This window comes from Serratia sp. CY33802 (assembly GCF_052169095.1).
In the GTDB taxonomy this organism is placed as follows: Bacteria; Pseudomonadota; Gammaproteobacteria; order Enterobacterales; family Enterobacteriaceae; genus Serratia; species Serratia bockelmannii.
Genome location: NZ_JBJNLL010000001.1, coordinates 1,311,969 through 1,369,639, shown reverse-complemented (window position 1 = coordinate 1,369,639; position 57,671 = coordinate 1,311,969). Strand labels below are relative to the sequence as shown.

The 57,671-nt window shown below is 59.8% G+C and carries 46 protein-coding genes (2 of these 46 cut by a window edge); 25 read left to right on the top strand and 21 right to left on the bottom strand.

What is annotated here, in order from left to right:
• From ACJ8HA_RS06335 to ACJ8HA_RS06325, 3 genes are all read left to right on the top strand, one after another.
• Nucleotides 1-288, top strand: partial view of a LysR family transcriptional regulator gene (locus ACJ8HA_RS06335; RefSeq protein WP_049295526.1) — the 3' end only. It extends 627 nt beyond the left edge of the window; 288 of the gene's 915 nt are visible here — the last part of the coding sequence; the start codon falls outside the window, past its left edge; the stop codon is at nt 286-288.
• A 437-nt stretch (nt 289-725) separates the two neighbouring features.
• Nucleotides 726-2,012, top strand: a complete 1,287-nt coding sequence (locus tag ACJ8HA_RS06330; RefSeq protein ID WP_016927851.1) for an HlyD family secretion protein — start codon at nt 726-728, stop codon at nt 2,010-2,012.
• Nucleotides 2,005-4,104, top strand: a complete 2,100-nt coding sequence (locus ACJ8HA_RS06325; protein ID WP_016927850.1) for a peptidase domain-containing ABC transporter — start codon at nt 2,005-2,007, stop codon at nt 4,102-4,104. Before ACJ8HA_RS06330 ends, ACJ8HA_RS06325 begins: the two co-directional genes overlap by 8 nt.
• A 186-nt stretch (nt 4,105-4,290) precedes the next feature.
• Here ACJ8HA_RS06325 and ACJ8HA_RS06320 read toward each other — a convergent pair whose 3' ends face one another.
• The 9 genes from ACJ8HA_RS06320 to ACJ8HA_RS06280 form a co-directional block, all read right to left on the bottom strand.
• Nucleotides 4,291-4,515 carry a hypothetical protein gene (locus ACJ8HA_RS06320; RefSeq protein WP_154892309.1) on the bottom strand — a complete coding sequence of 75 codons (225 nt, stop codon included), beginning with the start codon at nt 4,513-4,515 and terminating at the stop codon, nt 4,291-4,293.
• 105 nt (nt 4,516-4,620) lie between these two features.
• Entirely contained in the window at nt 4,621-4,788 is a 168-nt protein-coding gene (locus ACJ8HA_RS06315) for a hypothetical protein (RefSeq protein ID WP_016927849.1), read from the bottom strand.
• A gap of 24 nt (nt 4,789-4,812) precedes the next feature.
• Complete coding sequence (locus ACJ8HA_RS06310) at nt 4,813-5,073, bottom strand: hypothetical protein (protein WP_016927848.1); 261 nt, start codon at nt 5,071-5,073, stop codon at nt 4,813-4,815.
• Nucleotides 5,074-5,317: 244 nt separating this feature from the next.
• A complete protein-coding gene (locus tag ACJ8HA_RS06305) occupies nt 5,318-9,463 on the bottom strand; it encodes a non-ribosomal peptide synthetase (protein ID WP_197812664.1) in 4,146 nt (1,381 codons plus the stop codon).
• Entirely contained in the window at nt 9,463-13,269 is a 3,807-nt protein-coding gene (locus ACJ8HA_RS06300; protein WP_342115724.1) for an AMP-binding protein, read from the bottom strand. The genes ACJ8HA_RS06305 and ACJ8HA_RS06300 overlap by 1 nt, the downstream gene beginning before the upstream one ends.
• A 17-nt stretch (nt 13,270-13,286) precedes the next feature.
• Complete coding sequence (locus tag ACJ8HA_RS06295) at nt 13,287-13,736, bottom strand: toxin-activating lysine-acyltransferase (RefSeq protein WP_025302733.1); 450 nt, start codon at nt 13,734-13,736, stop codon at nt 13,287-13,289.
• An 18-nt stretch (nt 13,737-13,754) separates the two neighbouring features.
• Entirely contained in the window at nt 13,755-15,281 is a 1,527-nt protein-coding gene (locus tag ACJ8HA_RS06290) for a hypothetical protein (protein ID WP_025302734.1), read from the bottom strand.
• Nucleotides 15,282-15,359: 78 nt separating this feature from the next.
• The gene (locus tag ACJ8HA_RS06285; RefSeq protein WP_125460888.1) at nt 15,360-15,647 is read right to left on the bottom strand and encodes an E492 group microcin; all 288 of its coding nucleotides are present in this window, start codon (nt 15,645-15,647) and stop codon (nt 15,360-15,362) included.
• Nucleotides 15,644-15,934 (bottom strand): hypothetical protein, encoded by a 291-nt coding sequence (locus tag ACJ8HA_RS06280; protein WP_049208108.1) that lies wholly within the window; start codon nt 15,932-15,934, stop codon nt 15,644-15,646. Before ACJ8HA_RS06280 ends, ACJ8HA_RS06285 begins: the two co-directional genes overlap by 4 nt.
• A gap of 300 nt (nt 15,935-16,234) precedes the next feature.
• On the opposite strand from ACJ8HA_RS06280, the gene dcp reads away from it, so the two are divergent.
• Nucleotides 16,235-18,436 carry a peptidyl-dipeptidase Dcp gene (gene dcp, locus ACJ8HA_RS06275; protein ID WP_197812661.1) on the top strand — a complete coding sequence of 734 codons (2,202 nt, stop codon included), beginning with the start codon at nt 16,235-16,237 and terminating at the stop codon, nt 18,434-18,436.
• Nucleotides 18,437-18,543: 107 nt separating this feature from the next.
• Here dcp and ACJ8HA_RS06270 read toward each other — a convergent pair whose 3' ends face one another.
• Nucleotides 18,544-19,440 carry a LysR family transcriptional regulator gene (locus tag ACJ8HA_RS06270; RefSeq protein ID WP_025302737.1) on the bottom strand — a complete coding sequence of 299 codons (897 nt, stop codon included), beginning with the start codon at nt 19,438-19,440 and terminating at the stop codon, nt 18,544-18,546.
• Between the two features lie 105 nt (nt 19,441-19,545).
• On the opposite strand from ACJ8HA_RS06270, the gene ACJ8HA_RS06265 reads away from it, so the two are divergent.
• Nucleotides 19,546-20,961 carry an aldehyde dehydrogenase family protein gene (locus tag ACJ8HA_RS06265; protein ID WP_025302738.1) on the top strand — a complete coding sequence of 472 codons (1,416 nt, stop codon included), beginning with the start codon at nt 19,546-19,548 and terminating at the stop codon, nt 20,959-20,961.
• A 127-nt stretch (nt 20,962-21,088) separates the two neighbouring features.
• Here ACJ8HA_RS06265 and ACJ8HA_RS06260 read toward each other — a convergent pair whose 3' ends face one another.
• The 5 genes from ACJ8HA_RS06260 to ACJ8HA_RS06240 all read right to left on the bottom strand — a co-directional run bounded on the left by ACJ8HA_RS06260 (nt 21,089) and on the right by ACJ8HA_RS06240 (nt 25,891).
• Complete coding sequence (locus ACJ8HA_RS06260; RefSeq protein WP_004938595.1) at nt 21,089-22,399, bottom strand: MFS transporter; 1,311 nt, start codon at nt 22,397-22,399, stop codon at nt 21,089-21,091.
• 142 nt (nt 22,400-22,541) lie between these two features.
• On the bottom strand, nt 22,542-23,171 hold the full coding sequence (locus tag ACJ8HA_RS06255; protein WP_025302739.1) for an N-carbamoylsarcosine amidohydrolase: 630 nt from the start codon (nt 23,169-23,171) through the stop codon (nt 22,542-22,544).
• A 9-nt stretch (nt 23,172-23,180) separates the two neighbouring features.
• Nucleotides 23,181-23,933 (bottom strand): maleate cis-trans isomerase family protein, encoded by a 753-nt coding sequence (locus ACJ8HA_RS06250; protein WP_015377793.1) that lies wholly within the window; start codon nt 23,931-23,933, stop codon nt 23,181-23,183.
• Between the two features lie 15 nt (nt 23,934-23,948).
• The gene (locus ACJ8HA_RS06245) at nt 23,949-24,743 is read right to left on the bottom strand and encodes an alpha/beta fold hydrolase (protein WP_049207178.1); all 795 of its coding nucleotides are present in this window, start codon (nt 24,741-24,743) and stop codon (nt 23,949-23,951) included.
• The gene (locus ACJ8HA_RS06240; protein WP_033645813.1) at nt 24,740-25,891 is read right to left on the bottom strand and encodes an FAD-dependent monooxygenase; all 1,152 of its coding nucleotides are present in this window, start codon (nt 25,889-25,891) and stop codon (nt 24,740-24,742) included. Before ACJ8HA_RS06240 ends, ACJ8HA_RS06245 begins: the two co-directional genes overlap by 4 nt.
• A gap of 326 nt (nt 25,892-26,217) precedes the next feature.
• On the opposite strand from ACJ8HA_RS06240, the gene ACJ8HA_RS06235 reads away from it, so the two are divergent.
• The 4 genes from ACJ8HA_RS06235 to ACJ8HA_RS06220 all read left to right on the top strand — a co-directional run bounded on the left by ACJ8HA_RS06235 (nt 26,218) and on the right by ACJ8HA_RS06220 (nt 32,006).
• A complete protein-coding gene (locus ACJ8HA_RS06235) occupies nt 26,218-27,276 on the top strand; it encodes a 2,5-dihydroxypyridine 5,6-dioxygenase (protein ID WP_025302742.1) in 1,059 nt (352 codons plus the stop codon).
• 66 nt (nt 27,277-27,342) lie between these two features.
• Complete coding sequence (locus ACJ8HA_RS06230; RefSeq protein WP_043143235.1) at nt 27,343-27,816, top strand: MarR family winged helix-turn-helix transcriptional regulator; 474 nt, start codon at nt 27,343-27,345, stop codon at nt 27,814-27,816.
• Nucleotides 27,817-27,901: 85 nt separating this feature from the next.
• The gene (locus tag ACJ8HA_RS06225; RefSeq protein WP_033640422.1) at nt 27,902-28,444 is read left to right on the top strand and encodes a (2Fe-2S)-binding protein; all 543 of its coding nucleotides are present in this window, start codon (nt 27,902-27,904) and stop codon (nt 28,442-28,444) included.
• Nucleotides 28,437-32,006, top strand: coding sequence for a molybdopterin cofactor-binding domain-containing protein (locus ACJ8HA_RS06220; protein WP_060447209.1), 3,570 nt, complete (start codon nt 28,437-28,439; stop codon nt 32,004-32,006). Before ACJ8HA_RS06225 ends, ACJ8HA_RS06220 begins: the two co-directional genes overlap by 8 nt.
• A 6-nt stretch (nt 32,007-32,012) precedes the next feature.
• On the opposite strand, the gene ACJ8HA_RS06215 is transcribed toward ACJ8HA_RS06220, so the two are convergent.
• Nucleotides 32,013-32,894: a LysR substrate-binding domain-containing protein gene (locus tag ACJ8HA_RS06215; protein ID WP_442515263.1), complete on the bottom strand. Its 882-nt coding sequence runs from the start codon at nt 32,892-32,894 to the stop codon at nt 32,013-32,015.
• A 107-nt stretch (nt 32,895-33,001) separates the two neighbouring features.
• On the opposite strand from ACJ8HA_RS06215, the gene ACJ8HA_RS06210 reads away from it, so the two are divergent.
• The 6 genes from ACJ8HA_RS06210 to ACJ8HA_RS06185 all read left to right on the top strand — a co-directional run bounded on the left by ACJ8HA_RS06210 (nt 33,002) and on the right by ACJ8HA_RS06185 (nt 39,940).
• Complete coding sequence (locus tag ACJ8HA_RS06210) at nt 33,002-33,748, top strand: sulfite exporter TauE/SafE family protein (RefSeq protein ID WP_197812654.1); 747 nt, start codon at nt 33,002-33,004, stop codon at nt 33,746-33,748.
• A 98-nt stretch (nt 33,749-33,846) separates the two neighbouring features.
• Nucleotides 33,847-34,902: a P1 family peptidase gene (locus tag ACJ8HA_RS06205; protein ID WP_025302749.1), complete on the top strand. Its 1,056-nt coding sequence runs from the start codon at nt 33,847-33,849 to the stop codon at nt 34,900-34,902.
• A gap of 16 nt (nt 34,903-34,918) precedes the next feature.
• On the top strand, nt 34,919-35,743 hold the full coding sequence (locus ACJ8HA_RS06200; RefSeq protein WP_164067029.1) for a M55 family metallopeptidase: 825 nt from the start codon (nt 34,919-34,921) through the stop codon (nt 35,741-35,743).
• 200 nt (nt 35,744-35,943) lie between these two features.
• Nucleotides 35,944-38,166 (top strand): xanthine dehydrogenase family protein molybdopterin-binding subunit, encoded by a 2,223-nt coding sequence (locus ACJ8HA_RS06195; protein WP_197812652.1) that lies wholly within the window; start codon nt 35,944-35,946, stop codon nt 38,164-38,166.
• Nucleotides 38,166-38,624, top strand: coding sequence for a (2Fe-2S)-binding protein (locus ACJ8HA_RS06190; protein ID WP_025302752.1), 459 nt, complete (start codon nt 38,166-38,168; stop codon nt 38,622-38,624). The genes ACJ8HA_RS06195 and ACJ8HA_RS06190 overlap by 1 nt, the downstream gene beginning before the upstream one ends.
• A gap of 11 nt (nt 38,625-38,635) precedes the next feature.
• Nucleotides 38,636-39,940, top strand: coding sequence for a c-type cytochrome (locus tag ACJ8HA_RS06185; RefSeq protein ID WP_025302753.1), 1,305 nt, complete (start codon nt 38,636-38,638; stop codon nt 39,938-39,940).
• Nucleotides 39,941-39,976: 36 nt separating this feature from the next.
• Here ACJ8HA_RS06185 and ACJ8HA_RS06180 read toward each other — a convergent pair whose 3' ends face one another.
• The gene (locus ACJ8HA_RS06180) at nt 39,977-41,146 is read right to left on the bottom strand and encodes a cupin domain-containing protein (protein ID WP_197812650.1); all 1,170 of its coding nucleotides are present in this window, start codon (nt 41,144-41,146) and stop codon (nt 39,977-39,979) included.
• A gap of 560 nt (nt 41,147-41,706) precedes the next feature.
• On the opposite strand from ACJ8HA_RS06180, the gene ACJ8HA_RS06175 reads away from it, so the two are divergent.
• Genes ACJ8HA_RS06175 through licT form a run of 3 tightly spaced genes read left to right on the top strand, consistent with a single transcriptional unit; the run spans nt 41,707 to nt 45,835 of the window.
• The gene (locus tag ACJ8HA_RS06175; RefSeq protein ID WP_197812648.1) at nt 41,707-43,560 is read left to right on the top strand and encodes a beta-glucoside-specific PTS transporter subunit IIABC; all 1,854 of its coding nucleotides are present in this window, start codon (nt 41,707-41,709) and stop codon (nt 43,558-43,560) included.
• Nucleotides 43,557-44,972 carry a glycoside hydrolase family 1 protein gene (locus ACJ8HA_RS06170; RefSeq protein ID WP_442515262.1) on the top strand — a complete coding sequence of 472 codons (1,416 nt, stop codon included), beginning with the start codon at nt 43,557-43,559 and terminating at the stop codon, nt 44,970-44,972. Before ACJ8HA_RS06175 ends, ACJ8HA_RS06170 begins: the two co-directional genes overlap by 4 nt.
• A 20-nt stretch (nt 44,973-44,992) precedes the next feature.
• Nucleotides 44,993-45,835, top strand: coding sequence for a BglG family transcription antiterminator LicT (gene licT / locus ACJ8HA_RS06165; protein WP_049295550.1), 843 nt, complete (start codon nt 44,993-44,995; stop codon nt 45,833-45,835).
• On the opposite strand, the gene ACJ8HA_RS06160 is transcribed toward licT, so the two are convergent.
• A complete protein-coding gene (locus ACJ8HA_RS06160; RefSeq protein WP_142590406.1) occupies nt 45,820-46,734 on the bottom strand; it encodes a LysR family transcriptional regulator in 915 nt (304 codons plus the stop codon). The two genes, licT and ACJ8HA_RS06160, sit on opposite strands and share 16 nt — an antisense overlap.
• Nucleotides 46,735-46,837: 103 nt before the next feature.
• Here ACJ8HA_RS06160 and ACJ8HA_RS06155 point away from each other — a divergent pair, with 103 nt between their 5' ends.
• On the top strand, nt 46,838-47,404 hold the full coding sequence (locus tag ACJ8HA_RS06155; protein WP_127145882.1) for a chromate transporter: 567 nt from the start codon (nt 46,838-46,840) through the stop codon (nt 47,402-47,404).
• Nucleotides 47,401-47,922 (top strand): chromate transporter, encoded by a 522-nt coding sequence (locus ACJ8HA_RS06150; RefSeq protein WP_025302761.1) that lies wholly within the window; start codon nt 47,401-47,403, stop codon nt 47,920-47,922. Before ACJ8HA_RS06155 ends, ACJ8HA_RS06150 begins: the two co-directional genes overlap by 4 nt.
• Before the next feature lie 4 nt (nt 47,923-47,926).
• Here ACJ8HA_RS06150 and ACJ8HA_RS06145 read toward each other — a convergent pair whose 3' ends face one another.
• Nucleotides 47,927-48,280 carry a protease inhibitor Inh/omp19 family protein gene (locus ACJ8HA_RS06145; RefSeq protein WP_016927814.1) on the bottom strand — a complete coding sequence of 118 codons (354 nt, stop codon included), beginning with the start codon at nt 48,278-48,280 and terminating at the stop codon, nt 47,927-47,929.
• A gap of 411 nt (nt 48,281-48,691) precedes the next feature.
• Here ACJ8HA_RS06145 and ACJ8HA_RS06140 point away from each other — a divergent pair, with 411 nt between their 5' ends.
• The gene (locus tag ACJ8HA_RS06140; protein ID WP_025302762.1) at nt 48,692-50,308 is read left to right on the top strand and encodes a serralysin family metalloprotease; all 1,617 of its coding nucleotides are present in this window, start codon (nt 48,692-48,694) and stop codon (nt 50,306-50,308) included.
• A 41-nt stretch (nt 50,309-50,349) separates the two neighbouring features.
• On the opposite strand, the gene ACJ8HA_RS06135 is transcribed toward ACJ8HA_RS06140, so the two are convergent.
• Nucleotides 50,350-51,000, bottom strand: a complete 651-nt coding sequence (locus ACJ8HA_RS06135; RefSeq protein ID WP_197812644.1) for a dihydrofolate reductase family protein — start codon at nt 50,998-51,000, stop codon at nt 50,350-50,352.
• Between the two features lie 69 nt (nt 51,001-51,069).
• On the bottom strand, nt 51,070-52,074 hold the full coding sequence (locus ACJ8HA_RS06130; protein ID WP_049206108.1) for an alpha/beta fold hydrolase: 1,005 nt from the start codon (nt 52,072-52,074) through the stop codon (nt 51,070-51,072).
• Between the two features lie 233 nt (nt 52,075-52,307).
• On the opposite strand from ACJ8HA_RS06130, the gene ACJ8HA_RS06125 reads away from it, so the two are divergent.
• The 4 genes from ACJ8HA_RS06125 to ACJ8HA_RS06110 all read left to right on the top strand — a co-directional run.
• Nucleotides 52,308-52,739 carry a DcrB-related protein gene (locus ACJ8HA_RS06125; protein ID WP_049206109.1) on the top strand — a complete coding sequence of 144 codons (432 nt, stop codon included), beginning with the start codon at nt 52,308-52,310 and terminating at the stop codon, nt 52,737-52,739.
• A gap of 31 nt (nt 52,740-52,770) precedes the next feature.
• A complete protein-coding gene (locus tag ACJ8HA_RS06120; RefSeq protein WP_442515261.1) occupies nt 52,771-57,012 on the top strand; it encodes an RHS repeat-associated core domain-containing protein in 4,242 nt (1,413 codons plus the stop codon).
• A gap of 1 nt (nt 57,013) precedes the next feature.
• Nucleotides 57,014-57,367 (top strand): hypothetical protein, encoded by a 354-nt coding sequence (locus ACJ8HA_RS06115; RefSeq protein WP_049295562.1) that lies wholly within the window; start codon nt 57,014-57,016, stop codon nt 57,365-57,367.
• A 265-nt stretch (nt 57,368-57,632) separates the two neighbouring features.
• On the top strand, nt 57,633-57,671 hold the start of the coding sequence (locus tag ACJ8HA_RS06110; RefSeq protein ID WP_197826672.1) for a hypothetical protein. Its footprint extends 243 nt past the window's final position; only the first 39 of its 282 coding nucleotides appear in the window; it begins with the start codon at nt 57,633-57,635; the stop codon falls past the right edge of the window.

The window sequence follows — 57,671 nt, the reverse complement described above, 5'->3', positions numbered from 1 at the left end:
CGCCCGGACGGAACCTTCGTTACCGTCCCGGTCAATGCGCGCTATCGCGTCAATAGCGGGGAAATGGCGCTGAAGGCGGCCTTGGCCGGCGTGGGGTTCGCCATGCTCTCCGAGCTCGGCTGCCGGCCGTTTCTGGCCGATGGCCGTTTGGTTGAGGTGCCGCTGGCACTGCCGCCGGCGCCGCTGCAGCTGTATGCCGTTTATCCCGGCCGCCGCTATCTGCCGGCCAAAACGCGCGCGCTGCTGACCTTTCTGATACAGCAGGTCGGCGAGGCGGCTCACGTCTAATCACTTGTTTTTTCTCAAACTGCCAACTGCCCTAAGCTAGGAGGTGACTCAGAGGGAGCCATTCCCCGAGACCTTATTCCGTGGACATGGAGGCGTTTCGATTTGATGCGTTTATCCACATTGCTGCTCGATCCGGCGGTCACGCCGCTGCCTATTACATATGGCGAGAGATAGAATGAATAGAGTTATTTGATTAGGAGGCTCTTTATTGGTTTTTTATCGATATGCATAGTGATATACGGCTATGTGGCTGGGTAAGTGCGTAAAAAACATTGCATTTATTCGGAACGCCCGATATCATAATGAGAATAATTATCTTTACGATATCGCTAATTAAAAACAACAGATCTGTTTTAATCTCTGCTGCTGTTTTTCGATATGCTTCCGCATTTTACGAGCCAAGGCTGGCTTGAATTTTATTTCTGGAAAGGGATGTCATGCGTGATTTGTTTCGACAGGAAGCCACGGATCATCAGCGGGCGAAATGGGCGGGTAAGGCTTTATTGATAAACGGCTTGCCTGCCTGGTGCTTTGGTCTTTTATCGTTTTTATTTATTCTTGTTTTCCTCTCTTTTCTTATATTCAGTCATTATACACGCCGCATTAATGTTTATGGTGAAATCACCACCTTCCCCCGCTCAGTCAACGTGTTTGCGCCCCAACAGGGTTTTATCTCGGAACGCTTCGTCGAAGTGGGGGATGTGGTTAAAAAAGGCCAGCGTCTTTATCAGATTGATGTCAGCCGAGTGACGGATAACGGGAAAGTGAGCGCCAATACGCGCCTGGCGCTTGAAAACCAGTTAAAACATGTCGACAGCATCATTCTTAAGTTGCAAGACAACAAGCGTATGACGCTGGAAAATCTACGCGCGCAAAAAAAACAGTATGAATTGGCGCATATGCAGTCCAAACAGCTGTTGGATAATGCACGAGAGGGGGTGGCATTTGCTCAGGACAACATGCGTTCCTATAAGGAATATCAGCAACGCGGTCTGATTACCAAGGATCAGCTTAGCGGGCAAACCTATTCATTTTATCAACAACAAAGTCTGTTCCAAAACCTGCATAGTCAACACATTCAGGAGTCGTTGCAAATTACGAATTTGGAAAGTGACATCGTTACGCGCGCGGCAGATTTCGATAACCAAATTTCGCAGTACCAGTTTCAGCGCAATGATTTGCAACGGCAGTTAGCGGAAGCCGATGCCAGCGGCGCATTGATCGTGAACGCCCCAAGCGATGGCCGCATTGAGTCTCTCAGCGTTACGCCGGGTCAGATGGTCAATAGCGGTGACAGCTTGGTACAGATTATTCCACGTAATGGCGCGATTTATCAGCTAGTTTTATGGTTGCCGAACACCAGCGTGCCTTATGTTTCAGCGGGGGACGGCATTAACATTCGCTATGACGCTTTCCCTTATGAGAAGTTCGGTCAGTTTCCCGGCAGAATAGAAAGCATCGCTTATGTACCGGCCTCCATTCAAGAAATGTCAACTTACAGCAGTTCTCCCGTGCATCAACCCAGCGCGCAAACGGCATCTTTTTACAAGGTGACCGTTTCCCTGGATAAAACGCATATCAGTTACCAGGGCAAAGCGTTGCAGCTCACTAACGGCATGCGGGCTCAATCCACGCTGTTTCTGGAAGAAAGGCCTCTATATCAATGGATGTTCTCACCTTTCTACGATATGAAAAACAGCCTGATGGGGCCAATCAATGACTGAATCTTATTTAGACGCGCTAAAGGGCAAACTCAATTTGTCGCTGCGCCGCAAAGTGCCGCAGATCCTGCAAACTGAAGCCTCGGAATGCGGGCTGGCCAGTTTAGCGATGGTATGCCATTACCATGGTTTGCAAATCGATCTGTTTAATCTGCGCAGCCGCTACGGCTTTTCTTCACGCGGGGCGACGCTCTCCGCGTTGATTGACATCGCGAGCGCACTCAAGCTGCAATCCAGAGCGTTATCGCTGAATATCGATGAGCTTAAAGCGTTGAAAATGCCCTGTATTCTGCATTGGGACATGAAGCATTTCGTGGTGCTTGTCAGTGTCAGCCGAGGGCGGGCGGTGATCCATGATCCTGCCTTTGGTCGTAAAGTGCTGGAGTTGCATGAACTGTCGCGGCATTTTACCGGCGTAGCGCTTGAGCTATGGCCAGACAGTGAATTTCAGCCGATCAAACAGCAAAGCAGATTGCGCTTTCGTAAGCTGATGAGCAATGTGCGCGGCCTTAAGGGAGCCTTGCTAAAGATCTTCTGTCTGTCGATCGTGATTGAAGCGGTTAATCTGCTGTTGCCCGTTGGTACGCAGTTGGTCATGGACCATGTGATTTTGGCCGGCGATCATGATCTTTTAGCGCTGATATGTATAGGATTGCTGTTCTTTATTTTATTCCGCACCGGCGTATCCATGTTGCGCTCGTGGATCTCTATCGTCATGGGCGCGTTGATAGACGTGCAATGGAAGGCGGGAGTGTTTGATCATCTGATGAAATTGCCGCTTTCCTTCTTTGAGAAGCGCAAGTTGGGTGATATTCAATCCCGTTTCGGCTCATTGGATACGATAAGAGCGACTTTCACTACCAGCATCGTCAGCAGCATTATTGATGGCATCATGTCTGTCGGGGTATTTGTCATGATGCTGCTCTATGGCGGCTGGTTAGTTTGGGTGGTGCTCGGCTTTACGGCGATATACGTCATTCTCAGGCTGTCGACTTATCAACATTATCGGCAGCTGTCGGAAGAGCAGTTGGTGAAGGGCGCGCGGGCCGGGTCTCATTTCATGGAGACGTTATATAGCATCAGTACGTTAAAGGCGTTGGGGTTATCTGAAACCCGTTCACAGTATTGGCTGAATCTGAACGTAGAAACGATCAATGCGGGTATCAAACTGACCAAGTTAAACATGATGTTTGGCGGTTTGGGGGCGTTTATTGCCACCTGCGATCAGGTGATCATCCTTTGGCTCGGCGCGGCATTGGTCATAGACAATCAAATGACGATCGGCATGTTTATCGCGTTTAACGCCTACCGTGGGCAGTTCTCGGAGCGTGCCAGCAGCTTGATCGACATGATGCTTCAGCTGCGAATGTTAAGCTTGCACAATGAAAGGGTGGCGGACATTGTGCTTTCGTCACCGGAACCGCAAATGCCCGCGCGTCAGCTCTTCACAAAAGGCAACGCCGCAGAGCTTCAGGTGCGGAATCTGCGCTACCAGTATGATCGTTTGGCGAAACCCATTATCACGGATTTGAATCTCAGCATTGCCGCGGGAGAAAGCGTGGCGATTGTCGGCCCCTCCGGCGTGGGTAAAACCACATTGATGAAGTTAATGTGTGGGTTGCTGTCGCCGGATGAAGGAGCCGTGCTGGTCGATGGTATGGATATCAGCAACATTGGCGTTAATAATTATCGCCAATGTATCGCTTGCGTGCTGCAAGATGACAAGCTGCTGGCGGGATCTATCGCTGAAAATATTTCAGGATTTGACGCCGAAATGGATCTGAAACGTATTGAGGCGTGCGCACGGCGTTGCAATATGCATGATGATATTCAAAACATGCCGATGGGCTACGAAACATTGATCGGCGAATTGGGGGGAAGCCTTTCTGGCGGACAGAAACAGCGTTTATTGATAGCCCGTGCGCTCTATCGTCGCCCCAGCATTCTGTTTATGGACGAAGCGACCAGCCACCTGGATCTCGATAATGAAACACATATTAACCGCGCTATTTCACAACTGAACATTACCCGCGTGATTATTGCGCACCGTCCATCGACGATTGCCTCTGCGGATAGAGTCATTCAACTCGGGTAACGTCAGCTTCGCTTCACCTGGCTTCTTCATCTCGACATTTTCGCTACGCCAACCGCGCTGCTCACCCTGTGGTGGGCCCATGACAAAAAGGGTTATCATAACGATAACCCTGGCATGAAATGACGCTTTAGGCGCTGAAGCCAACGTTAACCGGGGAGGTCAGCCGTGTGGCTGGCAGGGCCCCGATCAGTTCGAATCGGTATTGTTGTTGTTCCCCCACATGGTACCGCCGCCGTTGCTCCCGCCCCAGGGAATGCCTGATGGGCCAACAGAGCCGGGGGCACGATCGCCGGTGACATAGTTACCGACAGCACCGCCGACAATGGTGCCGACAACGCCGCCCGCCACGCCACCGATAGAGCCGATGCCACCGCCGATCGCTGCGCCGACCGTTTCCGCGGAAACCGTCAATGTACCGCTGCGATCTCCTGCACCGGAAATGATTGAACATTCTTCAGAGGTAAGATTGCGCATATTTGCTCCTTAATCATTAAATTTTAAAATAAGACACGTTTATCATGCCGAGCGTTGCCCGCGATCGCTATTGAGCAATTTATGCGTGCCGATAACGGCAACGGCGATAAGGGCGTATTTCAAGAAGCGATTGAGGGTGAAATAATCCGCAATCGTGCCAGCAACAAGCCCAATTAAAATGGCGAACAATACAATAAGTGACTTTTTCATATGATGAACACGAATCTTCCTGTATTAGTTACTGTCGGCAGGATTGTTCGTCGATGTTTGTTTATTGCCACCCAACATGGATTCCACCATTTTGCCTGCGGTATAGGCGGCACCACCGATAACGGCACCGGCAACAGCGCCTGGGCCGGCACCGACACCGCCAGCCATGGCGCCGGTCATCGCGCCACCAACCGCGCCGGCCGCGACGGCCCCGCCCAGCTCCGCATAGCTGAAATCCCCAGCGGCTGCGATAAAGTTCACTTCATTAATCGTAAGTTCTCTCATAACGACTTCCTTATATTATTGGTTTTTGGTTTTTGCAGTTTTCCGATACCAGAAAAATGCCACTAGCAAGGTTGAAAAGATAAAGGATTGAATGATTGTGCTGGTAAACCTCCTGTCTTCGGAAAAAAATAACGAATAAAAAATATCCATGAATGTGTAGTAAAAGCAGAACAAAAAAATCCAACTGCTGGGTAATTTCATCAGTGCCTCGATAGGTTTGATTGGCCAGGGGTATCTTCTCGCGTTATTCCAATGATGTGGACAACGCGCGCAGCATCCGCGTCAGCGCTAGAAGAAGTTGAGCGTTGTTTAAAATGCTGTAATGCGTTTCTGCACAATAATTGAGTTGAACGTCATGAGAGGATTGCCTCTCCCAGCGTTGTGCGAGATTGGGGTGTTTACGCTGACGTTGCTGGCTGAGCCAAAGCGTCAGCGGTATCGCTATCTGTGGCAGAGGGCCGGCGTTATTCGTCAGATCAAAGGATTTTTTCAGCGCCCAACAAAAGGCTTCGGCATGTTCCAGCGTGATCTTCTCCGCAAGCACGCTCTGATTCAGCGCATAGTGCATTTTTATCTCGTTGGCGAAGCTGTCTATCGCGTTCGTTTCTTGATGCCGACACAAATGGCGCGCAATACCGAGAGAGTCGAACAGGCTGAGGTAACTTTGCGCCACGCTGAAACCTCGATTCACTGAGGGGTGCTGGGTGGGCAAACCGCTGTCGACAAGCACCGCATGCGCAAAGGGCGCGCCTTGTTCCGTAGCCTGCGCCGCCATATGGACAGCTAATTGGCCGCCCAATGACCAGCCGGCGATAACGGCAGTGTCGCGTTTGGCACGCGGTATGGCCGCCAAATGGGAGGCGGCCAATCGCTGCAGGGTGAGTGTGTCGTCTGCGCCTGGCGCGGCCAACCCCGGGCTGGCGATGGTGATGATGTTGGCGCAGGCGTAAAGTTGTTTTGTCCACTTTGCATATTGATGTACCTGGCCACCGGCACCATGCACCAAATACAAGGTGGGCAGAGAGGGGCGATCGGCTGCGCCGGACAACATCGATAACGGCAGGGGCGCGTTATCGCGCAGACGCTCGGCAAGTTTATCGAGCTGTGAGTAGCCAAGGATTTCCGCCAGGGTTAATTCCACATTAAGGGCGCGCTTGATGTTACCCAAAAACGTAATGCCGGAAAGCGAGCTGCCGCCATTGCTGAAGAAGCTGGCATAGGGGTCGATCTTGTCTGGATCACAGCCTAACGTATCCGCCAACAACTCACGTAGCAGCATGAGTTCCGCGGACGCGGCGGGAACAACATCGCTGGCCTGACTCCGTTCGGTGCCTGGCGATAGCAAGGTGCGATCCAATTTGCCGTTGCGTGAAAGCGGGAAACGTTCAATAAGATGATAGTGGGATGGCGCCATATATGCGGGCAATGCGGCCGTAACCTGCTCGCGTATTCTTTGCTCCGCCTGGACGCTGGTTTTCCCCGCCTCGGTCAATGTGAAATAGGCTTCCAGATACGGTGTGCCGTTCCTGGTTTCATCGCGACAGACGACGCACGCTTCAGCGACCAGTTCGCTGCTTTTGAGCGCGAATTCGACGTCACCCAATTCGACGCGAAAACCCTGCAGTTTCACCTGTTGGTCTTCGCGGCCGAGGAATTCGATGTAACCGCTGCGATGCCAACGGCCACGATCGCCGGTGCGGTACACGCGTTCTCCGGTGGTTGGGAGAAGAACAAAGCTGCCGGCGGTGGTTTGCCTATCGCGCCAATACTCGCGGGCAACGCCAACGCCACCGATATAAATGTCGCCGGTAACGCCGAAACCGCACGGCTCGAGTTTTTCATTCAACACCCACATGCTTTGATTCGGCAATGCGGTTCCATAGGGGATGGCGTTTCTGTAGTGCGTATCTCGTGTAAGTGGATGATAAATTGACCATATTGCCCCTTCGGTGGCACCGCCAAGGCTGGTGATGGTGGCGTTGGGGCAAAGCCGATGTGCTTCGGCGATCAGCCGCGGAGAGATACGATCGCCGCTCAGCCAGATATGCCGCAGTTGAGGCAGCGACAGGATGTTTTCTTGTGCGCAGTATTGCACCAGCATTTGCAAGATGGCGGGAACCGAGTTCCAGATGCTGATTTTCCGCTGGCGTATCGCATGTAGCCATGCTGACGGCTCTTTAGCGTCGTGCGGCGATAACACGGTTACCGATGCGCCGGCTAGCCAACTGCCGAACAGGTCATAGACCGATAAATCGAAGGCCAGGTCGGCGAGCGCCAATACGTTGTCACGATGTGAAACGTTAAACAGTTGATTCATGGTCAGCAAGGTATTGGTGACGGCGCCGTGTTCCATCGCCACGCCTTTTGGCGTGCCTGTCGTCCCCGATGTATAAATGACATAGGCGAGTGCTTCCGCTTCGCCTGATGGGAAGGTTGCTGTGCCTGCGGCAGGGGGAGAAAACAGCGCCTCCAGATCCTGAACGCGGGTTGTCTGCGGATAGCGGGCGCGATGGTGAGCCCGATTGCTCAAAACCCAGACGCAACCCGATATTCGCATAATGGCCGCTACGCGGGCATCCGGTAATCCTTCGGCCAACGGCAAGTAGGCGCGTCCGGCGAGGATCACGCCGAGCGCCGCAATAGCTTGATGAGCGCCGCGTGGAAGATCGATGGCGATGAGTGTGCCAGGGGCGGTATGGGCGTTCAGCCAATGCGCCACGAGGCCGGCGTGCCGCAATAGCCGATCGTAATGCCACACCTGATCTCCCTCGAACAACGCCGGGCGATCCCCATGCTGGTGGGCAGCGCGTAACAGCCGATCGGAAAGAGGTTGCCGCAAGCATACCGGCATCGCCTGCCCGACGGAGAGCTGCCGCAATTGCCGGTTATCGGCCATTGGCGCCAGCGAATAGTGGTCGACGGCCCGCGAAGGATCGCAGGCAATTTGCTGCAACAGCAATGCGTAAGCTTGCGCCAATCCGTTAATACGCTCCGGCGTAAACAGCTTGGCGTTGTATTGCCACTCCAATTGAATGCCCTCTGCGCCGGAAATCACTTCCAGAACCAGATCAAACTTGGGCGGCGCATAGCGTCTTGGCAGGGTGTTAACCTGCGCACCGCCAAGATTTAGCTCGTTGCTTTTGCGATGTTGGCAGACGAACATGATTTGAAAAATGGGGTGGAACTTGCCGCGCGTGGGCTTGAGTTGTTCAACCAGGTAAGAGAAGGGCAATCCCTGATGTTTGAAAGCGCGCGCAAATTTATTGGCGTTCTTTTGCAGCAGCGCGGTGAAACTGTCGTCGCCAGTGATGATAAATTGGTGAGCGATCGTGTTGACGAAGCTGCCAACGGCGTCGTTTAACGTCGGCTCGTTCCTGTTGGCGATCGGGCTACCGATGACCACGCGATCCGTCGCCGATTCTCTGGCAATCAGTAATGCGAAGGCGGAGTGCAACAGCGTAAACAGCGTCGTACCGTTATGTTTGGCTAACTGGGCCAGGGCCGGCTGCAGTTCGTTCGTCAGCGATGTTCTGACGATATTCTGTGTTTTGCCTCCCGCGGTGATGGCGATATCGTATTCAAGCGCGTGTTTTTCCGGCGCACCATCCAGTTCATCGCGCCAAAACGCCATGCTGTCATCGACATTGGCGACGGCGAGGAAAGGGTCTTCAAGATAGCGGAAAAACGCCTGACCGTTGTCATAATGCCAATGCTCTTCGTACGCTTGATAGTCACGGCTCAGTTCATCCACCAGCAAATTGGCCGTCCAGCCGTCGACCACGCAATGGTGGAAGGTCAAGAACAGATAGTGTTGCTGCGCGCTCTTTCTCAAGATCCGGCAGCGCAGGGGATACTCAGCCGCGAGGTCAAACGGAATCGTACACTGGGCGTTAAGCGCCGCCAGCATATTTTCTTGCTGCTCTTCACTGTTCAGCCTGCTGATGTCCTCGAGGCTGTGTTCGAAAATGGTTTCATCAGGATGCACGATGTCAACGGTGATGGCTTCACCGTCTAGCCGGTAGCGGCCGCAAAGCGCACCGTGCCGCTTGAGCAGTTTTTTCAACGCGGCGAGCAAACGCTCGGGTTCAAAGGGCCCCAGGATCTCTTTAGCGATCGGAATGTTATACAGCGGGCTGTTCTTGGTGAAGTTTTCATACAGCCACAGGTATTGGCCCGCGTAGTGATTGACGGTGTAACAAGGCTTCTCGCCGGTGTGCCGCTCTGAATTGTCTGGCGTACAGACAGATAAAAATGCGGTAATGTCTTCCTGCACCGCACTGAGTGCGGCGGCGTCAACATGCTCGATGGTTTGGCGTCGAGGCGACAGCTCGCCGAATTTTGCTCCCTGTTTCGCCATTTCCATCAGATTGATCAAGCCGATGACGCTCATCAGTGCGCTCCTTCCATGTTGACGTCGATAGTTTTCGCTGTTCGACCGCTTTTATTCGGGCGTTTGTCGCTGTGGGCGGAAATCAAATTCAGCCAATGCGCTAAGCTACACAACTGCACTCCCGGGTTTCTCCGCTGCGCCATTGTGAAGGCGGCGCGATGGTCGATATTCTCGCCATCATCGAAACCGAAGATCCTCAGTACGCAGCCGTTCAATCGCTCATTGGCCGTATCGAACCGAATGTGCGGGAAATAACCCAGCCGCGCAGAGAGGGCTATCAACTCTGTAACGCCGGCGTCGACGGCTTGGCGGCGCGCATCGACTTTATGCAGCAACAGTAGTCGCTCATGCCGGAAATCGCGTAGCAGGCCCTGCGTGAGTCTGGCTCCGCCGGCCGTATCATGCATAAAGATCATGTGGTTAACTCGGCCGGGCAGGGTGTGCAGCAGGGCCGAAAGTGCATCGAGCCAACTGGCATATTGAGTGGCTTCGTTCGGTACGTTGAATATGGCCGCGTTCAGCGACCATTCAGCAGGCAACGGCAGCGCCTGCGGTGACAGAATGTCCACACCGCGTTTGTCGGCGAGGGCGGCCAATAAAAGCCGTTCATCTGTGCCTTCGGGAGATTGAATAAACAGCCTGCTGCTGGTCGGCGCCTCGGTTGATAGACAGCGGCCGATAGCGCAACGGATGTTCAGATGCTGCGGATCCAGACCATAGCGTGCATGGGCCAACTGCGTCAGGTGTCGGCAGAAATCGGCGAGTCTTGGATGTTCAAGAATGTCGCTCAGGTTCAGATCCAACCGACAGTGGGCGTTAAGCACGTTAATGATTTTTATGGCCTGCAGGGACTCGCCGCCGAGCGTGAAGAAGTCGCCATCGTCACTGCCCAGCGTCGCCAGCCAAACTTCATGCACCAGGGTGTTGAATGTCGTCGAACGCAACTCCCGTGTGGGTTCAGGCATCCGGGATTGTCTCTCCAGGGTGCGATAATCAATCTTGCCGTTAGCCAGTTTGACCAGCGGCGTTGGATGATGCACGAAGCGCTGAGGAATATGGGCATTGGGCAGTTCGCCGTACAGTGTGCGGCGCATTGCCTCACTGAGCGGCTGCCGGCTGTGATAATGCGCGTACAGTTCCGTTCCCGCGTCGCCGCTTTTGGCCAGTACGGCAATCTCGACAATGGAGGGCAAGCGGGCCAGACAGCTTTCTATTTCACCCATATTGACGCGCTGCCCGGCGATTTTCGCTTCACGAATTTTGCGGCCAAGGAACACCAACTGCCCATCTTGGCGCTGGCAGGCGATATCGCCGGTACGAAAGGCGGGCATGAGATGGCCGTTGGCCTCAAGGGTGACGAACTTTTCCGCGCTCAGCGTTGGTTGATGCCAATATCCCAGGCCGACGGTCGCTCCGGCTATCAGTAATTCGCCGCTGCAGCCGAGCGGCAACGGCCTGAGATCCTCGCCGACGATCGCCGTGTATATACCATCCAGCGGTGTGCCTATCGTCACGGCGGCGCCATCGTTTTTGATTTCTGCGGCCGTCGCCACCACGGTTGTTTCGGTTGGGCCGTAGGAGTTGAATAACTTCCTGCCTTTGGGGTAGTGCGCGAACCAGCGTTCTTTGGCTCGCGGTGAAAGGCTTTCGCCGCCGATGATAACGGTAGTGACGGCCGGCGGTAGCGTCTGTTCACCGCCGGAGGCGAACAGCATTTCATTAAAGTAGGCGGTCGGCAGATCCAACAGGCTGATTTGATGATCGTCGCAGAATGTGAAGAAAGCGGCAAAGCTGTGCTTGACGGTCTCGGGGGCGATACACAGGTGGGCGCCGGCCCCCAGCGTCATGAAAATTTCTTCGATGCAGGCATCGAAATGCAAGGGCGCAAATTGCAACACGCGTTCGTGCGGTTGAATGCCATAGCATTTTATCGCCGCATCGACAAAAACGTTGAGAGCATGTCGGGCGCCTATCACGCCTTTAGGCATTCCCGTCGAACCGGAGGTAAACATGATATAGCTGGTACCGACCGGGAACGCCGGCGCCTCAGTCGATGTTTGCCGGCGAAACACGGTGAAGTGTTCGAAATCCGTCGGCATATTGAGTGTCGATGCGCGCCAATGCGCCAATGCGCCAGGCTCGGAATGAACGGAGGGACGCGTGCGATCGGTAATCAGGATAGCGTCGCTAAACTGTTCAAGCAGTTGACGGTAAGCCGCTCCATCCCCTTTGGCATTCAGGTTGACGAAGGGCATTTTCAATTGCAACGCAGCAAGCATGCAGATGATGGCCTCCGGCCCTTGCGGCAAGTCGAGCAACAGTACGGTATGTGCGGCGCGAACGGGAGCCAGGACATCGGCCAGCGCACGCCACTGCTGCTGCAAAACGGCATAAGACAGCGTTCTGAGCGATGACGAAGCGTGTTCAGGCGTGAGGATCGCCGTGCGTTGCGGCGCTTGAACGACGGCACGATCGATACGCTGCATGATATCGACCACGTTGTCGTTGGCTGTTTTACCCAGCAGCGAGAGCGGGAAACGTTGTCGCAATGCCGCGACGGAAAGATTTTCCGGATCGTCGTACAGCAAGGTGCACAAGGTCTGTATCCCCTGGCTGTGCCGCACCAGACTGGCCGCATCGTAAAGCCCTGAGTCGGCATCGATCTCCAGCCGCAGCGTTTGGTTATCGAGATCGGGACGCATGTTGAAGACCAGATCCTGCGCGCCTCCTGAGCGTAAGTTACGGATTTCACTACGCTGAGCGGGAGAGAATGAGGCTGCCGCTTCAAAGGGAATGATATTGACCACGATGTTGAACAACGGCGAGCGGCTGGCGACGCTCCTCAGACTTTTTATCTCTTCGTAACGAAACGCTTGATGTTTCTTGAGTTGCTTGAGCGCGTGTTCAATGGTTTGCGCCAACTGTCGGCATGAAGCGGTGTCCTCAATATCGAGAGTCAAAGGAACAACGTTGGTCTTGCAGGTTAGCGCCTGCCTCGACAGGGCGTCTGTTCGCGCCATCATAGGGACGCCGAGCGTTTGCTGCTTCTCGCCGGTACATAGGTACAAATACGCCATCACCGCTACAAAAGTGCGCGCCAGCCAGGAAGGATGTTCGGTTTGCAGCGCAAGGCGCTCGGCAGGATAGGGCAACGACGTCACATGGCGGATGGTCTGTCCCGAGGGAATATTGGCGCAGGCTAATGTCATCGGGTCTGGCAGTGAGGCGCTGGCCGCTTGCCAAAAATGTCGGTCTGCTTGATAGGCGGCTGACTGTTTATACTCAGATTCAGCCCTGAGCAAGGCATCGATCGCCGGTACGTCTTGCGGTTGTTGTGTCTGGTCTCGGTAGGCCTGCGCCACTTGATGGATCAGCAAATAAGTGCCGTAACCATCAAGCAGCAGATGGTGGCTGCAGAAATACCACAGAAAGCGTTTCTCACCCAGCCTGATGATTTTTTGTCTGAATAATGGCGCTGCGTTCAGCGAGAAGGGGCGCTTAGCATCCGCTTCCATTAATTCGATAGCGGTGGCCATATCGTTGGCGCTCTGCGAAAGATCTACCCATTCCACTGAGATATTGGCGGTGACGGAATATTGATAAGGCGTGCCGTTATTCTCATCAAACAGAACGTGCAGCGTAGGGGTTTGGCTGATGACACGATGAATAGCACGTTTCATTCTTGCGATATCGAGAGTGTGATTTATTTCGACATATTCCGCGATATTATAGCTCGATTTATCATCGCCGATCTTGGTGCCATAGTAAAATCCTGCCTGTGAATCCAGTAATTGATGTTTGCTCATTGCCTCATCCCTGACAATTATTTTTCTTTATTTTTTACAGTCATCAGTCTGCCCGTTCGGCGGGAGCGCCACACAACCGTGCGGCGTTCTACGATGGGGTGAACTCTTTTAAGGTGTTCCAAACATAAATGCGCGCTGCCTGGCTTGCAGCAAAAATCTAAAATACACAGCGTACCGCCCTCATCCCATTCTGAGTTATGGAGAAGAAACTGCGGATCGTTAATAAATCGACTCAGCGTCTCATCTCTCAGGTAGGCCCAGGTTATATACCCTATCGGGTTATCCAAATGGTCGAATAATATTTTAAATTGGTTTTGATTAATCGCTTCCTGAGTCCATAGCTGCAACGTTTTTATATGGTACAAACTGTAATTTTTATTCATCAACATACAGTTAACGGCGAAGCCCAGGCTCTCGTATTGACTGAACCTACTTTTACCCTGCTGGTTTTCTTTGATAAAACTCACGAAATATCCTCAGCGTTGTTATTGTAATACGTTGATCGCCTGGCGCTCGAAACGGTCGAGATAGGTTTGCAATTGTTCGGTGATCTCGCTGACTTCGCCGCGCCAGCCGGAAATTTCTTGAAAAATCACTTCACGGCGCATGAACGTGCGGGAACCCAACCTTCTGGTGACGGTCTGCTTCATCGCCAGTTGTAATCCGGCGGAGGTTTGAGCTGCTGATGTTTCCTGAAGGTATTGCGCGTATAACCGACGGAACGCCAGAGAAAATCTCTCCTCCGCGGTCGTACCCTGTTGTTCGGCGGGAACCCTTACGGGTGCGTCGATGAGCCGGTGCAATAGGGCAATCGCCGGATGAGCATTCCCCAGGCCAAGACCTTGTCGACGGGTAAAGACGCCGGGAGCCAAATCGAACATTTTTTGCAAGCGTTCGCCTAAGGAGAACCACTCGGCGGTGAGAGGCAGGCGTTGTAAAAATGCAGGGTCAAAACCCGCCATACCGAGATTATCCAGCAGGCAGGCTCGTTTATAGGCCATGTTGAAGGCCGCACCGATGCCTTGGTGCGCTGCCGCGAGAAATGCCGGGCCGAATTGATGCTTGGCTAAATAAAAAGCGAGATCTTGCAAGCCTCTCAGCAACAAAGGGGCGTCTTCATTGAGCTTGTTGTGTTGAATGTAGCTGCGCCCGGGATCGCGACGTTCTGCGGGAAAAACACTGCGAACACCATGAAAGTCCAGCAGCCTACCGGCCATATCGCAATTGGAGGGTGAGGTCATCATCACCAAATGCCGGGTGCGGCAGTACGCGATCTGCGTCGCGAGACGCCGGGCAAGCTCGCAGAGCCCGTAGAATGCTTGTTCTTCCTGGGGCAATGCCAACCAGCTTGCGGCGTCAAACTCCGGGGGACGAGGCAGAAAAGCCGGCGCGGCGACAATCAGCTTTTCGACCCGCTGAATATCCGAAGGCTGCCTTTGCATCGCATCATGAGGATGATAGTAGGGTGCGCGGCAAAAATGTGCAGGGCGCACGACGGGCTCACGCACCAGCAACGCCTTGCGGTTATGGGGACTTCTCGCCGATTCAGGAGAGATGGCGGCTAAGGGGCTATCGGTCACCAAGATCGCCTTATTGGGCACGGCACCGTAAGGCAGCAGTTTGGCCATGACGTTCCCCCATAATGCCTCCAATACTGCGCCGGTCATCGTCAACTCGCCATCGACATGCTTTGCCCCTTGACCGACTAACGCATTAGCCCCAATACCTTTAACCTGCCAACGCCCATCAAAGCCACAGCGTGCTCCGCCGCCGTTGCGCGAAATAGCGCCGCCGCCATAACGTTCGGCGAAAAAGACTTTTTCATCATTTAAGCGCGGCGTACCATCATCAAAAATAGCATGGCGATTATTTTCTTCGATGAGATAGCTGGTCTCTTTTTTCAGTTCGTCTTGTTCAGCAGGGCTTAATGCATTGTGCCAGAGTAATTGAGAACCTGTCTTTTTTGCGACGAAAGGGATCAAGCTTTCGTGAAGCATGGCGAGCTTTGTCATTTTTTAATCGTTATTTTTATTGGTGCAGAGTAAGTTAAATCCCGGCCTTATTGCACAAGGAATAATAAGACTGTTTTTTTAATTTGATGAATCCGGTGTTGAAAGTGAAGACGAAGGTGAAGGGCGGCCACCGCCACTGCCATTCCAGGTTGGGCCCATAGGAACCTGTGGAATAGCAACGTTAACCGGCATGTGTGGTGCGGCTTGAATAGCTATTTCCGTCCCGACGCCCACGGCTAAGGATACGGGGGTGGGTAATTTCGCTATTGTGCTCAGGCTACCGACAATGAGCGAAGTCGGATTATAAGAATCGTTGCCGTCAGATCCGTTAATACATGACAATTCAACTTCCGTTAAGGCTCTCATTTAAACTCCTTCTTGCGAGAGGTGATAGATAAAACAAGCGAAAAAATAATCGCCATCGGCAAACCATAACTGGCCGTGGTTTTAAGGGCGGCCGTATCCAAAAGGATCGCCTGGCGCTGCAGGCAGTAGTCTAAAAATACGGCAAGGGGAAATATCAAGAACAGCATAACGATGTGGTACGTGCGCACGCCTTTTTTCTTCGCGTTTTTATAGATCGCACTGATAATGAGGATGAAAATGACAATAAGAACTATTTCCGTTATAAGGTGCAATTTGATTAGCTCCATTAATCAAAATTTACATCAAGTTACATTGGGTAACCTGATAAGTCAACAGGGTATTTTATGATTCCTCTTTATTTATCATGGTATTGAATTAATTAATCATAAAATGATTACCTTTTGTGACTATATGTCGATGATGAAAAATAAAGATGTCAAAGAAGCGTTTGGCCGCGGTCGGCGAGGCGGTTAACTTCTAATCACTTGTTTTTGCTCAAACTGCCAACTGCGCCTAAGCTAGGTGATGACTCTGAGGGAGCCATTCCCCGAGACCTTATTCCGTGAACATGGAGGAGTTTCGATTTGATGCGTTTATCCACATTGGTGCTGGCGATCGGCATGGCGCTGGGCTCGCAGGCACAGGCAGCAGAAACCCAACCTCACGCCGACCATAGTGCCCTGCCCAGCGGCCAGGCGAAGGAGGCTACCGTGACCGGTGAAGCCAATCAGCACGACAAGCAAAAGACCCAAAACCCGTTCTTCTATCAAAGCCGTCTGCCGTTCCAGGCGCCGCCGTTCAACCTGATCAAGGAAAGCGACTACGCGCCGGCGATCGAGGCGGGCATCAAGCAAAAGCGGGAAGAGGTGGAGAAGATCGCCAACAACCCGGCCAAGCCCAACTTCAAGAATACCTTCGTGGCGCTGGAGCAGGCCGGTTCGCTGCTGACGCGGGTGATGAACGTGTTCGGCGCCATGACCTCGGCCAACACCAGCGATGCGCTGCAGAAGCTGGATGAAGAAACCTCGCCGATGCTGGCGGCGCTGAACGACGACATCATGCTCAACGGCAAGCTGTTCGCGCGCATCAAGGCCATCTATCAGGATCGCGATGCGCTGAAGCTGGATCCGGAATCGCGCCGGCTGGTGGAAGTGACCTACAAGAACTTCGAGCTGGCGGGCGCCAACCTGTCGGACGCCGACAAGGCCAAGCTGAAGGCGCTGAACCAGGAAGCAGCGACGCTGAGCACCCAGTTCACCAACAAACTGCTGGCGGCGAGCAAAAACGGCGCGCTGGCGATAACCGACCAGGCGAAACTGGACGGTCTGTCCGAAGGTGAGCTGGCCGCGGCAGCGCAGGCGGCCGCCGAGCGCAAGCTGGAGAAACAGTGGCTGTTGGTGCTGCAGAACACCACCCAGCAGCCGCTGCTGCAGAGCCTGAAAGATCGCGACACCCGCCAAGCGCTGTTCGACGCCTCCTGGACGCGCGCGGAGAAGGGCGACGGCAACGATACCCGCCAGACCCTTTCCCGTCTGGCCAAGGTACGCGCCGAGCAGGCCAAGCTGTTGGGCTACCCGAACTACGCCGCCTGGAAGCTGCAAAACCAGATGGCCAAGACGCCGGATGCCGCCTTGAGCTTTATGCGCAACATCGTGCCGGCGGCCACCGCGCGCGCCGAGCGTGAAGCCAAAGACATTCAGGCGGTGATCGATCAGCAGAAAGGCGACTTCAAGGTGCAGGCCTGGGACTGGCAGTTCTACGCCGAACAGGTGCGCAAGGCCAAGTACGATCTGGACGAATCGCAGATCAAACCTTACTTCGAGCTGAACAACGTGCTGAACAACGGCGTGTTTTACGCCGCCAACCTGCTGTACGGCATCAGTTTCAAAGAACGCAAGGACATTCCGGTCTACCAGCCGGACGTTAAGGTGTATGAAGTGTTCGACAAGGACGGCAAATCGCTGGCGCTGTTCTACACCGACTACTTCAAGCGCGACAACAAGGGCGGCGGCGCCTGGATGAGCAACTTCGTCGATCAGTCGAAGCTCAACGGCACCAAGCCGGTGATCTACAACGTCGCCAACTTCACCAAACCGGCGCCGGGGCAGCCGGCGCTGCTGTCGTATGACGACGTGATCACCATGTTCCACGAGTTCGGCCACGCGCTGCACGGTATGTTCGCCGATCAGGAATACCCGAGCCTGTCGGGTACCAACACCGCGCGCGATTTCGTCGAGTTCCCGTCGCAGTTCAACGAGCACTGGGTCAGCGATCCGAAAGTGTTCAGCCACTTCGCCAAGCATTATCAGACCGGCGAGGCGATGCCGCAGGAACTGGTCGACAAGATCAAGAAGGCCGACAAGTTCAACAAGGGCTACAGCATGACCGAGCTGCTGTCCGCCGCGCTGCTGGACATGCACTGGCACATGCTGACCGCCGACCAGCCGCAGCAAGACGTGGACAAGTTCGAGGCCGAGTCGCTGCAAAAAGACAAGGTCGATCTCGGCTACGTGCCGCCGCGCTACCGTTCCAGCTATTTCCAGCACATCTGGGGTAACGGCTACGCCGCGGGCTATTACGCCTATCTGTGGACGGAAATGCTGGCGGACGACGCCTTCCAGTGGTTCACCGAGCACGGTGGCCTGACCGCCGAAAACGGCCAGCGCTTCCGCGACATGATCCTGTCGCGCGGCAACAGCCAGGATCTGGAGAAGCTGTACATCGACTGGCGCGGCAAAGAGCCGAGCATCGAACCGATGCTGATCAACCGCGGGCTGAAGGACGAATAGTCCCGAGGGTATGAACAAGGAGAGTGAGTAAACCAACGGCACGCCAAATGCCGGTCGCATTCCGACGTTTGGCGGTGCCGTTTTCTGGTCGACAGAGAGAAGACAAGCTACCTGGCCTGAATTTCATGCACCAAATCGATAAATGCCTTGAGCCCCGGAGGAACATGTCGTCTGCCGGGATAATAGAGACGCAATCCGCCGAAAGCTGGGCACCATTCGTCCAGTACGCTAATAAGTCGACCTGATGCGATATCTTCACGGGCAAACCAATCTGAAACGAAGGCAATCCCCACACCGCTCAATGCGGCACGATGAATGGCGCGCATTTCATTCAATACAATGCGCGGCGGTACGTTGACTCGAAGTTTCTGTTGGTGGCGTTCCAATTCCCAATGGTAAATCCCTCCGTGTGACATACGCATCCCGACGCTTTTGTGCCGTAACAGATCCTCCGGCGATTGCGGTATGCCATGTTCAGCGAAATAGTCTGGTGTAGCGACCACCAACATGCGGATATCTCCCGTTAGCTCCACGGCGATCATGTCCTGCGGGACGGACTCCGCCAAACGGATCCCCGCGTCGTAACCTTCCGCCACAATGTCCACCATTCTTGATTCGCTGGTGATATCGAGCCGCATTTGCGGGTAACGCCGCAAATACGTTTCGATCAACGGTTCGTAGAGCAGGGAGACGCACTCCTGCGGTGCGCTGATGCGCAGCGTGCCGGTTGGCGCGTCGGGTTGGGTGGCGATCTCTTCTGATGCACGCCGAATCTCGGCCAGAGCGGGGGCGATTCGTTCTACATAACGCGCGCCCGCCGGCGTCAGGGCCACGCTGCGGGTCGAACGGTTAAACAGACGTATTTTCAGGCGGCTTTCCAACCCGGCCACCGCATTGCTGACGGCGGTGGCCGACATGCCTAATTGCCGTGCGGCGGCGCGAAAGCTTTGTCGCTGCGCCACCGCCAACACGACTTCCAACTCTGTCAGTCCACTGCGATGCATAGATTATCCCGATTATCGGTACAGTTCGTACAGGATAGACCTACTTATCGTATTGATCATCTGTTTCTATACTCGTTTGACTAATCGGAACATGTGGAGCGCACCATGCAAAAAATTGACAGCATTTATATCAACGGTGAATTCGTGACACCCCACGGTGAAGAACGCTTCACGCTGTTTAACCCGGCGACAGAAGACGTGATTGGCACTGTGCGTCTGGCGGACGAGGTGGATGCCGAGCGGGCGATTGCCGCAGCCAAGGCCGCATTTCCTTACTGGTCCAAGACCAGTAAGGCGGAACGCCTTGCCGTATTGCGCCGTATGCACAAAGCGGTTATGGCCCGTGAAGATGAGCTGATGGACGCAGTCGTGATGGAATATGGCGCGCCCAAAATTCGTGGGCGCTGGATGGCCAGCTACCCGGCGGACGCGATAGCTCAGGCGATCGACGCGCTGGAAAATTTCGAGTTTACGGAACAGGCGGGTAAGGCGCAGGTCATCATGACGCCTGTCGGCGTCGCCGGGCTGATTACGCCATGGAACAGCGATGCCGGGTTTATCTGCAACAAACTGGCGACGGCGATGGCGGCAGGGTGCACCGCGGTGATCAAGCCCAGCGAAATGAGCGCGATGCAAACGCGGGTCATCACCGAAGCGTTGCACGATGCGGGCATTCCTGCCGGGGTATTTAACATTATCACCGGGCGAGGCGAGGTGGTGGGTGAGGTCATTAATCGACATCCCGATATTGCCAAGATCTCGTTTACCGGTTCCACGGCGGTGGGCAAACATATCGTAGAAAGCGGTGCAGAATCGCTGAAACGGGTGACATTGGAACTGGGGGGCAAATCGCCGACGCTGATCCTGGACGATGCGGATGTCATGCAGGCCGTGCCTTTGGCGCTTGCCGCCGGTTTTATGAATAGCGGCCAGGCCTGCATTGCAGGCACGCGAATTCTGGTGCCGCGCAGCCGTCAGGCGGAGTTTGAACAGGCGATTGCCGACGCGGTAGGCAAAGTCCGGTCGGGCGATCCGCGCGATGAAAATACGGAAATCGGCCCGATGGTGAGCCAAAAACAGTGGCAACGGGTGCAGGATTATATCCGCTTGGGCGAGGAAGAAGGGGCGACATTGTTGGTTGGCGGCGTTGGCCGTCCATCGGGTATGGATAAAGGCTGGTGCGTGAAGCCTACGGTATTTGCGGGCAATAACCGGATGCGCATTGCCCGGGAAGAAATTTTTGGTCCGGTGCTGGTGATCATCCCTTACGACAATGAGGCCGAAGCGCTTGCGATCGCCAACGACACCGCCTACGGGCTGAGTGCGCTGGTGTTAAGCGGCGATCGCGAACGCGGGGTGCGGGTGGCGCAGCAGATTGACTCCGGGCGTGTTCTGCTGAACACGTTGGATCATGAACCTAAAGCGCCGTTTGGCGGTTTCAAACAGTCCGGGCTGGGGCGCGAGATGGGCAAATGGGGGATGCAGGCCTATCTGGAAGCAAAAACGTTGTTGGTGGGGTAACCCAGAGCCCATCGTCGTTATTGACATGCCGTGTTGTGGGGGGTGAAAACGGCGCAAGAATCAAAGCAGACAACGGTCCGTTATCATCATTGTCATTGTCTTGCGCCTTTTCCCTTTCTATTAACGCTCAGCGGTTCACCACCTTGGCCGGCAGGGCCACCACCAGCAGCGAGCTGAGCAGCAGGCAGCCGGCGAAGGCCCAGAGCGCGCCACCGCTCTTGCCGGTCAGATCCAGCGCCAGCCCCATCAGCGAATTGCTCACCAGCCCAGCGATGTTGGCCAGCGAACAGGCCAGCGCGAAGCCGGTCGCCGCCGCTGTGCCGCGCAGGAAGGTGGCCGGCAGGCTGAAGAACACCGGCACCGCGCCGATGATTGCCGCCTGGGCGATGGAGAACAGCAGCACCGTGGCCAGCGCATTGTGGGTGAAGAAGGTGCTGCCGGCCATCGCCAGCGCGCCGACGATAAACGGCACGATGATATGCCAGCGCCGTTCGCGCAGCCGGTCGGAACTGCTGCCGATCAGCAGCATGCCGAGCAGGGCGGCGACGCTGGGGATCGCCGTCAGGTAACCGATGGTGGTGATGTCGGTAACGCCGGCGGTTTTGATGAAGGTCGGCATCCAAAAGCCCATGGCGTAGGCGCTGAGCAGAATAGCGAAGTCGATGCCGCCGAGCATCCACACCTTCAGGTTGAAGAAGCCGTCGCGGAAGCTGTGCTTGCCGTGATCGGCCTCGGCGTCGTCGCGCGCCAGATCGTCGGCGATGCGCTGTTTTTCCTCGGGCGTCAGCCACTTGGCCTGCTGATAAGTGTTAGGCAATAGCCAGAAGGTCAGCACGCCCAACAGCACGCTGGGAATGCCCTCCAGCAAAAACAGCCACTGCCAGCCGTGCAGCCCGTGGCGCATGTCGAAATGGCCCATGATCCAGCCGGAGAGCGGCCCGCCGATCACGCTGGAGAGCGGCAGGCCGATCATGAACAGCGCGATGATGCGGCCGCGGCGATAGGTCGGGAACCACAGCGTCAGGTAAAAGAGCACGCCGGGCAGGAAACCGGCCTCCGCCACGCCGAGCAGAAAGCGAATGACGTAGAACTGGGTCGGCGTGGTGACGAACATGGTGGCGGTGGACAGCAGCCCCCAGGTGATCATGATACGGGCAATCCACATCTTGGCGCCGACGCGCTGCAGGATCAGGTTGCTCGGCACCTCGAACAGAATATAGCCGACGAAGAACAGCCCGGCGCCCAGACCAAAGGCCGCTTCGCTCAGCTGCAGCGCGTCGGCCATCTGCAGCTTGGCCAGCCCTACGTTGATGCGATCGAGGTAGGCCGCCAGGTAACACAGGCAAAGAAACGGGATCAGTTTCCAGGTGATTTTGCGGTACAGCAGCAGCGATTCTGCGTCCGCTTTCCCCGCCAGCGGGGTGTCGACAATGGCCATGATGTTGTCTCCAGGTGGTGCGTGTTGGCCTCCGCAGGAGGCGCCTGTTGTGTTTGCGTTGCATGGACGCCGCCCTGTTTCGGGCGGTCGCGTGAGGCGCTGTCTGCGCCTTCGTTATTGTCGTTGCAGGTGAATCGTTGACTCATAACCGGTTCAGGTAGTCGAGCGCCTCCCGTTTGTGCACCACGTCGCCGTATTTGCTGTCGATGTCGAACAGGTTGGCTTCGTGCGGGTCGGGGTGACGATCGCCGACGCACTCGCGCACCACCATGGCGCGGAAGCCGTGCTGCACCGCGTCCACCGCGCTGGCGCGGATGCAGCCGCTGGTGGAGCAGCCGATCATCAGCAGCGTGTCGATCCCTTGCGCCACCAGCAGCGGCGCCAGCGCGGTGCCGAAGAAGGCGCTGGCGTATTGCTTGCTCAGCACCACCTCATCGGCCAGCGGCGCCACCGGCGGGCAGAACGCCGCCAGCGGGTTGCCCGCCACCATGTCTTTCATCACCGGCGCTTTCTTCACCCACAGGCCGCCATCGGCAAAATGGCCTGCATGATAGCGGATATGGGTGTGGATCACCGGAATTCCCGTTCGGCGCGCGCAGGCCAGCAGCTCGCGGCTTTCCTCGACCGCGCTCACCACGCCCGGCGCGAACAGCGGCGCGCCTTCGGTGGTGTAGGCCTGCATAAAATCGATCGCCAGCAGCGCCGGGCGCCGGCCGAAGCCGATGCGCTGGCCCCAGACGCCGCGGTAGTTGTCGCTGAGGGTGTCGTTCATTCTGCCTCCTCAATAGGCGCCGGACAGCAGGGCGCCGGCGCCGGGGACGATCGGTTCCAGCTCCAGCGCGGTCAGCATCGCGTAAGTGGTGGCGATGGCGGCGGTGATCACCGGTTTGCCGGTTTGGGCCTCTACCGTTGGGACGGCCGGCAGAGAAGGCATCTGCACGCAGGCGGACAGCACGATAGCATCGACCTCGCGTAAATCCATCTCGGCGACGATCCCCGGCAGCCTGGCCGGATCGTGCCGGCCGACCTCGAGGTTGTCCGGGATCTCCAGCGCGCGCCACACCTTGACCTCGATGCCTTCGTGCTGGATGTAGTCCACCACCAGCTGGGTCAGCGGTTTCATGTAGGGTGCCACCAGCGCGATGCGTTTGGCGCCGATCACCTTCAGGCCGTTGACCAGCGCGCCGGCGCTGCTGATAACCGGCGCGGCGGCCTGATTGTCTTTCGTCACCTGCGCCAGCCGGGCCTGCGATTCGCGGTGATAGCCCAGCCCCATCGCCATGATGGCCACCAGGCAGGCGTAGCCGAGCACGTCGACCCGCGCGTCGGACAGCTCCAGCGCGCAGCGATCGGACTCGGCGTCCATCGCCGCCAATTCTTCTTTATTGACGTGTTTCATGCGCATGCGGCTGGAGTGAAAAGTGAAACGCTCCGGGCGTATCAGCTGGCGCGCGCCCAGCATCGCCGGGATCTCGGTTTCCATTGTGGTGTTGGAGCTGGGCACGATCTGGCCGATGCGGTAGTGGTTGCTCATGTCGGTGTTCCTCAGTTAATCCAGAAAAACGCCCAGGGCGCGGAAGAAGCCGTCGAAATCGTCCCACGGGATCATGTGTCCGGCGTTCTCGACCTCGACGATGGCGATCTCCGGCTGTAGCGCGCGGATCTCTGCCCGGTCTTCGGGCTGAATGACGCCGCCTTTGCCCGCGGCCATCAGCAGCGTCGGCATGGTCAGCAGCGGGTAGTCACGGTGGCTGTCCACCTGATGAAAATCGTCGTAGGCGCGTTGGATCGCCGGCTCGTAGCAGGTGTGCAGCCACTCGGCGCGCAGCCGGCGCTGCTCTTCGCTCCAGGTTGGGCAAAAGGCGCGCATCTGCTCGGCGCTCATGCCCGGCAGCGACTGCCGGATGGAGTCGGCGTACCACGGCCATTGGCCGGGATAGGCGCGGCGGCCGGGGCCGGAAACCGGCGGATCGACCAGCACCAGCCGCCGCACGCCGGCGGGCTGCAGAGCGGCGGCGCGCAGGGCGAAGCGGGCGCCCATCGAATGGCCGAGCAGGGCGTAACTGCCCAGGTTCAACGCAGCGGCGAAGGCGTTGACGTCCTGCGCGCAGGTCTCTGCGTCATAAGCCAGTTCCGGGCCGCTGGACGACAGACCGCGGCCGCGCACGTCGAGCACGTAGACGTCGTATTTTTCCCCCAGCCGCTCGGCGACGAAGCCCCAGGTGATCGCCGGGCTGGTGATGCCGGGGACCAGGATCAGCGCCGGGCCGTGGCCGCCGTAGCGCAGATAGTGTTGGCGAATGTCGTTGGCGTGAACGTGGGCGCCGTAGAGGAAGGTGCTCATGCGGCGTTCTCCGATTTCAGCGCTTGCGCGTACAGGTCGTAGCCGTAGACCCAGGCCGGATCTTCCTGGGTGCGCAGGAAGGTGTTGGCGTTGGACACCGCCTGCACCCGGGAGGCGCGCTCCTTGCGGTTGGCTTCATACAGCTGGAAGGCGGTGCGGTAGTCGCCGAGGCCGGTTTCCTGCAGGCAGCGGGTCAGCATGGCGGCGTCTTCGATCGCCATCGCCGCGCCCTGCGCCATGTGCGGTTTCATCGGGTGGCAGGCGTCGCCGAGCAGCACCAGACGGCCTTCGCTCCACAGCGGCAGCGGTTTGCGGTTCAGCAATGGCCATTTGGTGACCTGCTCGCTGGATTCGATCAGCGCCTGCACGATCGGGTGGTAGCCGGCGAAGGTCTCGAACATCTCTTCGCGGCTGCTGTCGATGAAGCTGCCCTGGAAATCCCAGGCCGGGTGCGGCACGCCGCTGACGTAGTAATACTCGTCGCGCCGTTGGGTGGTGTAGTAGACCATCAGATGGCGATCCGCCGACCACCACTTCACGCAGTCTTCGAACGTCAGGTTGTATTTCGCCAGCTTCTCGCCGCGGATCAGCGCGCGGTGGGCCACCCAGCCGCTGTAGGTCGGCGCTTCAGCGCCCAGCAGGTGCTCACGAATGCGCGAATTGATGCCGTCGGCGCCGATCACGATGTCGGCGTGGGCCGAGGTGCCGTCGACGAAGTTCAGCACCACCTCGTCACCGCGATCTTCAATTTTGCTCAGGCATTTGCCGAAGTGCAGGGTGCCGGGCTGCAGCGCGGAGAGCTGCAACGCCTGCAAATCGCCGCGGTGCACCGTCACATAGGCGGCGCCGTACTCCCGGCGGGCGAAGGCGCCCAGTTCGATGCGCGACAGGTAGTCGCCGCTTTCGGCGTCGCGGCTGAACCAGAAATCGGGATGAGACGCCATCTGCTCCAACCGCTGCTCAATACCGAGACGGCGGAAAATCTTCAGTACGTTCGGCCCCATGTGAATGCCGGCGCCAAGGCGTGAGAACGCCGGGCTCTGTTCATACAGATCGACGGTAAAGCCGGCTTTTTGCAGCAGCCCGGCGGCGGCGGCGCCCCCCAGCCCGGCGCCGACGACGGCGATGCGTGGTTGTTTGCTCATCATGTTTCCCCTGTCTGTTGGCTTTTTTCAGCGTAGGCCCAACGCGTGGCTGGACGATCGATTTATAGTGTATGCGCTAGATAACGCAAAGTTGCAAAAGTGTTAAATCAGATCTCGCTCACGCTAATTGACGGCGTATTACTGTTAAGCTCATGTTAATCACAGGATTGATGCGGGATGAAATAGGACTTTCTTATGGTGGATATTCGCAGCTTGCTTTCCTTTGCTTTTTTGACTTAGATAAAATGAGTGTGTTCACTTTAAATTGTTTGAAAAATCACCGCCGCCTTGCGGGCGTCGGTCACCCTTGACGAGACAGGAGACAGGCCATGGCGGTCAATGAAACCCAGTTGGTACAGCTGTTCGAGCAGGTGCTTACGCTGTCGAAGGTTGATGCTTCGCAGAGCGTGGCGATTTTGAAAAGCCATTATTCCGATGCGCGCACGGTGCGCGCCGCGACCGACGCAGCGCTGCGGCTGGGCGCCAAGGTGTATGCCGTCGAACTGCCGGCGTTCAACCATCCGCGAGCGATGGGCAACGACATGACCGCCTATTGCGGCGATACCGCGCTGACCGGCAATCTGGCGGCGCAGCGTGCGCTGGAGGCCGCCGACCTGATCGTCGATACCATGATGCTGCTGCATTCGCCGGAGCAGGAACAGATCCTGAAAACTGGCACCCGCATCCTGCTGGCGGTGGAGCCGCCGGAGGTGCTGGCGCGCATGTTGCCCAACGCGGAGGACAAGGCGCGGGTGCTGGCCGCCGCCGCCGTGCTGGAGCAGGCGAAGCTGATGCAGGTGACCTCCGCCGCCGGCAGCGATTTCCGCGCGCCGCTGGGGCAATACCCGACGGTGACCGAGTACGGCTATGCCGATGAACCGGGGCGCTGGGATCACTGGCCGAGCGGTTTCCTGTTCACCTGGCCGAATGAGGAGCAGGCGGAAGGGGTGCTGGTGCTGGAGGTCGGCGATATCTTGCTGCCGTTCAAAAGCTATGCGCGTGAACGCATCACGCTGGAGATCGAACAAGGGTTCGTTACTCGCATTCACGGCGGCTTCGAGGCGGAATACCTGCGCGAATACATGAAATACTTCGACGATCCGGAGGTGTACGGCATCTCGCACATCGGCTGGGGTCTGCAGCCGCGCGCCCAGTGGACGGCGATGGGTCTGCACGACAAGAACGACGGCATGTGCATGGACGCGCGCGCGTTCTACGGCAACTTCCTGTTCTCCACCGGGCCGAACACCGAAGTGGGCGGCACGCGCAAAACGCCTTGCCATATGGATATCGCACTGCGCCGCTGCGACATTCGCCTCGACGGGCAAACGGTGGTGGCGGACGGGGAAGTGGTGGCGCCGGAAGCGTCGCGCGTGCGCCGGGCGTAATCGTTGCTGCCAACGGCGGGGGTTTGTACTATTCTCGTGGATTCCATAGATGGTGAGAGTAACGCAATGACGCCCCCCGAATACCCGTCAGCCGTGAGCGGCCAACCTGAAAATTATCATTTTACCGAGCAAGTCGGGCACCTGCTGCGCAAGGTTTATCAGCGCCACGTGGCGATTTTCCAGCAAAACGTCGGCGATTCGCAGCTGACGGCGGTGCAGTTCATCACCCTGTGCGCGGTGCGCGATATGGGGCCGAGCTCGCTGACCGAGCTGGTGCAGGTGACGGCGGTGGATCAGGCCACCATCCGCGGCATCGTCGAACGGCTGAAGGCGCGCGATCTGATCACGGTAACGCCGGATCCGATCGATCGGCGCAAGGTGGTGGTCGGCCTCACCGACGCCGGCGGCGCGCTGCTGGCGGAAACGGTGCCGCAGGCGGCGAAAATCACAGAACTGACGTTCGGTACGCTGAACCCGGCCGAACGGATAGCGCTGATATTCCTGCTGAATAAAATGCTGGAAGATCCGCCCACCGGCTGATTCGCCCGCGCAACGTCGGTTGCCTGGTGGTCGGCGGCGAGAGGCCAGCCCATAAGATCATCACGTGCAGGCGGAGACGCGAACAATGGCGATATCTGAAGTGCAATCACCCAGGGACGGCGCGAAAACCACGCTGACGGAGCATCCGCTGATGCTGTCGGTGAACGGCGAACAGCTTCATGCGCAGGTGATGGCGGATACGCCGCTCTTGCTGGTACTGCGCAACGATCTGGCGCTCAACGGCCCGAAATACGGCTGCGGTCTGGGCGAATGCGGTGCGTGTACTGTGTTGATCGACGGCGTGGCGGCGCGTTCCTGCGTGATCCCGGCGCTCGGCGTGTCCGGCCGGGCGATCGTGACCCTGGAAGGCCTTGGCGATCGCCAGCGCCCGCACCCGGTGCAGCGTGCCTTTATCGAAGAGCAGGCGGCGCAATGCGGCTACTGTCTCAATGGCATGATCATGACCACCAAAGCCCTGTTGGATCGTAATCCCGCCCCGAGCGAGGCGGAGATCCGTCAGGCGCTGTCCGGCAACCTGTGCCGCTGCGGCACCCATCTCGAAATCCTGCGTGCGGTTCAGCGCGCCATCATTCTCTGCCGCGATGAGGACGCCCACGCCCATGACTGATTCCCGTGTCCCATCGCCGAGCCAGGCCGACTTGCTGCAGCGCGACGGCGTGCTGCTGATCGTCGACAGCGTGCAACCGCCGCCGGGACTGGTGCCCAAAGGGCAAACGCCGGTGCTGAAGCCCAAAGAGCAGGGGCTGTTTATCGCCCTGTGCGGCAGCGGCGAAATCTATGCCTTTAACGGCCATGTCGATCTTGGCACCGGCGTGCGCACCGCGCTCGGGCAGATCGTCGCCGAAGAGCTGTACCTGCGCATGGATCAGGTGCAAATGGTGTTGGGCGATACCGAGCGCGCGCCGAATCAGGGCGCCACCATCGCCAGCGCCACGCTGCAGATCTCCGCCGTGCCGCTGCGCAACGCCGCCGCCGAAGCGCGCCGTTGGCTGTTGCGCCAGGCGGCGCAGCGCTTCGATGCGCCGGTGGAACAGCTGACGCTGGAGGAGGGCGTGATCCGCAGCCCGCAGGGGCAGGCGCTCAGCTACGCCGAGCTGGTGGCCGGCGGTCATGTCGAGCTGTCGATTTCCGGCGACGCGCCGCTGAAACCGCAGGCGGAGTATCGCCTGGTGGGCACCAGCACCGCGCGCGTCGATATTCCGGCCAAGGCGACCGGCGAAACCACCTACGTACACGATATGCGCCTGCCGAACATGCTGCACGGCCGGGTGGTGCGGCCGCCCTATGCCGGCTACGACAGCGGCGAATTTGTCGGCACCAGCCTGCTGGCGGTGGACGAAACCTCGATCGCGCATATTCCCGGCATCGTCAAACTGGTGGTGATCGGCGATTTCATCGGCATCGTCGCCGAGCGCGAAGAGCAGGCGATCAAGGCGGCACAGGCGCTGCAGGTCAGTTGGAAAGACTGGCGCCGCAATTTGCCGCAGATGACCGACGTGGCGCAGGCGCTGCGCGACAATCCGCACTCGACCCGGGTGGTGCACGATACCGGCGATGTGGACGCGGCTCTGGCGGCGGCCGACAGGCGCTTCACCCGCAGCTACCTGTGGCCGTATCAGCTGCATGCCTCGATAGGCCCTTCCTGCGCGCTGGCGGACTATCGGCCGGAGCGCCTGCAGGTCTGGTCAGGCAGCCAGAATCCGCACCTGCTGCGCGCCGATCTGGCCTGGCTGCTGGAATACCCGGAAGCGCAGATCGAGATCGTTCGCATGGAGGCGGCCGGCTGCTATGGCCGCAATTGCGCCGATGACGTCTGCGCCGACGCGGCGCTGCTGTCGCGGGCGGTGGGCCGGCCGGTGCGGGTGCAGCTGACCCGCGAGCAAGAGCATGTGTGGGAACCGAAGGGCACGGCGCAACTGATGGAGGTGGACGGCGGGCTGGACGCCGCCGGGCACCCGGTCGCCTACGATTTTCGCACCTATTATCCTTCCAACGGCGCGCCGACGCTGGCGCTGTTGCTGACCGGCCGGGTTGAGCCGCTGCCGGTGGCCTATGAAATGGGCGACCGCACCTCGGTGCCGCCATACGAATATCCGTCGCTGCGCGTCAGCATCGAGGACATGGCGCCGATCGTGCGCGCCTCCTGGATGCGCGGCGTTTCCGCCTTGCCCAACACCTTCGCCCACGAGTCTTATATCGATGAGCTGGCCCACGCCGCCGGCGTCGATCCGCTGGAGTATCGGCTGCGCTACATCCATGATGAACGCGCCAGTGAACTGATGCGCAGCACCGCAGAACGCGCCGGCTGGACGCCGCATACCGAACCGATGCAGACCCCGGCGGAAGACGGCGTGCTGCGCGGGCGCGGCTTTGCCTACGCCCGTTACATCCACAGCAAGTTTCCCGGCTTTGGCGCGGCCTGGGCCGCCTGGGTGGCCGACGTGGCGATCGACAAAGCCAGCGGCGAAGTGGCGGTAACGCGCATCGTGGTCGGCCACGACGCGGGCATGATGGTTAACCCGGACGGCGTGCGTCACCAAATCCATGGCAACGTGTTGCAATCGACCAGCCGGGTGTTGAAAGAGCGCGTGACCTTTGAGGAATCGACGGTCTCCGCCAAAGAGTGGGGGGCTTACCCGATCCTGACCTTCCCGGAGGTGCCGGAGGTGGACGTGGTGATGATGCCGCGCCCTTACGATCCGCCGCTGGGCGCCGGGGAGTCGGCGTCGGTGCCCAGCGCGGCGGCCATCGCCAACGCGGTGTTCGACGCCACCGGCATTCGTTTTCGCGAGCTGCCGATCACCTCGGACAAGCTGCGTGAGGCCCTGAACGGGCCGGATGCCGAGCGGCAGGACGCGCCTCCCAAGAAAAAGAAACGCGGTAAATGGTGGTTCGGCGGCGCGGCGGGGCTGTTCGGCGCGGTGCTGGGCATCGCCGGCAGCGCCTTGCCATGGCGGACGGAGATCGCGCCGGTGGCGACGCCTGGCGCCGGCACCTGGTCGGCCGCCACGCTGGAGCGCGGCCGTCAGTTGGCCGCCGCCGGAGACTGCGCGGTTTGCCATACCGCGTCGGAAGGGGCGACCAACGCCGGTGGGTTGGCGATGGCGACGCCGTTCGGCACGCTCTACAGCACCAACATTACCCCGGACGTGGCAACCGGCATCGGCAACTGGTCGTTTACCGCATTCGATCGGGCGATGCGTCAGGGCATCGCCCGCGACGGCCGCCACCTCTATCCGGCATTTCCTTACACCGCCTTCAGTAAAATGACCGACGGCGACATGCAGGCGCTGTACGCTTATCTGATGTCGCAACCGGCGGTGCGCCAGAGCAATCCGGCCAATCAGATGCGCTTCCCGTTTAACCTGCGGCCGCTGATGGCGGGCTGGAACGCGCTATTCCTGCGCCAGGGGGAATATCAACCCGATCCGCAGCAAAGCGCGCAGTGGAACCGCGGCGCCTATCTGGTCAACGGCCTTGGCCACTGCGCCGCCTGCCATTCGCCGCGTAATCTGCTGGGGGCGGAAAAGGGCGGCGCGGCCTTCCTGGCGGGAGGGATGGTGGACGGGTGGGAAGCGCCGGCGCTGAATCAATTGGCCAATGCGGACAAGCCCTGGACTGAGGAGCAGCTGTTTCAGTACTTCCGCACCGGGCATTCCGCCGAGCACGGCGTGGCGGCCGGGCCTATGGGGCCGGTGGTCAGCGAACTGGCGACGTTGCCGCAGAGCGATCTGCGGGCGATGGCCAACTATGTGATGTCGCTGAGCGCCAAGGCGACGCTGAATGTGGAACCGCAGGCGCAGTTGGCGGCCCGCGCGTTGCCTGCGGGTCAACTGGCGGGCGAGCGGTTGTTCCAGGGCGCTTGCCAGGCCTGCCACAGCGCCGCCGCCGGCGGGCCGCAGCTGTTCGGCGTCAGCCCGGATCTGGCCAATAACACCAATATCTTCAGCGATCGCCCCGATAACCTGATCAAGGTGATCCTGCAAGGGATCCCCAAGCCGGCCACCGCCGAATTGGGCTTTATGCCGGGCTTTAAGGACAGCTTTTCCGATCGGCAGGTGACGGCGCTGGTGAATTATCTGCGCCAACGCTATGCCGGCGACAAACCGGCCTGGCGCGACGTGGAGGCTCAGGTGGCGCGGCTGCGCGCAGAGCCGGGCACGCACTGAGCCGCCTCAGGCTTGGCGCAGGAACGCCACCAGCCGCTGCGCCGGCAGCGGCAGCTGCGCCAGGTCACGTACCACGATCGACAGACGCCGGGTTGCCCACTCGTCCGTCAGCGGCAGGGCGCCGTGTCGGATCTCCGGATGGCGTTGGGCGCTCTCTTCCGGCACCACCGCCAGCCCGGCGCCGCGCAGCACCATGCGGCAGATGGCGTCGAAATTAGCCGCACGCGCCCGCAGCCGCATCGGGCCGCCGCTGCGTATCGCCAGCTGTTCCAGATGCTGTTGCAGCGCACTCTCTTCCGGCAGGCCGATGAAATCAAAAGGCAGGGCGTCCGCAAAGCTGAGCGTGCGGCGGCCGCTGAGCGCATGCCCCGGAGGCAGCGCCAGCACCAGACGATCCTGGCGAAAAGGGTAACTTGCCAGCCCACGCAGATCGGCGTGGTCCGCCACGATGCCGATATCCGCCGCCCGTTCGGCGATCGCCTGCGCGATGGCCGGGCTGGGCAGCTCCTCCAGCGCGATGTCGGTGTGCGGGTGCAGCACCAGAAAATCCGCCAACAGCTCCGGCAGAAAAGCGTCGGCGGCGACGGTATTGGCGACGATGCGCAGCTGGCTGCGCTGGCCCGGCGCGAACTCGGCCATATCACCCCGCAGCCGGTCGCGCTGTTGCAGCAGCACGCGCGCGTGTTGCAACAGGCGCTCACCGGCCGGCGTCGCCTGGACGCCGCGCGGATTGCGCGTCAACAGCGCCACGCCGGCCTGTTGTTCCAGCCCGCGCATGCGGGCGCTGGCGGCGGCCAGCGACAGCCCGACGCGCTCGCCGCCGGCGGTGATGCTGCCGGTCTCGAGCACCGCCACCAACAGCCGCAGATCGATAAAGTCAAAATGCATGCGTTCTTCCTCTGTCTTTGCCGCAGGCAGACTCTGCCATTGCCGCATTGTGCCGCGGCGCGGCGCCGGCCACAATCGGGCCGTTGATTCGCCATAAGGATAGACGCATGTCGCTGACGTTACTCGAGATTATCGCCCTGACGGGCATTTTTACGCTGGCCGGCACGGTCAAAGGGGCGATCGGTCTGGGGTTGCCGACGGTCTCGATGGGGCTGCTCAGCCTGATGATGCCGCCGGGGCAGGCCGCCGCGCTGCTGCTGTTACCCTCGTTGATCACCAATCTGTGGCAGTTGCTGTGCGGGCCGAGGTTGGGGGCGCTGTGCCGCCGGCTCTGGCCGATGATGCTGTGCGTCACGCTGGGCACGTTGCTGAGCGCCGGCGCGCTCACCGCCACCGACGGTCGCCTGGCGCCGCTGGCGCTGGGCGTTTGCCTGATCGGCTATGCGCTGTTGGGATTCACCCGTTTCGATTGGCGCGTTTCCGCCACGGCAGAGCCTTGGTTGGGGCCGCTGTGCGGCCTGGTGACCGGCGTGCTGACCGGCGCCACCGGCGTATTCGTCATACCGGCGGTGCCCTATCTGAACGCATTGGGCCTGGCGCGTGACGATCTGGTACAGGCGCTGGGGCTGTCGTTCACCGTCTCGACGCTGGCGCTGGCCGCCGGATTAGCCTGGCATCAGGCGCTGCCCGGCGCGTTGCTCGGCGGCTCGCTGCTGGCGCTGTTGCCGGCGCTGGGCGGCATGTGGTTGGGTGGGATCGTGCGTCGTCACAGCAGCCCGCTGATTTTTCGCCGCGGCTTTTTTAGCGGGCTATTGGTGTTGGGGGCGGAGATTGTGTGGCGGGGGATGCATTAGGCGGTAAATTTTACCTGCGCCTTCGGCTTTCAATTTACGGCGCGGCGCATTGCGCGATATTCTGGTTTTCTGATGGGCTAACGGCGGATGAGGGAACCATGATTGACAGCCAGGTGTTTGAACAACAAAGCCTCGACAATCTGCTGAGCTATTGGCGGCGCCATCGCCGCCTGCCGGGCGCGCGCTATCCGGCCGGGCCGACAGACAGCCTGTGTGACGTGCCGGGCGTCAGCGTCGGGCATCACACCTTGGCCGACGGCGAATGCCAGACCGGCGTCACCGCCATCGTGCCGCCGGGCGATCTGTTCAACCAACCGTTGCCGTGCGGCAGCGCGGTGCTCAATGGCTTCGCCAAGCCGCTGGGATTGGTGCAATTGAATGAGCTGGGGGAGTTGCAAACGCCGATCCTGCTGAGCAACACCTTCGCCGTCGGCACGCTGTTCAACGCCATGGTGCGGCGCAGCTGCTTGCGCTACCCGCAGATCGGCCGCGGCAGCGCCACCATCAACCCGCTGGTGCTGGAGTGCAACGACGGCTACCTCAACGATATTCAGGCGATGGCGGTGCGTGAGGAGCACGTCTTCAGCGCGCTGGATAACCATTCCACCCGCTTTGCGCGCGGCAGCGTCGGCGCCGGGCGCGGCATGAGCAGCTTCGGCCTGAAGGGCGGCATCGGCACCGCCTCGCGTTATTGCCCGGGGCTTGGCACCACGCTCGGCGTGCTGGTGCTGGCCAACTTCGGTACCCTCGACTCGTTGACGCTGAGCGGCGTGCGCGTCGGCCCGGCGCTGGGCAAGCTGCTGGCGGACCCACCGCCGCAGGTGGACGCCGGTTCGGTCATTATCATCATCGCCTGCGATCGGGCGCTGGACAGCCGGCAACTGAACCGTATCGCCCGCCGAGCGGGCGCGGGTCTGGGGCGGGTGGGCAGCCATTGGGGGCACGGCTCCGGCGACATCGCGCTGGCGTTCTCCACCCGGTTGCTGGGGGCCACGCTGCCGGACGAACGGCTGGAGCCGCTGTTTGCGGCGGCCGCGGATGCCACCGAATACGCAGTATTGGATGCGTTGCTGAGCGCCGAAGGCGTTAGCGGTTTCCAGCAGCACGCGCGTATGGCGTTGGGCCCGCTGCTCGATCGGCTGGCGGCAAATTGAATAACGGGAGTGTGATGTGAAAGTCTTTATCTCTGCGGATATCGAGGGTATTGCCGGCGTGATGCGGCCGGAGCAGTGCAACCCGGCCCATGCCGACTATGCGGCGGCGCGCGAGCTGATGGAGCAGGAAGTCAACGCCGCCATCGACGGCGCTTTCGCCGGCGGCGCTACCGAGGTGACGGTGGCCGACAGCCACGCCATGATGCAGAATCTGCGCGCCGACCGCATTGATGCGCGGGCGCGCCTGGTGCAGGGCAAACCGCGCGGGCTGTCGATGGTGGAAGGGCTGCAGCATCAACGTTACGACGGCCTGATGTGCATCGGTTATCACAGCGCCGCCGGCGAACGCGGCGTGCTGGCGCATACCATCAACGGTCGGGCCTTTTATCGCGTCAGCCTGAACGGCGAAGTGGTAGGCGAAAGCGATCTGTATGCGGCGATGGCGGCGGAGTTGAACGTGCCGTTGTGGCTGGTGAGCGGTGACGACGAGCTGCAACGTTGGATCGCTGAACGTTATCCGCAATCTGGCTATGTTTGCGTAAAACGCGCCCTCTCGCAAACCGCCGCCGAATCGCTCAGCCCACAGCGGGCGCGGGCGGAGATCCGCGAGCGGGCGATGCAACAGGTGCGCCAGGGCGCCAGACTGCCGGTGGAGCGCCGTTTTATGCCGCCTTACCGGCTGACGCTGATGGCGGCCAAACCGGTGCTGGCGGATCTGTTCAGCCTGGTGCCTGGCGTGGAGCGCCAGGACGCGCTGACCGTGGCCTTCGACAGCGACAACATGGCGGCGCAAATCAACCTGCTCTGCGTATTTTCCTATCTGGCGACGACGCAGAGTTGACCCCGGTGCGGGTGCCTGCCCGCACCGCACGATTCTCCAATAGAAAAACCCTCTTCAACATTAAGTCTACTGGATAATAGGCTACGCTAATTATTGCTCTGTTGCGCTATATCACCTGACGGGCGCAACAAGCCATTCCCATAACAAGATTTGTTTCGCCGAAGGCAGTGACACCTTCGGTTTTTTTGGAGTCATGAGCAATGAGCATATCCCAAGTTCCGCTTTCGCGGCGGCGGTTTATCGTCGGCGCCGGGGCGTTGGTGATCGGCGCCTATCTGCCATCCACCGGCGCGCTGGCGCGTTCGGCTGCCCCGATCGCCTCCGGCGCGGCGGCGTTAGACGCCAACGCCTTCGTTCAGATCGGCGCCGACGGCGTCGTCACCGTCATCAGTAAACACACCGAAGTGGGCCAGGGGGTCTATACCGGCATGGCGACGCTGGTCGCCGAAGAGCTCGATGCCGACTGGGCACAGGTGCGGGTCGTGGCCGCGCCGGTGGACACCAATGTCTACAAAAACCTGGCCTTCGGATTCCAGGGCACCGGCGGTTCCAGCTCGGTGGCCAATGCCTATGAGCAAATGCGGCGCATGGGCGCCATGGCGCGCGCGCTGTTGGTGCAGGCCGCCGCGCAGAGCTGGAAAACCTCGGCGCAGGAAATCACCGTGCAGGCGGGCAAGATCCGCCATGCCGCCAGCGGGCGCGAAGCGGGCTTCGGCGAATTCGCCGCGCTGGCCGCCACGCTGCCGCCGCCCGATCCCGCCAGCCTGACGCTGAAGGATCCGGCCAATTTCACCCTGATCGGCAAAACGCGCGGTTTGCACCGCGTCGATTCGCTGGCGAAAACCAACGGCAGCGCGCAGTTCTCGCAGGATATCCACGAGCCGGGCATGTTGACCGTCACCATCAAAAAACCGCCGCGTTTCGGCGGCAAGGTGGCGACGTTTGACGCCGAACGCGCGCTGGCGGTACCGGGCGTGGTGGCGGTGAAACAGGTTACCACCGGCGTGGCGGTTTACGCCAACAATACCTGGGCGGCGATCCAGGGGCGGGACCGGCTGCGGGTCACCTGGGACGACGCGCAGGCGGAGCGACGCAACACCGAGGAAATCTACGCCGAATTCCGTCAGGTGGCGCAGAAAACCGGCGTGGTGGCGAAGAGTCTTGGCAAGCCGGACGAGGTGTTCGACAAGGCCGACAAGGTGATCGAGGCCGAATACACCTTCCCGTACGTCGCGCACGCGCCGATGGAGCCGCTGGACGGCTATCTGTTCTGGGACGGCGAGAGCGTCAAGGCGCGCTACGGCTGCCAAATCCAAACGCTCGACCACAAGCAGCTGTGCGATCTGTTCGAGTTGCCGCCGGACAAGGTACAGATTGAAACCATTCTGGCGGGCGGCAGCTTCGGCCGGCGCATCGATTTAGGCAACCCGACGCTGGGGCCGGATCTGGCGGCCGACATGGCGGCGGCGGCCAAGGGCATCGGCCCCGGCCACGGCGTGAAGGTGGTGTGGACGCGCGAGGACGACATCCGCAACGGCTGGTATCGCCCGATGATCCTGCACCGCCTGCGCGGGGCCATTCGCGACGGCAAAGTGGTGGGCTGGACCGATACCGTGGTCGGTCACTCCTGGACGCGCCACAGCGCGATGGATGCGCTGGTGGTCAACGGCCTCGATCAGATGATGGTCGAAGGCGCCAGCGAGGTCTCATACACCTTCGAAGCCTTCCGCTGCGATGCGCATATCGTGCCCGGCAAGGTGCCGACCACCTCGCTGCGGTCGGTCGCCAGCACCCACACCGGCCACGCGGTGGAGAGCTTTATCGATCAGCTGTTGCAGGAAACCGGCCAGGATCCGGTCGAAGGGCGGCTGGCGCTGATGGGCGATGCGCCGCGCGCGGCGGGCGTGCTGCGGGCGGTAGCGAAAGCCGCTGACTGGCAGGGCGCTAAAGTGGTAGACGGACGCGCGCGCGGCGTGGGCGTCGCCAAGGCGTTCGACACCTATGTGGCGCAGGTGGCCGAGGTGTCGATCGGCGAAGGCGGCATCCCGAAAGTGCATAAAGTGTGGTGCGCGGTGGATTGCGGCGTGGCGGTGAACCCCGACGTGATCCGCGCGCAGATCGAGGGCGGCATCGGTTACGGCCTGAGCCTGGCGCTGTACGGCAATATCACGCTGAAAGACGGCGTGGTCGAACAGTCCAACTTCAATAACTTCCGCCCGTTGCGCATCGATGAGATGCCGGAGATCGAGGTGATCATTGTGCCCTCGACCGAGAAACCGACCGGCGTGGGCGAGCTGGGGGTGCCGACCATTGCCCCGGCAGTTGGCAACGCGCTGGCGCTGCTCGGGCGGCCGCGCACCTCGCTGAGCCTGCCGCTGCATAATCCCACTGCGAATCCGGCGTCTGACAAGGAGAGAACCTGATGATTCAATTAACCGTAAACGAGCAGCCGCTGACCTTCGAGGGCGATCCGCACATGCCGCTGCTGTGGTTTTTGCGTGACGAAGCCGGCCTGACCGGCACCAAATTCGGCTGCGGCATCGCCATGTGCGGCGCCTGTACCGTGCATCTGGACGGCGTGCCGGTGCGTTCATGCATGACGCCGGTCTCCGCCGCCGTCGGCAAAAAAATCACCACCATCGAAGCCGTGGGCGCCACGCCGGAAGGCAAGGCGGTGCAGGAAGCCTGGCTTGATCTGGACGTGGTGCAGTGCGGTTACTGCCAGTCCGGCCAGATCATGAGCGCCAGCGCGCTGCTGGCGCAAAGCAAGAACCCGAGCGATGCGGACATCGACGCGGCGATGGGCGGCAACGTTTGCCGTTGCGCCACCTATGTGCGCATTCGCGCCGCCATCCACCAGGCCGCCAAGGCGTTGGGTTAGGGAGAGATGCGATGAGCAATGCCTTGAAAGGGCTGTTATGGCTGATTATCGCCGTGGTGGTGTTGGCGGGAGGATACGCGCTGTATACGCTGCTGCGGCCCACCGGCGCTGAGCCTGCGGCGCCGATCGCCGGGGCGCCGGCCGGCATCACCGACAAACTGGCGCGCGGCGAGTACCTGGCGCGTGCCGCCGACTGCGTGGCGTGCCACACCGCGCCGGGCGGCGCGCCTTATGCAGGCGGCTTCGCCTTCAAGTTGCCGTTCGGCACCATTTACGGCACCAACATCACCGCTGACAAGGAAACCGGCATCGGCAACTGGAGCGACGATCAGTTCGTGCGCGCGGTGCGTGAGGGCATCGGCCCACAGGGCAACCTGTATCCGGCGATGCCTTATACCTCGTACACCGAACTGAGCCGCGATGACGTGCTGGCGATCAAGGATTATCTGTTCAGTCTGCCGCCGGTGAAACAGGCCAACCCGCAAAACGAGCTGTCGTTCCCGTTCAACCAGCGTTGGGGCATGAAATTCTGGAACCTGGCGTTCTTCCAGGAGCAGCGTTTCGCGCCGGATCTCAACAAGGATGAACAGTGGAATCGCGGTGCCTATCTGGCGACGGCGCTCGGCCACTGCGGCGAGTGCCATACGCCGCGCAATCTGGGGTTTGGTCTTAACCAGAGCAAGCACCTGAGCGGTGAAGTGGTGCAGGGCTGGTTCGCCGCCAACATCACGCCGGACAAACAGACCGGCATCGGCGGCTGGAGCGACCAGCAGCTGTCGCAATATCTGGCCACCGGCCATGCGCCGGGGCGCAGCAGCGCCGCCGGCCCGATGGCGGAAGCGGTGGAAAACAGCCTGCAGTTCCTGACGCCGGAAGATAATCTGGCGCTGGTGAAATACCTGCGCGACATCGAACCGATTGCCGGCGATGGCGCCGCTGCGGTGAATCTGCAGCCGAAGGGCGCGGGGGCTTCCACCCCGATCCTGCCGGGCGGGCAAGACAGCTCGCTCGGGCGGCGGATGTTCGCCAACGACTGCAGCGGCTGCCACCAGTGGAACGGGCCGGGCCGCCAGAGCGAGTACGCGTCGCTGGTGGGCAGCACGGCGGTGAACGATCCGCAGGGGCGCAGCGTGGTGCAGGCTATCCTGAAGGGGACGAGCATCAGCGTCGGCGAGCGGCATGAGATGATGCCGTCGTTCGGCAGCGCCTATTCCGACGAGGAAGTGGCGGCGGTCGCCAACTTCGTGGTCGGCCATTTCGGCGACAAACAGGGCAAGGTCACCGCCAAACAGGTGGCGGAGCAGCGCAAGCAGTAAAGAAAGCGGCGAGGGAGATTCTCCCTCGCCGCGGCGTCAGCGGCTGCGCCGCGACATCACCCGTTTGTCTTTCGGTCTATCCTGCCAGTCCTCAACCTGATTATTGAAGTTGTCCGCCAGCAGGTAAGCCGGGGTTTTCGCCAGCCAGTCGGACAACGAAATATCCTGATAAATGCCGTTGTCCATCACGATCAACACCTTCAAATCCTCATCGCCGATGTTCTCGATGTAATGGCCGAAGCCCTGCGGCACGTAACCGACGTCTGAAGGGACGTACTCTTCCGTCTGCGCGTGGCCGTGCGAGCTGAACACCGTCATCCGGCCTTTGCCGGCAATATAGTATTGCCATTCGTTGGCGTTGGGGTGCCAGTGCAATTCCCGGATCGCGCCGGGTTTCACGATCTCGATGATGCCGGTCATGGTGGTGGAAATAGGAAATTCTTTCGACGACACCAAATGGACGCTGCCCGCGTCATTTTCAAAGAACGGCTTTTGCTTCATTAATTCATAGCGGTGGGTCAGCGGGGCATTATTTAATCCGCCGTCGCTTTTCGGCAATGGCAAGGCGGGCGGAACGGCGCCGCCGACAATATACGCTTCGCCCTGTTTGGCCTTGGAAAATACCGCCGCCGGCATGTCGACGCTTTTTTCCAATACCTCTTTCGGCATATGCGCCACCCAATCGGTGATGCTGAAGGTGCCGAATTCGGAGAAATGGCCGTTATCGAATGCCAGAATAAAATGCGCGCCGTCCGCCAACGCCTGAATGGAATGGCCATAGCCTTTCGGGAAATACCAGACGTCGCCAGGGCCGAAATCCGCCACCTCACATTTTCCCTCGGGATCGAGGATGGTGATGCGCGCATGGCCTTCCAGCATGAATGCCCATTCGGCGGCGATGGCGTGCCAATGCAGTTCACGCACGCCGCCCGGCTCCAGCGTCATGTCGACGCCCGCCACGCCTTCGGAGATCGGGAATTGCTCGACGGTGGCTTCGCGCGCCCAGCCGTTGGGCAGGCTGCGTTTTTTGCTGTCGGTGAATTTGTATTTATAGAGATGCTGCGCATCGGCAGGCGGCTGATAGCTGCTGGGAGGCACGATATTACGATGGTCGTCGGCAGCGGCATTTTTGGCGATGCCGCCGATCATGCCGGCGGCGGCCGCGCTGACGGCGGAGACTTTCAATATATCACGACGCGATAGCATAGCATTTTCTCCAATATAAACCGTGCGCCTGCAGCAGCAGGCGACGGGGAAGGCGCGATCGCCATTGAAATGATTTTTTGTCATCGGCGGGAATAGGCTGTGACCCTTAAATCCTAGCGGCTGGAATGTATTGCGTAGGCGCTTATTTGTTTGCGTTTGTTACTAAGTGAGTGCAGGTTTAATTAATTGCCCGGAAGTTGAATAGTCATGGATCTGAATTAATCTTCCCCTGTAATTAAATAAACAAAGTGACAATAAAGCGCATTATTTTGGGTTATTTCCTTCCGATTGCGCTATGGGTGTGCGCAAAAAGCGTGCAGCGGCGACATTGCAGTGCATTTACGCTAAATCGTGACGCCTTTCACAACGCTGACGTATGGCTATTGCCGAGTATTCGCGAGTATGGTGATACTTTTAGCGCGGTCGAAAGACCGCACACCATTTTTATTGCGGCGTGTTACTGCTAAAGCAGGCAAGACCAAAATAGGAATGCACTTCTCCTTGTGACGAGGCGCATTTCCATTTTGGTCTTTTTTTTTTGCATTTTACTGGGGAAAACGATGGACTATCAGAAACTTGGCTTAGAAATATTGGCGCGGGTCGGCGGTAAAGGCAACGTCAGCAAGCTGACGCACTGCGCGACCCGTTTGCGTATGGAATTCAACGACGACGCTAAAGTGGATTCGAAGGCGATTGAAGCCCTGCCGGGCGTTATCAGCGTGGTGGTGCGCGGCGGCCAGTTTCAGATCGTGGTCGGCAATAACGTGCAGCAAACGTTCCGCGTGCTGCAAAAGGAGATTGGCCAGCCGCAAACCGGCGCTCAAAAGCAGCAGCCGAAAGGTGGCGTGGTGTCACGGATTATCAGCGTGATTTCCACGACCTTTACCCCGGTGATCCCGGCCATTACCGGCGCGGGGATGATCAAGGCACTGCTGGCGATCCTCAAGCTGGCCGGGGCGATAGATCCCGCCGGCACGACCTATCGATTGCTGGATACCGTCGCCGATGCGGCGTTTTTCTTCCTGCCGGTGCTGTTGGCTTACGGTGCCGCGATAAAATTCGAGTGCAATCCCATCCTGGCGATGACCCTCGCCGGCGCGTTGCTGCACCCTAATCTGGCTCAGATGCTGGCGGCAGGCACCGCGATTGATTTTCTCGGCATGCCGGTGCGGCTGGCGGATTATGCCGGCTCGGTGTTGCCGATCATTTTTACCGTGTGGCTGATGTCCTATATCGAGCGGTTTGCCGAGAAAGTTTCGCCGACGATGATCAAGTTCTTCACCAAACCGATGATTGTGCTGCTGGTCACCGCGCCGCTGGCATTGGTGGTGGTCGGGCCGTTCGGCATTTTCCTCAATGACATGGTGGCCGCCGGTGCGGCGATCGTCGATGGTAGGGCTAGCTGGCTGATTCCTATGTTGATGGGCGGGCTGCAGCCATTTTTGGTGATCACCGGCACCGCCTGGGCGATGACACCGATAGCCACCGGCCAATTGACCAAGAATGGTTTTGAGATGATTAACGGGCCGGGCATGTTGGCGTCCAATATTGCGCAAGGTGCGGCGACGCTATGTGTGGCATTCCGCACCAAGAACACGAATTTGCGCCAGTTGGCGTCCTCCGCCGGTTTTACCGCGTTGTTGGGGATCACTGAACCCTCGCTGTACGGGGTGACACTGAAACTGCGCAAGCCGTTGATCGCAGCGATGATCGGCGGTGGCTGCGCCGGCATTTACGCCGGGTTGAGCGGGTTGGTGCGCTATGCCTTCGTTTCTCCTGGCCTGGCTGCTTTGCCGGCGTTTATCGGTGAGAACCCGATGAATATCGTGCATGCGCTGATCACTTGCGCCATTGCCATCGTCGTGACCTTTGCCCTGACCTGGATCCTTGGCTTCGACGATCCGGTCGAGGAGGCGACCGAAGTGACTCAGGTGGCGGCCGACGAGGTATCGCCGGTTTTCAGCCCGCTGACTGGCAAAGCCGTGACGTTGGATCAGGTCAACGATGACGTCTTCTCACAGGGCTTGTTGGGCCAGGGCATGGCGATCATACCGTCGGAAGGGGTGCTGCGTGCGCCGCTGGACGGCGAGATCGTGACTTTCCTGCCGTCAAAACATGCGGTCGGCATCAAGGGGGACAACGGTGCGGAGCTGTTGCTGCATATCGGCATCGACACGGTAAACCTGGGTGGCCAACACTTTGACTCCGGACTGCAGATTGGCGATCGCGTGAAGGCCGGCGACGAGCTGGTGCGTTTTGACATCGGCGCGATCGCCGCATTGGGCTTCGATCTGACGACGCCGGTATTGATCGTCAACAGCGAAGCGTTTCAGGTTCAGGTGTTACCTAAGCCGCATGGCGTTCATGCCGGTGAGACGATTATGGCGCTGAAGGCCAATAAGGAGCCGGCATGATTTATCAACGCTTGCACGATTTCCCCGCCGAGTTTCTCTGGGGCGCGTCGACTTCCGCCTATCAGGTGGAGGGCGCATGGAATGAAGACGGCAAAAGCCCGTCGATCGTCGATATGCTTGAACATCCCGCAGGCACGGCGGATTTTACGGTGGCCAGCGATCACTATCATCGCTTTCGCGAGGATGTGAAGCTGTTCGCAGAACTGGGGTTAAAGGCCTACCGGTTTTCGGTTGCGTGGACGCGCGTGTTGCCCGATGGCGTCGGCGTAGTCAATGCGCCGGGGCTGGCGTTTTACCGGCAGTTGATCGACGAATTGCTGGCGCACGGCATCGAGCCGGTGGTGACGCTGTATCATTTCGATCTGCCTTATGTGCTGGAGCAGCAGGGCGGCTGGTCCAATCGCGCCACCATCGAGGCTTTTGTCACTTACGCCGGCGTGCTGTTCGACGCCTTCGGCGATCGGGTGAAGTATTGGCTCACCATCAATGAACAGAACACCATGATCCTGCACCCCGGCGCTATCGGCACGCCCAAAGGCGGTGCGTTGCCTGACAAACGGACGCTGTATCAGCAGAGTCATCATATGTTGGTCGCTCAGGCCAAAGTCATGGCATTATGCCATCAGCGCTGTCCCGGCGGGAAAATTGGCCCGGCGATCAATACCACCTCGATGTATCAGGAGACCTGCAATCCGCTGGATGCCATTGCCGCTCATAACTGGGAGACGTTGCGCTGTTGGAGTTTTCTCGATGTGGCGGTGCATGGCCGCTACAACGCCCTGGCCTGGCGTTATCTCGAGGATCGGGGGTGGGCGCCGGACAGGGAGCCGGAGGACGCGGCGCTGCTGTTGGCGGCACGACCGGATTATGTGGCGATCAATTACTATTCCACCGCCACGATCGCCGCTAGCCGCGGCGACGGTTCAGACGTGAGCGCACGCGCCGGCGATCAGCAAATTATGCTCGGCGAACCGGGTGTGTATCGTGCGGCGGAAAACCCGTTTGTCGGCAAGACGCGCTACGGATGGGTGATCGATCCGGTTGGCCTGCGCTTAACGCTGCGCAAGACCTTCGAACGCTATCACCTGCCGATTCTCATCACGGAGAACGGCATTGGCGCGCTGGATGAATTGCGGGCGGATGAGACCATCGACGACGACTATCGCATTGAATTCATGCGGCAGCATGTCGAACAGATGCGGCTGGCGATCAACGATGGCGTCGAGCTGCTCGGTTACTGCCCGTGGGCGGCGATTGACGTAGTCAGTACGCATCAAGGTTACGCCAAGCGCTATGGATTTATCTACGTGAACCGCGGAGAACGGGATCTTAAGGATCTGCGGCGCATCAAAAAACGCAGTTTTGACTGGTATCGGCAGCTTATCGCCGCCAATGGCCGGTTGGGCAAATAAGCAAGGTGACGGCCGAGACGATGAAAGTCATTAAGGTGCTCAACAACAGTCTGGTGTTAACCGCGGACGACGATAACCGTGAGGTTATCGTCATGGGCAAGGGAATTGGTTTTAACAGCAAAACCGGAGACGAGATCAACTCGGCCGCCATTGAGAAAGTGTATGTGGTGCAGGAGGGGCAAAAAGGGCGCGATTATCTGCGGCTGATTGAAACTGCCCCGACGGAGCACATCGAAATTGTGCAGATGATCCTCAGTGAGGCCAACCGCCAACTGAACGGCAACATTAATGAACAGATTTTCTTTACGCTAGTGGATCACGTCAGTTTTGCTATCGAACGTCATCACAAGGGTATCGCCATCCAAAACCGCTTGCTGTTCGAGGTGAAGCGTTTCTACCCGCGAGAGTTTGCGGTGGGGCTGCAAGCGTTGGCCTACATTAACCAGCGGCTGAATATCCATCTGCCTGAAGAGGAAGCGGGCAATATCGCCTTTCACCTGGTCAACGGCCAGACCGAAGTGCAAAACATGGAGCACACGTTGCTGGCGGTGAAGATGCTGAAAGATATTTTCAATATCATCAAGTATCACTTTCGCCTCAATATCGACACCGATTCGCTGAACTACGCGCGCTTTTTAGTGCATATGCAGTTCTTTATCCAGCGCATGCTCGACGGCAAACAGATGACCTCGAAGGCCGATTTTCTGTTTGCCCAGATGACGGCCGAGTACCCGCATGCCTATCGTGGCGCGCTATTGATCCGCGATTACGTGAAGAATCTGCTGCAAATGGAGATGTCGAACGATGAGCTGCTGTATTTGATGATCCATCTGACGCGCATCACCGATCAGCCCGAGGCCTGAACCGCCTCGGCGACCAGTTCGCGAAAGCGCTCGACGATCGGCGAGGCCGGGCTGCGGCGCAGCGCCAGGTAAAGCGGGGCGCTGAGCTGCGCTTCTGCGGCGAGAGTGCGGTAGACGATGCCGTCGCCGCCCAGCCGCCGCATCGAGCCGGGCACGATTGACAACCCCAGCCCGGCGCCGACCAGGCTGAGGGTGGCCGGCAGGCGTGGCGCTTCCTGCACGATGCGCGGGCTGAAGCCGGCGCGGTGGCAGGCGGCCAGGATGGCGTCGTACAGCCCCTGGCCGGCCGGGCGGCGATAGAGAATAAACGCCTCGTGGGCCAGTTCGGCCAGCGGCAGCGGCTGCTGCGTTTCTTGCGCCAGCCGGTGGCCCAGCGGCAGGGCGACGATCATCGGCTCGCTGAGCACCGGCTCGACGCTCAGGCCGGGAATGCCGTTGGCCGGCGAACGCACGAAGGCGGCGTCGAGGCGCTGTTCCAGCAACGCCTCCATCAGTTCGCCGCTGCCGGCTTCTTCCAACTGGGTGGTGATGCCCGGCAGGATATCGCGATAGCGGCGCAGCAGGTTGGGCACGAACGGGTGCAGCGCCGCGGAGCTGGTGAAACCGATGGCGATGTGGCCCTGCTCGCCGCGGGCGGCGCGCTGTACCGCTTCGCGCAGGCGTTCGGCGCGCGCCAGCAGGGCGCGGGCCTCTTCAAACAGCACGCCCCCCGCTTCGGTGACGCGCACGCCGCGCGGCAGACGCTGCAACAAGGTTACGCCCAGTTCGTCTTCCAGCCCCTGCAGCAGGCGGGTCAGCGGCGGCTGTTGGATAAACAGCCGCTCGGCGGCGCGGGTGATGTTGCCTTCTTCCACCACGGTGACGAATGCCCGCAGGCGACGCAGTTCGATCATAGCCATACCTCAAAGGTATTGTTAGTTTCTCCGGAATGCATTAGACATCATGGCACGGCGGCGCGCATGATACCAGACATCAAAACAAGCGATGTGGAACGGCAATGTCATGTCAGATATCAATACGTTAAAACCGCACCCGGCGGCAGCGCCGGGTAATGCGGAGCTGTTTTTGGGCTTTCTCTGGCTGGGGCTGATCGGCTTCGGCGGCGTGCTGCCGATGGCGCGCAGTATGCTGGTGGAGCGCCGGCGCTGGCTGAGCGGCGAACAGTTTACCGAGCTGCTCGGTCTGTGCCAGTTCCTACCCGGCGGCAATGTGATCAACCTGTCGGTGGCGGTGGGCATGGAGTTTCGCGGGCTGCGCGGCGCGCTGTGCGCCTTGCTGGGCCTCATCAGCGCGCCGACGGCGATCGTGGTGGGGCTAGGCGTGGTGTACGCCCGCTTCCAAAACGATCCGCATGTGCAGCATGTGTTCGCCGGGCTGGCCGCCGCCGCCGCCGGGCTGCTGCTGTCGACCGGGCTCAAGATGCTGCTGCCGCTGCGCGGTAAATGGCCGGCGCTGGCGATCGTCGCGCTGGCGCTGATCGCCATCGCCTGGCTGCGCCTGCCGCTGTTGCCGACCATGCTGGTGCTGGCGCCGCTGAGCATTTTGCTGATGTGGCGGTGGCCGTCATGAGCGGGGTGTTGATTGCGTTGGCGCTGATCTTCACCGAGCTTTCTTTATTGGCGTTCGGCGGCGGCATGACCATTCTGCCGGAAATGCAGCGGCAGGTGGTTGAGGTGCATCAGTGGATGAGCGCCCAGGAGTTCAGCGCGCTGTTCGCCATGGCGCAGGCCGCGCCGGGGCCGAACATGATGATCGTGCCGCTGGTCGGCTGGCACGTCGCCGGCTGGGCGGGGCTGTTAGTGTCTTCGATCGCCAAGTTCGGGCCGTCTTCCATCGTTACGCTATTGGTGATGGGCGCCTGGCGGCGCTTTAAGGATCGCCCGTGGCGCCGCATCGTGCAGGCCGGACTGGTGCCGCTGACCGTGGGGTTGGTGGCGGCCAGCGGTATCTTGATCGCCGAGGCTTCCGCGCCCAGCTGGCGGCTGGCGGCAATCGTGGCGCTGGCGACGGGGTTGAGCATGAGCAAGCGCCTCCATCCGCTGTGGGTGCTGGCGGGCGGCGCGCTGCTCGGGTTACTGTTCGCCTGAAGGGTTAGCGCGGGATCAGTACAAAGCGCGAAGGGCCGTTGCGGTCGATCAGCTCATAGCGCTTCGGCGCGGTCAGGGCCAGAAACGCCACCATGCTCCCTTCGGCGTCGGTCAGCGTCATGCCGTCCGGCGTCGGCCGCCAGGCGACCGGCAGCGCGTGCAGCGCCAGCGGCTGCAGGCATTGGGCGGAGGCGCTGAAACGGAAAGCGTTGGTGTTGGCCACCGCTTCGTCGCTCAGCTGCACCTCGCAGACGGTTTTACCGTCGCCGATGGCGGCGAGCTGCCAGTCGCCCTTCAGCGCGGCGGGTTCCAGCAACGGCAGTGAACTGCCCAGGGCACTGCTGCACAATATGCTCATAACGACTCCTGTCAGGCTGGCGCGGCGCAAGGCGCGCATAAGGAAATGGGTTGGCATCGGGTCACTCCTTTCGGCTGTCCGTTCACACTTTAGCACGTACCTATCTTGATGATGAGGGAAGGATTAGGTTTTTTAATCCTCGATTATTCTGATCTGATCGGTGATAAAATACGCAAAAAGACGAATAATTAACCCGTTAATGCGCTCATTTTTCTCATTAATATAGTGAGAATACAAATTGTTATGCGTATCTCCATCTCTATGCCCGGCGCGGTGAAGCCAGGCCGGGTGGGCTCGCGCCAGCGGGGTGAGTCACTATACTGGTCATTCCTAAGCCTTGGCTTAGATTAGAACGACTGATGAATAGTCTTACAAAGCGAGTGGGTTCCTATTGTGTAAAAGGAGAATACAATGCGCAGTCGCCACAACGACATTTTGCAAGATGACGATGAGTTCACCAGCCTGGCCGCCACATCCCCCAACGATCATAACTATCAGTTTTACTATCACCAGCCCGGCAGCCCCTATGACGGATTGGGCTACGGCGCGCTGTTCACGCTGGACAACGCTAACCTGTACAGCAACCAGCGCGGCGGGGCGGCGATTAATAATTTGGGTAAAATCCGCGATAACTTCAGCTTCGATCGCGCCGCCGATCAGTTGACGCGGCCGGGCCTGACGCACAACGGCGACCAGGTGTATCACCAGCCGGTCGCGCTGACCTATTCCTTCCTGACGCAGAGTGCGCTGAACCGCATCGGCCAGACCGGTGACGGCGACAAGGGGTTGCAGCCGTTGACCCAGGCGGCGCAGGCTCAGGCGCTGAAATCGATGCAGGCGTGGGCCGACGTGGCGAACGTGACCTTTACCGAGGCGGCGTCCACCGATATCAACCACCGAGCGGACATCACCTTCGCTTACTTCACCCAGCGCGCCGACGGCAGCACCGCCGCCGGCAGCGGCCCGAATGCCATCAACGCGTACGCCTATTACCCGCCGAGTTCCAAATCGGGCAGCGATAACGCCTTTGCGGGCACGGTGTGGTTCAACAAGAACTTTGCCACCCATCAGGCGCCGGTTAGCGGTGACTTCAGCAGCCAGACCTTCACCCACGAGCTGGGGCATGCCCTGGGGCTGGCACACCCGGGATCTTATGACGCGTCGCTGGGCAACCCGAGCTACCAGAACGATGCCGCCTATTATCAGGATTCGTTGCAATACTCGATCATGAGCTATTTCAACGCCGGTTACACCGGCGCCGACACCAAAGGGGTCTATGGCTATGGCCCGATGGTGGATGACATCGCCGCGATCCAAAAATTGTACGGCGCCAACATGAGCACCCGCACCGGCGACACGGTGTACGGCTTCAACTCCAACACCGGGCGCGATTTCCTGACCGCCACGGCGGACAACGGCAAACCGGTCAACTTCGCGGTGTGGGACGCCGGCGGCAACGACACGCTGGACTTCTCTGGCTACAGCCAGCAGCAGATGATCAATCTGAACGACGGCGCGTTCTCCAGCGTCGGCGGCGGCACGCAGAACGTCGCCATCGCGCGCGGGGCGATCATCGAGAACGCCATCGGCGGCAGCGGGCGCGATGTGATCATCGGCAACGATCAGGACAACCTGCTGGCGGGCAACGCCGGCTCCGATATCCTGTACGGCGGCCTGGGGGCGGATCATCTGTGGGGCGGCAAAGATGCCAATAACTTCACCGACTATTTCGTCTATCTCAATGCCAAAGAGTCCACGGTGGCGGCGTTCGACGTGATTGAAGACTTCGAGCACGGCATCGACAAGATCGATCTCTCCGGCCTGCGCTTCAACAACAGCCTGAGCGAGCTGCGCTTTATCGACAGCGGCAGCGCCTTCAGCGGCCAGAAAGGCGAGATCCAGCTCAACTTCGACGCCTTCAACGGCACCACCGATCTGCTGATGAACACCCAGAGCAACAGCTACGCCGCCGACTTCAAGATCCACGTGGTCGGGCAGGTCGAGCAGAGCGATATCTTGTTTGCCTGAGGTGATGAAGGGGAAGAGAAAAGGGCCGAACGGCCCTTTTTTTACGGCTGGGCCGCCGCCGCGCTTTCCGCCACGAAGGAACCGGTCGTCACCTCGCCGGAACGGCGGTAATGAGCCACGATCACGCCGCCGGGTGAGACCACCGATTGGGTCAGCGTGAAGGCTGCCGGCGCCGCGTTATCATCGAACAGCCGCTTGCCGCCGCCGAGCAGCACCGGGTAGGTGAGCAAGCGCAGTTCGTCCACCAGGTCGTTGGCCAGCAGCTGTTGCATCAGCGTGCTGCTGCCCTGCACCAGCAGCACCGGCCCCTGGGCACGCTTCAGTTCGCGCAGCCGGGCGAGAATGTCTCGCCCCAGCCACTGGCTGTTCTCCCACGCCAGCGTCTCGCCGTGGTGGGTGGCGACGTACTTGATGGCCTGATTGAACACGCGGGCGATGTCGGCGGAAAACGGGTCGGCCTCGTCGGTGATATGCGGCCAGTAGCCGGCGAAGATATCGTAGGTGCGCCGCCCGAGCAGCAGATCGAAAGGCGCAGAGAAAAGATCGCTCATCGTTTCCGCGACGGCGTCATCCCAGTAGGGGGCGGTCCAACCGCCGAAGCGAAAGCCGCCGCTGCGGTCTTCGTCCTGCCCACCGGGCGCCTGCATCACGCCGTCGAGGCTGACGAACGCGCTGGCAATAATCTGTCGCATGGCTGTCTCCTGCAATTGAGTGCCAGCTGAAAGTTTAGCCGCCGCGCGGCGGCTGCGCCAACCGGCCGCTCAGGGTTGCAGCGCCTTGAGCAACGCCTGATGGAAGCGCGCCGGCTCCTCCATTTGCGGCGCATGGCCCAGCCCGGCGAACTCGATCAGCGTGGCGTGCGGGATGAGTTTCGCCGCCTGTTTGCCCAGCACCGCGTAATGCCCGATTTTGGCCTTGACTGCCGGCGGGGCGATATCGCTGCCGATGGCGGTGGTGTCGGCGGTGCCGATCATCAGCGTGGTGGGGGTTTGCAGATCCTTGAACTCGTAGTACACCGGCTGGGTGAAGATCATGTCGTAGATCAGCGCCGAGTTCCACGCCACCAGGCGGTGGCCCGGCCCGTTGTTCAGCCCGGCCAGCATATCCACCCAGCGATCGTACTCCGGCTTCCAGCGGCCGCCGTAGTAGGTGTGCTGCTCATAATTGCGGATGCCCTCGGCGGTGGTGTTCAGCTCGCGCGCGAACCATTGATCGACGCTGCGCCACGGCACGCCTTTCGCCTTCCAGTCCTCGAGGCCGATCGGGTTGACCATCACCAGCTGTTCCACCGCCTGCGGATACATCAGGCTGTAGCGCGTGGCCAGCATGCCGCCGGTGGAGTGGCCGATGACGATGGCCTTGCTGATGTTCAGGTTCTGCAGCAGGCCGTGGGTATTTTGCGCCAGCTGCTGGAAGCTGTACTGGTAATGCGCCGGCTTGGTAGAGGAGCAAAAGCCGATTTGGTCCGGCGCGATCACGCGGTAGCCGGCCTTGCTCAGCGCCTTGATGGTGTCCTGCCAGGTGGCGGCGCAGAAGTTTTTACCGTGCAGCAACAGCGCGGTGCGGCCGTTGGCGGCGCCTTCCGGCGGCACGTCCATATAGCCCATTTTTAACGGCTGCCCCTGCGAGGTGAAGCTGAACTGCTGCAACGGGTAGGGGTAGTGAAAGCCCTGCAGCTCCGGGCCGAACGTCGGCGTTTCGGCGGCGCCGGCGTTGAACGCGGCCAGCGCGGCGCACAGCAGCGCACTACGGGTGAATCTCAGCATCCTGATCTCCTGAAAACGGACGAGAGCCGAGTATAGCCATAATCGGCGCGGCGGCGCGCCAGTGGTTTCAGATAATTCTGTATATGACGGTTTGATTCCCGGCCAGATTCCGGGCAACGCTCTTTTTCACAGTGAACGCGGTCACGCCGCGCAACATTGGCGGCGCCTGATGGTTTTATTTCAAGGCTAAGTTATGCGATGCTTAAGCATTATTTATGCAAAAGGATCCTCGCATGTCCGCTTTATCCCGCTGCGCTTTCAGCGAAGGCAGCGTCGCTTTGCCGGAAGGCTATGCCGATCGCACGGTCAACGTCCTGTTGGCCGGCGATGATGTTTCCCCCTCAGTCAATATTTCCCGCGATGCGCTGCAGCCGGAGGAGAACCTGGAAGGCTACGTCACCCGCCAGCTCGATGCGCTGGCACAGGGGCTGAAAGGTTGGGCGTTCAAAAGCCGCGAGCCGGCGACGCTGGGCGATGGGCTGGCCGCCGGTGAATGGGTGCGCGCCAGCTACCTGCGCGACGGCAAACGCATCTGGCAGAACCAGGCGGTGTTCGCCCTGGCGGAAGGCCGGGTGCTGGTGTTCACCCTGGCGATGGCGCGCAAGCTGACGCCACAAGACGACGCGCTGCTGCAGCAGGTGCTGAGCAGCTACCGGGCGGCCTAACGATGAACTCTTTGCGTAAAAGGACCTTACGATGACCGAAGCGGCTCGCGTCGGCGATATTATCGGGCATTCCCATGCCCTGGCCGGCATGATTGCCGGCACCCTTGTCGGCGGCCTGATCGCCGCCGCAGGCGCGGTGGCGGCGGGGGCGCTGTTCGTCGCCGGCCTGGCGGCCTCCTGTATCGGCGTCGGCGTGCTGCTTATCGGCGCCAGCCTGGCGGTGGGGTATCTCACCGGGGAGGCGGCCACCGCGGCGCGCGACGGCATTGCCGACGCCGGTGCCGGTAGCCTGACCCCCAAAGGCAATATCGTCACCGGTTCCCCCAACGTTTTCATCAACGGCAAACCCGCCGCGCTCGCCACCAATAGCCAGGTGGCCTGCAGCGACGACGGCCCGAGCATGCAGATGGCGCAGGGCTCCGACAAGGTCAGCATCAACGGCCAGCCCGCCTCGCGCGTGGGGGACAAAACCAACTGCGACGCGCAGGTGATGGAAGGTTCGCCCAACGTGTTTATCGGCGGCGGCACCGTCACCACCTTGCCGATCAAGCCCGAAGTGCCGGATTGGCTGTACAAGGTCTCTGACCTGACGCTGCTGTTCGCCGGCCTGGTGGGCGGCGTGGGCGGCGCCGCCGGCAAGTTGGGGGCGCTCGGCAAACTGCTGGGCAAGCTGCCCGGCATCAACAAACTGGCGCGCATCGCCTGCCGCGCCGGCACCCTGATGACCGCGACCGCCGCGGTTGGCATTATCGCCCGGCCGGTGGATATCGTCAGCGGCCAGAAATTCCTCGACGGCGAAGACGATCTCGATTTCGTGCTGCCATCGCGCCTGCCGGTCGCCTGGCAGCGCTATTGGCGCAGCGGCAACCCCGGCGACAGCGTACTGGGCCGCGGCTGGAACCTGTTCTGGGAGAGCAGCCTGCAGCCGTATCAGGACGGCCTGGTGTGGCGCGCCCCTTCCGGCGACTTCGTCGCTTTCCCTATGGTGCCGTGCGGCCACAAAACTTACTGCGAAGCCGAAAAATGCTGGCTGATGCATAACGATGACGGCAGCTGGCAGCTGTTTGACGTCGGCGAACAGATTTTCCACTACCCGCCGCTGGCGGGCGAGCAGCCGAGCCGGCTCAGCATGATCACCGACGCCATCGGCAACGCCACCTCGCTGTTTTACGACGACGAGGGGCTGCTGAGCGAACTGGTGGACAGCGCCGGGCAGCGCCTGATGTGCCGCTATGCGCAGGGCCGCCTGCGCGAAGTGGCGCTGCAAACCGCCGAAGGCGAACGGACGCTGGCGCGCTACGGTTACGATGAGCAGGGCCAACTGACGACGGTGAGCAACCGCGCCGGTGAGGTGACGCGCCGCTTTGGCTGGCGCGACGGCCTGATGATCAGCCACCAGGACGCCGCCGGGCTGCTGAACGAATACCAATGGCAAGAGATCGACGGCGTGCCGCGCGTGACGGCCTACCGCAACAGCGCCGGAGAATCCCTTGAGTTCGGTTACGACTTCGCCGGCGGGCGCCGCAGCGCGGTGCGCGGCGACGGCAAGCGCGCGGAGTGGCGGCTGGATGACGACGACAACGTGGCGCAGTACACCGATTTCGACCAGCGCCGCTACGGTTTTATCTACCAACGCGGCGAGCTGTGCAGCGTGCTGCTGCCCGGCGGCGCGCAGCGCCAGAGCGAATGGGATCCTTATGGCCGCCTGCTGTCGGAGACCGATCCGCTCGGCCGCGTGACGCGCTATCAATATTCGCGCAACAGCGGCCGGCTGTTCGCCGTCGCGTACCCGGATGGCAGCAGCGAGGCGCAGCACTGGGACACGCTGGGGCGCCCGACGCGTTATGTCGATGCCCTGGGCAATGCCACGCTGTACCGCTATCCGGATGACGAAGAGAGCCTGCCGGCCAGTGTGATCGACGCGCTGGGCGGGGAAGTGAAGCTGGAGTGGGACGCCCGCGGCCAGCTGACGCGCTACACCGACTGTTCCGGCAGCGTCACGGCTTATACCTACGATGCGCTGGGGCAACTGACGGCGCAGACCGATGCCGAAGGCCACCAGACGCGCTACCGGTGGGATAACGGCGGGCGCCTGCACACCCTGATCCACCCGGACGGCGGCGAAGAGCGTTTTAACTGGAATGCGCACGGCCAGCTGGCCGAACATCAGGACGCGCTGGGCAGCCTGACCCGCTGGCAGTACAACGCCCTGGGGCTGCCGGTCAGCATCACCGATCGCATCAACCGCACCCGGCGCTATCACTACAGCCCGCAGGGCTGGCTGACGCGGCTGGAGAACGGCAACGGCGGCGACTACCGCTTCAGCTACGATGCGGTGGGCCGTGTGGTGGCCGAAGAGCGCCCGGACGACACCCGCCACTATTATCGTTACGGCGCGGCCGGGCTGCTGGAAGAGCACCGTGAGGTCGGCCTGCCGGGCGGCGCGGGCGAGCTGACTCAGCGCGAACAGCGCTTCCGCTTCGACGAGGCCGGGCAGCTGGTCTGGCGCAGTAACGCCAGTGCGGAATGGCATTACCGTTTCGACGCCATGGGGCGGCTGCGTGAGCTGAACCGCCTGCCGACGGCGAGCGGCGTGGCGCTGGGCATCGAGCCGGACAGCGTGCAGATGCGCTATGACGCCGCCGGGCGGCTGCTCGGCGAGCAAGGCGTCAACGGCGAGCTGCAATACCAATGGGATGCATTGGCCAACCTGCAGGCGCTGACGCTGCCGCAGGGCGATCGCCTGCAGTGGCTGTATTACGGCTCCGGCCACGCCAGCGCCATCAAATTCAACCAGCAGGTGGTGAGCGAATTCACTCGCGATCGCCTGCACCGGGAAACCGGCCGCAGCCAGGGCGCGCTGCAGCAGCAGCGGCGTTACGACGCCATGGGCCGCCGCAGCTGGCAGAGCAGCGCCTTCGGCCACGACAAACTGACCCGGCCGGAAGACGGCGTGCTGTGGCGCGCTTATCGCTACACCGGCCGCGGCGAGCTGGCCGGGGTGAGCGACGCGCTGCGCGGCGAAGTGCACTACGGTTACGACGCCGAAGGCCGCCTGCTGCAACACCGCGAACCCAATCAGGGCAAACCGGGCGCGCGGCTGGTGTACGACCTGGCGGATAACCTGCTGGGCGAGCGCAGCCCGCAGAGCGATATCGACGCGCACCTGCCGCTGGCGCCGATCGCCGACAATCGCCTGACGCACTGGCAAAAACTGTTTTACCGTTACGATGCCTGGGGCAACCTGATCAGCCGGCGCAACGGCCTGTATGAACAGCACTACCGCTACGACGCCGACAATCGGCTGGTGCAGGCGCACGGCCGCGGCCCGCAGGGCGAGTTCGAGGCGCAGTACCATTACGACGCGCTGGGCCGCCGCAGCCGCAAGGCGGTGCGCTACAAGGGCAAAACCGAACAGACGACCCGTTTCCTGTGGCAGGGTTACCGGTTGCTGCAGGAGCAGCGCGACGACGGCAGCCGCCGCAGCTGGAGCTACGATCCGGCCAGCCCGTGGAGCCCGCTGGCGGCGCTGGAGCAGGCGGGCGACAGCCGCTCGGCGGATATTTACTGGTACCACACCGATCTGAACAGCGCGCCGCTGGAAGTGACCGATGCAGCGGGCAACCTGTGCTGGTCCGGGCAATACGACACCTTCGGCAAGCTGCAGGGCCAGACGGTGGCCGGCGCGGCGAAGCGGCATGGCGCGCAGTATCAGCAGCCGCTGCGCTACGCCGGGCAATATCAGGACGACGAAAGCGGCCTGCACTACAACCTGTTCCGCTACTACGAACCCGAGGTGGGGCGTTTCACCACACAGGATCCGATAGGGCTGCGCGGCGGGTTGAACCTTTATCAGTATGCGCCGAACCCGCTGATGTGGGTGGATCCGCTGGGGTTATCTCCAGTAAGCCCAAAAACTGTTCTTTTCTCACAAGACAGTATTAATCCTGTCTTCGATGATGGCAGGAATGTTAATGAGTTAATTCATAGATTGAAAAACGATCCGTCATATATCAATCAAGTAGAACCTATTAGAAAAGTAAGAATGCGTGATTTACCAGAAAATGTACAAGAAAGGTTAATTTCCCAAGGTGCACATAAGGATTCTGTCTTTAGTCTTGATAACCGGCGTCTTTATGCAGCTAAAGAGGCTGGTGTAGCCAAAATCCCTTCTAGGTGGGCAACACAGGAAGAATTGTCGAAAATTAATCTTAATAGGCGTTTTTCAACTAAGAATTCAGGTAGGTCAATTAGAACTAGAGGATGTGCTTAAAATGAATGTACAAGCAATAAAAACTAAGTATGGAATCATACTAGGACGAGATGCCTTGATCATTTCTGAACATGAAATCAGTCTTTCTCCTTTTACATTTAAAGTTAAAGCGTTGCTTTCGTTATCGGCATGCGAGCCAGAGGTTTTGAATGAGGCAGATGTGAAAATAGAGTTCTTTTTTAGTGAAATAGAAAGGATGTCTATTTATAAAGTTGATGACTACCCTTATGAGAGGTATTCAGAGTCAAGCTTTGATTTGCTGGAAGAATACAGTTCAGGAAAAAAAAGAGTTGCGTTAAGTACTTATGATCATGTTTTCGATGTTACAGGTAATTTTAAAATATTGTATGAATAACGGGGCGTTTTGAATCGCAGAAAAAGATCGAAGTGGTAGGAGGCATAGTAACAACAGTCGCTGCGCGACGCCTTTGGATTGATAGAACACCACGAAACAGGACTACTTGATGCCTCCATACCATCGAGTAGGTACCTGTACCTATTAGCTGTTAAACCAATAACGGCGTGGGCGGTAGCGTGTTAAAACTACGAAGCCGTTAAGTATGGTCAAGCCCGTGGTGAAGGTTAGGGCGTTCCGGATGTTCATGAAATGGAGAGTGGCTGTGAACGAGAATAGGCAATTAGGTATTTTATTATTGGAA

Bases quoted from the DNA above. Each gene is read 5' to 3' on its own strand.
- ACJ8HA_RS06330 (WP_016927851.1), top strand. From the start codon at position 726: ATGCGTGATTTGTTTCGACAGGAAGCCACGGATCATCAGCGGGCGAAA.
- ACJ8HA_RS06325 (WP_016927850.1), top strand. From the start codon at position 2,005: ATGACTGAATCTTATTTAGACGCGCTAAAGGGCAAACTCAATTTGTCG.
- ACJ8HA_RS06315 (WP_016927849.1), bottom strand. From the start codon at position 4,788: ATGAAAAAGTCACTTATTGTATTGTTCGCCATTTTAATTGGGCTTGTT.
- ACJ8HA_RS06310 (WP_016927848.1), bottom strand. From the start codon at position 5,073: ATGAGAGAACTTACGATTAATGAAGTGAACTTTATCGCAGCCGCTGGG.
- ACJ8HA_RS06305 (WP_197812664.1), bottom strand. From the start codon at position 9,463: ATGAGCGTCATCGGCTTGATCAATCTGATGGAAATGGCGAAACAGGGA.
- ACJ8HA_RS06300 (WP_342115724.1), bottom strand. From the start codon at position 13,269: ATGAGCAAACATCAATTACTGGATTCACAGGCAGGATTTTACTATGGC.
- ACJ8HA_RS06290 (WP_025302734.1), bottom strand. From the start codon at position 15,281: ATGACAAAGCTCGCCATGCTTCACGAAAGCTTGATCCCTTTCGTCGCA.
- ACJ8HA_RS06285 (WP_125460888.1), bottom strand. From the start codon at position 15,647: ATGAGAGCCTTAACGGAAGTTGAATTGTCATGTATTAACGGATCTGAC.
- ACJ8HA_RS06280 (WP_049208108.1), bottom strand. From the start codon at position 15,934: ATGGAGCTAATCAAATTGCACCTTATAACGGAAATAGTTCTTATTGTC.
- dcp (WP_197812661.1), top strand. From the start codon at position 16,235: ATGCGTTTATCCACATTGGTGCTGGCGATCGGCATGGCGCTGGGCTCG.
- ACJ8HA_RS06270 (WP_025302737.1), bottom strand. From the start codon at position 19,440: ATGCATCGCAGTGGACTGACAGAGTTGGAAGTCGTGTTGGCGGTGGCG.
- ACJ8HA_RS06265 (WP_025302738.1), top strand. From the start codon at position 19,546: ATGCAAAAAATTGACAGCATTTATATCAACGGTGAATTCGTGACACCC.
- ACJ8HA_RS06260 (WP_004938595.1), bottom strand. From the start codon at position 22,399: ATGGCCATTGTCGACACCCCGCTGGCGGGGAAAGCGGACGCAGAATCG.
- ACJ8HA_RS06255 (WP_025302739.1), bottom strand. From the start codon at position 23,171: ATGAACGACACCCTCAGCGACAACTACCGCGGCGTCTGGGGCCAGCGC.
- ACJ8HA_RS06250 (WP_015377793.1), bottom strand. From the start codon at position 23,933: ATGAGCAACCACTACCGCATCGGCCAGATCGTGCCCAGCTCCAACACC.
- ACJ8HA_RS06245 (WP_049207178.1), bottom strand. From the start codon at position 24,743: ATGAGCACCTTCCTCTACGGCGCCCACGTTCACGCCAACGACATTCGC.
- ACJ8HA_RS06240 (WP_033645813.1), bottom strand. From the start codon at position 25,891: ATGATGAGCAAACAACCACGCATCGCCGTCGTCGGCGCCGGGCTGGGG.
- ACJ8HA_RS06235 (WP_025302742.1), top strand. From the start codon at position 26,218: ATGGCGGTCAATGAAACCCAGTTGGTACAGCTGTTCGAGCAGGTGCTT.
- ACJ8HA_RS06230 (WP_043143235.1), top strand. From the start codon at position 27,343: ATGACGCCCCCCGAATACCCGTCAGCCGTGAGCGGCCAACCTGAAAAT.
- ACJ8HA_RS06225 (WP_033640422.1), top strand. From the start codon at position 27,902: ATGGCGATATCTGAAGTGCAATCACCCAGGGACGGCGCGAAAACCACG.
- ACJ8HA_RS06220 (WP_060447209.1), top strand. From the start codon at position 28,437: ATGACTGATTCCCGTGTCCCATCGCCGAGCCAGGCCGACTTGCTGCAG.
- ACJ8HA_RS06215 (WP_442515263.1), bottom strand. From the start codon at position 32,894: ATGCATTTTGACTTTATCGATCTGCGGCTGTTGGTGGCGGTGCTCGAG.
- ACJ8HA_RS06210 (WP_197812654.1), top strand. From the start codon at position 33,002: ATGTCGCTGACGTTACTCGAGATTATCGCCCTGACGGGCATTTTTACG.
- ACJ8HA_RS06205 (WP_025302749.1), top strand. From the start codon at position 33,847: ATGATTGACAGCCAGGTGTTTGAACAACAAAGCCTCGACAATCTGCTG.
- ACJ8HA_RS06195 (WP_197812652.1), top strand. From the start codon at position 35,944: ATGAGCATATCCCAAGTTCCGCTTTCGCGGCGGCGGTTTATCGTCGGC.
- ACJ8HA_RS06190 (WP_025302752.1), top strand. From the start codon at position 38,166: ATGATTCAATTAACCGTAAACGAGCAGCCGCTGACCTTCGAGGGCGAT.
- ACJ8HA_RS06185 (WP_025302753.1), top strand. From the start codon at position 38,636: ATGAGCAATGCCTTGAAAGGGCTGTTATGGCTGATTATCGCCGTGGTG.
- ACJ8HA_RS06180 (WP_197812650.1), bottom strand. From the start codon at position 41,146: ATGCTATCGCGTCGTGATATATTGAAAGTCTCCGCCGTCAGCGCGGCC.
- ACJ8HA_RS06175 (WP_197812648.1), top strand. From the start codon at position 41,707: ATGGACTATCAGAAACTTGGCTTAGAAATATTGGCGCGGGTCGGCGGT.
- ACJ8HA_RS06170 (WP_442515262.1), top strand. From the start codon at position 43,557: ATGATTTATCAACGCTTGCACGATTTCCCCGCCGAGTTTCTCTGGGGC.
- licT (WP_049295550.1), top strand. From the start codon at position 44,993: ATGAAAGTCATTAAGGTGCTCAACAACAGTCTGGTGTTAACCGCGGAC.
- ACJ8HA_RS06160 (WP_142590406.1), bottom strand. From the start codon at position 46,734: ATGGCTATGATCGAACTGCGTCGCCTGCGGGCATTCGTCACCGTGGTG.
- ACJ8HA_RS06155 (WP_127145882.1), top strand. From the start codon at position 46,838: ATGTCAGATATCAATACGTTAAAACCGCACCCGGCGGCAGCGCCGGGT.
- ACJ8HA_RS06150 (WP_025302761.1), top strand. From the start codon at position 47,401: ATGAGCGGGGTGTTGATTGCGTTGGCGCTGATCTTCACCGAGCTTTCT.
- ACJ8HA_RS06145 (WP_016927814.1), bottom strand. From the start codon at position 48,280: ATGAGCATATTGTGCAGCAGTGCCCTGGGCAGTTCACTGCCGTTGCTG.
- ACJ8HA_RS06140 (WP_025302762.1), top strand. From the start codon at position 48,692: ATGCGCAGTCGCCACAACGACATTTTGCAAGATGACGATGAGTTCACC.
- ACJ8HA_RS06135 (WP_197812644.1), bottom strand. From the start codon at position 51,000: ATGCGACAGATTATTGCCAGCGCGTTCGTCAGCCTCGACGGCGTGATG.
- ACJ8HA_RS06130 (WP_049206108.1), bottom strand. From the start codon at position 52,074: ATGCTGAGATTCACCCGTAGTGCGCTGCTGTGCGCCGCGCTGGCCGCG.
- ACJ8HA_RS06125 (WP_049206109.1), top strand. From the start codon at position 52,308: ATGTCCGCTTTATCCCGCTGCGCTTTCAGCGAAGGCAGCGTCGCTTTG.
- ACJ8HA_RS06120 (WP_442515261.1), top strand. From the start codon at position 52,771: ATGACCGAAGCGGCTCGCGTCGGCGATATTATCGGGCATTCCCATGCC.
- ACJ8HA_RS06115 (WP_049295562.1), top strand. From the start codon at position 57,014: ATGAATGTACAAGCAATAAAAACTAAGTATGGAATCATACTAGGACGA.